General features: G+C 70.4%; 48 protein-coding genes (1 of these 48 only partly in view). 19 read left to right on the forward strand and 29 right to left on the reverse strand.

Annotated elements, in window-relative coordinates; translation table 11 throughout:
• Window positions 1-38: 38 nt before the first annotated feature.
• From BIU96_RS13395 to BIU96_RS13445, 12 genes are all read right to left on the reverse strand, one after another.
• The gene (locus BIU96_RS13395) at window positions 39-1,238 is read right to left on the reverse strand and encodes an ABC transporter permease (protein ID WP_071293107.1); all 1,200 of its coding nucleotides are present in this window, start codon (window positions 1,236-1,238) and stop codon (window positions 39-41) included.
• Window positions 1,235-1,981 (reverse strand): ABC transporter ATP-binding protein, encoded by a 747-nt coding sequence (locus tag BIU96_RS13400; protein WP_071293108.1) that lies wholly within the window; start codon window positions 1,979-1,981, stop codon window positions 1,235-1,237. The genes BIU96_RS13395 and BIU96_RS13400 overlap by 4 nt, the downstream gene beginning before the upstream one ends.
• Window positions 1,978-3,039: a peptidoglycan-binding protein gene (locus BIU96_RS13405; RefSeq protein WP_071293109.1), complete on the reverse strand. Its 1,062-nt coding sequence runs from the start codon at window positions 3,037-3,039 to the stop codon at window positions 1,978-1,980. The genes BIU96_RS13400 and BIU96_RS13405 overlap by 4 nt, the downstream gene beginning before the upstream one ends.
• A 145-nt stretch (window positions 3,040-3,184) precedes the next feature.
• A complete protein-coding gene (locus tag BIU96_RS13410; protein ID WP_071293110.1) occupies window positions 3,185-4,411 on the reverse strand; it encodes a HAMP domain-containing sensor histidine kinase in 1,227 nt (408 codons plus the stop codon).
• Window positions 4,412-4,416: 5 nt separating this feature from the next.
• A complete protein-coding gene (locus BIU96_RS13415; RefSeq protein WP_071293111.1) occupies window positions 4,417-5,061 on the reverse strand; it encodes a response regulator transcription factor in 645 nt (214 codons plus the stop codon).
• 22 nt (window positions 5,062-5,083) lie between these two features.
• A complete protein-coding gene (locus BIU96_RS20420) occupies window positions 5,084-5,206 on the reverse strand; it encodes a hypothetical protein (protein ID WP_302847729.1) in 123 nt (40 codons plus the stop codon).
• 54 nt (window positions 5,207-5,260) lie between these two features.
• A complete protein-coding gene (locus BIU96_RS13420) occupies window positions 5,261-5,815 on the reverse strand; it encodes a DUF2231 domain-containing protein (protein ID WP_071293112.1) in 555 nt (184 codons plus the stop codon).
• Between the two features lie 83 nt (window positions 5,816-5,898).
• Window positions 5,899-8,067, reverse strand: coding sequence for an ATP-dependent Clp protease ATP-binding subunit (locus BIU96_RS13425; protein WP_083402907.1), 2,169 nt, complete (start codon window positions 8,065-8,067; stop codon window positions 5,899-5,901).
• Window positions 8,068-8,125: 58 nt separating this feature from the next.
• Window positions 8,126-9,547, reverse strand: a complete 1,422-nt coding sequence (locus BIU96_RS13430; RefSeq protein WP_071293113.1) for an MFS transporter — start codon at window positions 9,545-9,547, stop codon at window positions 8,126-8,128.
• Window positions 9,548-9,711: 164 nt separating this feature from the next.
• The gene (gene tatA, locus BIU96_RS13435; RefSeq protein ID WP_071293281.1) at window positions 9,712-9,990 is read right to left on the reverse strand and encodes a twin-arginine translocase TatA/TatE family subunit; all 279 of its coding nucleotides are present in this window, start codon (window positions 9,988-9,990) and stop codon (window positions 9,712-9,714) included.
• Window positions 9,991-10,138: 148 nt separating this feature from the next.
• The gene (locus BIU96_RS13440; RefSeq protein ID WP_071293282.1) at window positions 10,139-11,608 is read right to left on the reverse strand and encodes a sugar transferase; all 1,470 of its coding nucleotides are present in this window, start codon (window positions 11,606-11,608) and stop codon (window positions 10,139-10,141) included.
• A 119-nt stretch (window positions 11,609-11,727) separates the two neighbouring features.
• Complete coding sequence (locus tag BIU96_RS13445; protein WP_071293114.1) at window positions 11,728-14,397, reverse strand: glycoside hydrolase family 2 protein; 2,670 nt, start codon at window positions 14,395-14,397, stop codon at window positions 11,728-11,730.
• Window positions 14,398-14,630: 233 nt separating this feature from the next.
• On the opposite strand from BIU96_RS13445, the gene BIU96_RS13450 reads away from it, so the two are divergent.
• Together BIU96_RS13450 and BIU96_RS13455 are read left to right on the forward strand one after the other, a co-directional pair.
• Window positions 14,631-15,038, forward strand: coding sequence for a pilus assembly protein CpaE (locus tag BIU96_RS13450; protein ID WP_071293115.1), 408 nt, complete (start codon window positions 14,631-14,633; stop codon window positions 15,036-15,038).
• Between the two features lie 92 nt (window positions 15,039-15,130).
• Entirely contained in the window at window positions 15,131-15,961 is an 831-nt protein-coding gene (locus BIU96_RS13455; protein ID WP_071293116.1) for an aldo/keto reductase, read from the forward strand.
• A 45-nt stretch (window positions 15,962-16,006) separates the two neighbouring features.
• Here BIU96_RS13455 and BIU96_RS13460 read toward each other — a convergent pair whose 3' ends face one another.
• The 5 genes from BIU96_RS13460 to dnaK form a co-directional block, all read right to left on the reverse strand.
• On the reverse strand, window positions 16,007-17,152 hold the full coding sequence (locus BIU96_RS13460) for a class I SAM-dependent methyltransferase (protein WP_071293117.1): 1,146 nt from the start codon (window positions 17,150-17,152) through the stop codon (window positions 16,007-16,009).
• A 67-nt stretch (window positions 17,153-17,219) separates the two neighbouring features.
• The gene (locus tag BIU96_RS13465; protein WP_071293283.1) at window positions 17,220-17,630 is read right to left on the reverse strand and encodes a MerR family transcriptional regulator; all 411 of its coding nucleotides are present in this window, start codon (window positions 17,628-17,630) and stop codon (window positions 17,220-17,222) included.
• A 126-nt stretch (window positions 17,631-17,756) separates the two neighbouring features.
• Window positions 17,757-18,764: a DnaJ C-terminal domain-containing protein gene (locus BIU96_RS13470; protein ID WP_071293118.1), complete on the reverse strand. Its 1,008-nt coding sequence runs from the start codon at window positions 18,762-18,764 to the stop codon at window positions 17,757-17,759.
• 23 nt (window positions 18,765-18,787) lie between these two features.
• Window positions 18,788-19,417: a nucleotide exchange factor GrpE gene (locus BIU96_RS13475; RefSeq protein WP_071293119.1), complete on the reverse strand. Its 630-nt coding sequence runs from the start codon at window positions 19,415-19,417 to the stop codon at window positions 18,788-18,790.
• A gap of 2 nt (window positions 19,418-19,419) precedes the next feature.
• A complete protein-coding gene (dnaK, locus tag BIU96_RS13480; protein WP_071293120.1) occupies window positions 19,420-21,288 on the reverse strand; it encodes a molecular chaperone DnaK in 1,869 nt (622 codons plus the stop codon).
• 238 nt (window positions 21,289-21,526) lie between these two features.
• On the opposite strand from dnaK, the gene BIU96_RS13490 reads away from it, so the two are divergent.
• The 5 genes from BIU96_RS13490 to BIU96_RS13510 all read left to right on the forward strand — a co-directional run bounded on the left by BIU96_RS13490 (window position 21,527) and on the right by BIU96_RS13510 (window position 29,455).
• Complete coding sequence (locus BIU96_RS13490) at window positions 21,527-25,312, forward strand: hypothetical protein (protein ID WP_139200038.1); 3,786 nt, start codon at window positions 21,527-21,529, stop codon at window positions 25,310-25,312.
• Window positions 25,313-25,436: 124 nt separating this feature from the next.
• The gene (locus BIU96_RS13495) at window positions 25,437-26,855 is read left to right on the forward strand and encodes a polysaccharide biosynthesis tyrosine autokinase (protein ID WP_175477556.1); all 1,419 of its coding nucleotides are present in this window, start codon (window positions 25,437-25,439) and stop codon (window positions 26,853-26,855) included.
• Between the two features lie 71 nt (window positions 26,856-26,926).
• The gene (locus BIU96_RS13500; protein WP_139200039.1) at window positions 26,927-27,367 is read left to right on the forward strand and encodes a DUF3060 domain-containing protein; all 441 of its coding nucleotides are present in this window, start codon (window positions 26,927-26,929) and stop codon (window positions 27,365-27,367) included.
• A 96-nt stretch (window positions 27,368-27,463) separates the two neighbouring features.
• Window positions 27,464-28,312 carry an ankyrin repeat domain-containing protein gene (locus BIU96_RS13505; RefSeq protein WP_071293125.1) on the forward strand — a complete coding sequence of 283 codons (849 nt, stop codon included), beginning with the start codon at window positions 27,464-27,466 and terminating at the stop codon, window positions 28,310-28,312.
• Window positions 28,313-28,390: 78 nt separating this feature from the next.
• Window positions 28,391-29,455 (forward strand): acyltransferase, encoded by a 1,065-nt coding sequence (locus BIU96_RS13510; RefSeq protein ID WP_071293126.1) that lies wholly within the window; start codon window positions 28,391-28,393, stop codon window positions 29,453-29,455.
• A 110-nt stretch (window positions 29,456-29,565) separates the two neighbouring features.
• On the opposite strand, the gene BIU96_RS13515 is transcribed toward BIU96_RS13510, so the two are convergent.
• The 7 genes from BIU96_RS13515 to BIU96_RS13545 form a co-directional block, all read right to left on the reverse strand.
• On the reverse strand, window positions 29,566-30,762 hold the full coding sequence (locus tag BIU96_RS13515) for a glycoside hydrolase family 1 protein (RefSeq protein WP_217642272.1): 1,197 nt from the start codon (window positions 30,760-30,762) through the stop codon (window positions 29,566-29,568).
• 20 nt (window positions 30,763-30,782) lie between these two features.
• Window positions 30,783-31,655, reverse strand: coding sequence for an alpha/beta fold hydrolase (locus BIU96_RS13520; RefSeq protein ID WP_071293127.1), 873 nt, complete (start codon window positions 31,653-31,655; stop codon window positions 30,783-30,785).
• Complete coding sequence (locus BIU96_RS13525) at window positions 31,652-33,427, reverse strand: ABC transporter ATP-binding protein (protein WP_254786150.1); 1,776 nt, start codon at window positions 33,425-33,427, stop codon at window positions 31,652-31,654. Before BIU96_RS13525 ends, BIU96_RS13520 begins: the two co-directional genes overlap by 4 nt.
• Window positions 33,424-34,365, reverse strand: coding sequence for an ABC transporter permease (locus BIU96_RS13530; RefSeq protein ID WP_071293128.1), 942 nt, complete (start codon window positions 34,363-34,365; stop codon window positions 33,424-33,426). Before BIU96_RS13530 ends, BIU96_RS13525 begins: the two co-directional genes overlap by 4 nt.
• Window positions 34,362-35,342, reverse strand: a complete 981-nt coding sequence (locus BIU96_RS13535) for an ABC transporter permease (protein WP_071293129.1) — start codon at window positions 35,340-35,342, stop codon at window positions 34,362-34,364. Before BIU96_RS13535 ends, BIU96_RS13530 begins: the two co-directional genes overlap by 4 nt.
• Window positions 35,339-37,081, reverse strand: coding sequence for an ABC transporter substrate-binding protein (locus BIU96_RS13540; protein ID WP_254786152.1), 1,743 nt, complete (start codon window positions 37,079-37,081; stop codon window positions 35,339-35,341). The genes BIU96_RS13535 and BIU96_RS13540 overlap by 4 nt, the downstream gene beginning before the upstream one ends.
• A 328-nt stretch (window positions 37,082-37,409) precedes the next feature.
• Window positions 37,410-38,513: a LacI family DNA-binding transcriptional regulator gene (locus tag BIU96_RS13545; protein ID WP_071293130.1), complete on the reverse strand. Its 1,104-nt coding sequence runs from the start codon at window positions 38,511-38,513 to the stop codon at window positions 37,410-37,412.
• A 239-nt stretch (window positions 38,514-38,752) separates the two neighbouring features.
• Here BIU96_RS13545 and BIU96_RS19910 point away from each other — a divergent pair, with 239 nt between their 5' ends.
• On the forward strand, window positions 38,753-38,908 hold the full coding sequence (locus BIU96_RS19910; RefSeq protein WP_175477557.1) for a hypothetical protein: 156 nt from the start codon (window positions 38,753-38,755) through the stop codon (window positions 38,906-38,908).
• Window positions 38,909-38,914: 6 nt separating this feature from the next.
• Here the strand turns inward: BIU96_RS19910 and BIU96_RS13550 are convergent, their stop codons facing one another.
• Entirely contained in the window at window positions 38,915-39,616 is a 702-nt protein-coding gene (locus BIU96_RS13550) for a GntR family transcriptional regulator (protein WP_083402912.1), read from the reverse strand.
• 81 nt (window positions 39,617-39,697) lie between these two features.
• On the opposite strand from BIU96_RS13550, the gene BIU96_RS13555 reads away from it, so the two are divergent.
• Window positions 39,698-40,903 (forward strand): MFS transporter, encoded by a 1,206-nt coding sequence (locus BIU96_RS13555; protein ID WP_071293131.1) that lies wholly within the window; start codon window positions 39,698-39,700, stop codon window positions 40,901-40,903.
• Window positions 40,904-40,970: 67 nt separating this feature from the next.
• Here BIU96_RS13555 and BIU96_RS13560 read toward each other — a convergent pair whose 3' ends face one another.
• The 3 genes from BIU96_RS13560 to BIU96_RS13570 all read right to left on the reverse strand — a co-directional run bounded on the left by BIU96_RS13560 (window position 40,971) and on the right by BIU96_RS13570 (window position 43,961).
• Window positions 40,971-42,356 carry a hypothetical protein gene (locus BIU96_RS13560; protein ID WP_071293132.1) on the reverse strand — a complete coding sequence of 462 codons (1,386 nt, stop codon included), beginning with the start codon at window positions 42,354-42,356 and terminating at the stop codon, window positions 40,971-40,973.
• A gap of 134 nt (window positions 42,357-42,490) precedes the next feature.
• Entirely contained in the window at window positions 42,491-43,657 is a 1,167-nt protein-coding gene (locus tag BIU96_RS13565) for a Vms1/Ankzf1 family peptidyl-tRNA hydrolase (RefSeq protein ID WP_071293133.1), read from the reverse strand.
• On the reverse strand, window positions 43,638-43,961 hold the full coding sequence (locus tag BIU96_RS13570; RefSeq protein WP_071293134.1) for a hypothetical protein: 324 nt from the start codon (window positions 43,959-43,961) through the stop codon (window positions 43,638-43,640). The genes BIU96_RS13565 and BIU96_RS13570 overlap by 20 nt, the downstream gene beginning before the upstream one ends.
• Before the next feature lie 196 nt (window positions 43,962-44,157).
• Between BIU96_RS13570 and BIU96_RS13575 the strand changes: the two genes are divergently transcribed.
• From BIU96_RS13575 to BIU96_RS13615, 9 genes are all read left to right on the forward strand, one after another.
• The gene (locus BIU96_RS13575) at window positions 44,158-45,522 is read left to right on the forward strand and encodes a sugar ABC transporter substrate-binding protein (RefSeq protein WP_071293135.1); all 1,365 of its coding nucleotides are present in this window, start codon (window positions 44,158-44,160) and stop codon (window positions 45,520-45,522) included.
• Between the two features lie 98 nt (window positions 45,523-45,620).
• A complete protein-coding gene (locus tag BIU96_RS13580) occupies window positions 45,621-46,634 on the forward strand; it encodes a carbohydrate ABC transporter permease (protein WP_083402934.1) in 1,014 nt (337 codons plus the stop codon).
• Window positions 46,631-47,566 carry a carbohydrate ABC transporter permease gene (locus BIU96_RS13585; RefSeq protein ID WP_139200040.1) on the forward strand — a complete coding sequence of 312 codons (936 nt, stop codon included), beginning with the start codon at window positions 46,631-46,633 and terminating at the stop codon, window positions 47,564-47,566. Before BIU96_RS13580 ends, BIU96_RS13585 begins: the two co-directional genes overlap by 4 nt.
• Window positions 47,563-50,577, forward strand: coding sequence for a glycoside hydrolase family 2 TIM barrel-domain containing protein (locus tag BIU96_RS13590; RefSeq protein ID WP_139200041.1), 3,015 nt, complete (start codon window positions 47,563-47,565; stop codon window positions 50,575-50,577). Before BIU96_RS13585 ends, BIU96_RS13590 begins: the two co-directional genes overlap by 4 nt.
• A 94-nt stretch (window positions 50,578-50,671) precedes the next feature.
• The gene (locus BIU96_RS13595) at window positions 50,672-51,769 is read left to right on the forward strand and encodes a glycosyltransferase (RefSeq protein WP_071293137.1); all 1,098 of its coding nucleotides are present in this window, start codon (window positions 50,672-50,674) and stop codon (window positions 51,767-51,769) included.
• A complete protein-coding gene (locus BIU96_RS13600) occupies window positions 51,769-52,221 on the forward strand; it encodes a polysaccharide biosynthesis protein (RefSeq protein ID WP_071293138.1) in 453 nt (150 codons plus the stop codon). The genes BIU96_RS13595 and BIU96_RS13600 overlap by 1 nt, the downstream gene beginning before the upstream one ends.
• Window positions 52,218-52,739, forward strand: a complete 522-nt coding sequence (locus tag BIU96_RS13605) for a glycosyltransferase (protein WP_071293139.1) — start codon at window positions 52,218-52,220, stop codon at window positions 52,737-52,739. The genes BIU96_RS13600 and BIU96_RS13605 overlap by 4 nt, the downstream gene beginning before the upstream one ends.
• Window positions 52,736-53,968 carry a hypothetical protein gene (locus BIU96_RS13610; protein ID WP_071293140.1) on the forward strand — a complete coding sequence of 411 codons (1,233 nt, stop codon included), beginning with the start codon at window positions 52,736-52,738 and terminating at the stop codon, window positions 53,966-53,968. Before BIU96_RS13605 ends, BIU96_RS13610 begins: the two co-directional genes overlap by 4 nt.
• On the forward strand, window positions 53,962-55,338 hold the full coding sequence (locus BIU96_RS13615) for a hypothetical protein (protein WP_071293141.1): 1,377 nt from the start codon (window positions 53,962-53,964) through the stop codon (window positions 55,336-55,338). The genes BIU96_RS13610 and BIU96_RS13615 overlap by 7 nt, the downstream gene beginning before the upstream one ends.
• A 96-nt stretch (window positions 55,339-55,434) precedes the next feature.
• Here BIU96_RS13615 and BIU96_RS13620 read toward each other — a convergent pair whose 3' ends face one another.
• On the reverse strand, window positions 55,435-55,857 hold the full coding sequence (locus BIU96_RS13620; protein WP_071293142.1) for a DUF3151 domain-containing protein: 423 nt from the start codon (window positions 55,855-55,857) through the stop codon (window positions 55,435-55,437).
• 294 nt (window positions 55,858-56,151) lie between these two features.
• Between BIU96_RS13620 and BIU96_RS13625 the strand changes: the two genes are divergently transcribed.
• Window positions 56,152-57,671 carry the 5' portion of an ABC-F family ATP-binding cassette domain-containing protein gene (locus BIU96_RS13625; RefSeq protein WP_071293143.1) on the forward strand. 85 nt of this gene lie beyond the right edge of the window, so the window shows 1,520 of its 1,605 coding nt (coding positions 1-1,520); the start codon lies at window positions 56,152-56,154; its stop codon lies off the right edge, out of view.

Below are 57,671 nucleotides of genomic sequence, written 5' to 3' on the forward strand. Positions count from 1 at the left end.
CGCGCCTCCAGGCGGTCACCCCCACTGCGCGACGCGACTCACACAGCAGCCAGTGCGGAGGTCGGTGGGATGCGCGCGGCGCGCGCCGCCGGGTAGAGGCCGGACACCCCACCGATGACCACCGTCGCACCGAGCCCGCCGGCGACGGCCCGGAGCGGGATCGCGACCGGCCACCCCTGCCCGAGCGCGAACACGACCGTCACGCCGACACCGATGACGACCCCCGCGATCCCGCCGAGGAACGACAGCAGCAGTGACTCGACCAGGAACTGGTCGCGGATGTTCCGTCGGCGTGCTCCGAGCGCGCGGCGCACCCCGACCTCCGCACGACGTTCGAGCACCGTGATCACCATCGTGTTCGCGACGCCGATGCCGCCGACCAGCAGTGCCACCCCGCCGATCCCGACGAGCAGCCCCGTGAACGAGTCGTCCGTGGCGTTCTTCGCGGCGAGGGCGTCGGACGGTCGGGTGACACCGACGTCCTGCGGCGATCCCGGCCGGATGCCCGCCGCGAGCACCGTGCGCGCCTGCGCGACCCGCTCCGGATCGACCCGTGCGTACACCGCCGTCGGTGCCCCGTCGAAGCCGAGCCGCTCGGCCAGGCTCCGGGGCACGAACACCTGGTTGTCCAGGTCCCCGGCGAGCTGGATCGACCGCAGCACGCCGACGACCTGGATCCAGCGACCGTCCATCCAGACGCGCGTCTGAGCGCCGGCCCGTTCGATCCCCAGGGCTCGGGCGGCGTCGGCACCGAGCACGACCTGTTCCGGTGCCCCTACCGAGTCGTCGATCCACCGGCCGGACGCGAGTTCGCCGCCGAGGACCGCGGGCACGTCGCCCCACGCCGCCATCACGCCGATCCCCTTCGTCTCGGGGGCCGGGACGAACTCGTTGCGGTAGACGGCGGCGTCGTCCACCGAGCCCACCGCGGCGGCGGTCTGCACGTCGTCCTGCCGCAGCGCGGACTCGAGCGCGGTGGACGGCAGCGGCGGGGTGTCGCCGAACCCCTGCGCCTTCGTGGCCGTCAGCACGTTCGTCCCGAGCGCGTCGAGCACCTGGTCGAGCTTCGCCTTGCTCGAGGACGAGATGCCGACGACGGCGATCATCGCCGCGATGCCGATCGCGATCCCCAGTGCCGAGAGCACGACCCGCCCCGGCCGTGTGCGGAGCCCGAACACCCCGAGCCGGAGGAGGTCCGCGCCACCGAGCCGAGCACGGACCGCGCGTTCCCCGCTCACCGTCCACCGCCGATCGCCGCGGCGAGCGCCGCCGCCGTCACCGGGGCCGCACGCGGACCGTCCGCGTGCGCAGCAGCCGAGTCGTCCTCCACGAGCCCGTCGCGCATCCGGACCCGGCGCGGCAGCGACGCGGCGAGTTCGAGGTCGTGCGTGATCACGAGCACCGTGGTGCCGGCGTCGTTGAGCTCCCGGAGGAGGGCCAGGATCGCGGCGCCCGATGCCGAGTCGAGCGCGCCGGTCGGCTCGTCGGCGAGCAGGATCGTCGGGTCGCCGACGATCGCCCGCGCGATGGCGACACGCTGCTTCTCGCCACCCGAGAGCTGGTTCGGGAGGTGCCCGACCCGGTGACCGAGTCCGACTCGGCCGAGGGCGTGGACCGCACGACGGTGGCGCTCCCGGCGACCGGTGCCGGCGTAGAGGAGCCCGTCCGCGACGTTCTCCGCCGCGGTGGCCCCGGCCTGCAGGTGGAAGTGCTGGAACACGAACCCGATGTGCTCGGCGCGGAGCAGGGAGAGCGCGTCGTCCGACATGGTGGCGACGTCGTTGCCGGCGATCGTCACGGTGCCGTCGGTGGGGCGGTCGAGCGTGCCGACGATGTTGAGCATCGTGGACTTGCCGGAGCCGGACGGGCCGACGACGGCGACGAGCTCGCCGGCGGTCACGTCGAGCGTCACGCCGCGGAGCGCCCCGACGTCGCCGTAGGTCTTCGTGACGTCGCGGAGCGACAGGACGGCCCGGCTCATCCCGGCACCACCACTCGGTCGCCCTCGGACACGTGGCCCGAGACCGCGATCCGGCCGTCGGCGGCCAGCCCCGGTCTGACGGCGACCCGCTTCGTGGTGCCGTCCCGCCGTACGACGTCGACCGCGTAGCCGCCGTCGCCGGTGGCGACCAACGCCGCGACCGGCACGGAGAGCACGTCCTGCTCGGAGGCACCCGCGGCCTCGATCTGGGCGGATGCGGCCGCGGGCAGCTCGCGGTCGCCGGGGTCGAACGACACCGACACGTCGACCTTCGACGCGGCGTCCTCGCCCGCACTCGGCTGCACGTCCGTGACCTCGCCGGCCGTCGCCGCACCGGCCCCGTTGACCCGGACCCGCACCGACGTCCCGACGGCGAGCCGCTCGGCGTCCCGCTGCGGGACCGTCGCGAGGACGATCCGCTTCGTGCCCGTCACGGACAGCACGTCCCCGGAGGCGCGCTGCCCGAGCCTGCCGTCGACCGTCGCCACACGGACGTCGCCGGGGACGAACGCGACGTCCGCCGCGGTCAGCACGCCGGTGACCTCGTGCCCGCGGTCCCGCTGCCACTGCCGCACGGCGCGCTGGGTCCGGGGACCGAACGTGTCGTCCTGGGCCACGTCGTACCCGAGCGCCGCGAGGTTCTCGTTGAGCTGCCGGACGTCGGTGCCCCGCTGGCCTCGCTCCAGCGACCGCCAGAGCGGGACCGTCCCGTGCATCGCCCGGACGCCGCGCTCGTCGACGGCGTACAGGAACTCGTCGCGGTGGATCACCTGACCGGGCTCGGGCAGCCAGGTGAGCGTCCCGGGTGCCGCCCCGGGCACACCGCTCGGGATCCCGTAGCCCAGGACGCCGGAGAACACCTTCGAGTCGGTCAGCGCACCCGACGTCACGACCGATATGTGCCGTCCGCTCCCCGTGGTCTCCGCCGCCGTCTCCGCCGCGGCCGACGACGCCGACCCCTGCGGCGCGAGGACGGACCACGTGCCCACACCGGCGGCGAGGACGGCGAGCAGGCAGACGCCGGCCGTCAGGGTCCGGCGTCGCGCCCGGGCGCTCATCGCCCGACCGCCGATCCGAGCTGCGGCGAGTGCGCGGTCCGGACGAGCGGACCGGTCCGGGTGGAGGGTGACACGGTGGTGGGGGTGTGGTTCTGCATGTCCCCAGCACACCGCTCGGCCTGTTTCGCCTCCCGCACGCGCCGCGTTACCCCGACGAAACGTCGACGCGCAGGCCCCCACCGGCACGCGAGACGACCTCGAGCCGCCAGCCGTGTGCCTGCACGATGGAGGCGACGATCGACAGCCCGAGTCCGCTGTGCCGACCGGTGGACGGGGCTCCCGGGCAGCGTCGGAACGGCTCGACCAGGAGCGCCGCCACGTCCTCCGGCACCACGGGGCCGGAGTTCTCCACCGAGAACCCGTCCGCCCTGGTGTCCACGCGGACGAACCCGCCCGGGTGGTTGTACTCGACGGCGTTGCCGACCAGGTTGACGAACAGTTGGCGGACGAGCGTCGGCTCGCCCGTGATCGCGGGACTGCCTGGAGGCGCGGGGCTGCCGTCGAGCGAGAGCGACACGCCCGCCTCGTCTGCGCGTCCGGCGGCTCCCGCAACGATCTCGCCGGCGAGCCAGGCGAAGTCGATCGGAGTCCCGACGCCCGCGAGCCCGCGGTCCGCCTCGGCGAGCACGAGCAACGAGTCGACCAGGTGTTCCGTCCGTCGGTTCTGTTCGAGGAGCTCGTCGCGCACGCTCCGCACGTCGACGGGGTCGGCGGCGTCGTGGAGTCCGATCTGCACCGCTGCGCGCTGGACGGCGAGCGGCGTCCGCAACTCGTGGGAGGCCTGCGCCACGAACCGTCGCTGGCTCTCGAACGCGGTCTGCAGCCGGTCGAGCAGGTCGTCGACGGTGCCGGACAGTCGTCGGAGCTCGTCGTCGGGGCCGTCGAGGGCGATGCGCTCGTGGAGGTTCGACGCACTGATCCGGTTCGCCGTCGCCGTGATCCGGTCGATGGGGCGGAGCATCCGTCGGCTGACGAGCCACCCCACCCCGCCGGCGACGATGCCGGCGCCGGCGATGCCGATCGCGGACCACTGCCACTGCTGGTCGGCGACGACGCGGGCGACGGTCCCGTCCGGATCGGCGGCCCCGGCGCGACCAAGAAGGTCCGCGGCCCCGGCGTCACCCGGAAGGTCCGCGGCCCCGGCGCGGCCCGGACGCGTCTCGGTGGCAGCAGGCGGAACGGTCGCGGAGAACGACGGTCGACCGCTCAACCCGTCGAGTTCGGTGGAGGCACCGAGCGCCACGCCGATCCCGGCCTGGGACATCAGGTTCGAGAAGACGACCACGCCGGCGGCGAGGACCATCGCCGCGAACGCGAACACCAGCGCCGTCCGGCTCCGGATGCTCCAGGTCCGCGACCGGACCGGGTTCACAACGCTTAGCCCGTGCCCGGCACCGTCCGGATCGGATCCGGTTCGCCGAGCTTCCGCCGGAGCTTCGACATCGTGACCCGCACGGCAGCGGTGAACGGGTCGATGTTCATGTCCCAGACCTTCTCGAGCAGTTCCTCCGCGGACACGATGCGTCCGTCGGCGCGGAGCAGGGTCTCGAGGACGCCGAGCTCCTTCGACGTGAGGTCGAGCGGTCGGCCGTCCCGGGTCGCCATCCGCCGGTTGGTGTCGACGACGATCCCGGCACGCTCGAGGACCGGAGCGACGGGGGCGACACTGCGTCGGCCGAGCGCGCGGACCCGTGCGACGAGCTCCGGGTACTCGAACGGCTTGGCGAGGTAGTCGTCCGCGCCGAGCTCGAGGCCGTTCACCCGATCGGTCAGCGTGGTCGCCGCCGTGAGCATGATGATCCGGGTGAGGCTGCCTCGTGCTGCGAGCCCGCGGGCGACCTCGTCGCCGTGCAGCCCCGGTACGTCACGGTCGAGCACGACGACGTCGTAGTCGTTCACGGCGAGGAGCTCGTCGGCGTGGTCCCCGCGGTACGCCACGTCGACCGCCATGTCCTGCCGCGTCAGACCCCGCGCGACGAGGTCCGCCAGGGCGATCTCGTCGTCCACCACCAGTACTCGCATGCATGTATTGCATACCAGATGTCTAAGAGACGGCTGGGTCCACACGGACGACGCCGGCCGCTTCGTCGAGGCGGATCACGAACTCGACGCCGCCGGATCCCGGGACGACGGCGAGCGGGACGGTTTCGGTGCTGAGGTGGTCCATGCCCCGAGTCTCGGGGCACGGGTGTTTCGCCGCCGTAACCCCGAGGGTGGTGCCTCAGGCGTCGAAGGGGACCTCACCGCTGCGGCTGACACCCGCACGCTGCCGGTACGCCAGGTGTCCGCCGAGGTATCCCCCGACCCCCACGACCGCGAGTCCCGCGTACCCGAGGAGCTTGCCGGCGCCGTGGTTCCCGCGCTTCCGCTGCATCCACGACAGGCCGTACAGCGAGATGCCCACCCAGTTGACGGCCTGGTGCACCCAGCCGGTGCGGAGCTGCTCACGGTCGAGTTCTGACCAGTCGACGTACCCGGCGACGGTCGCGCTGCCGGAGGACACGAGCCCCACACCGACGAGGGTCTTCGCGGCCTTCGCGTTGCCCTTGCCGCCGATCGTGTCGAGCACGGCGGCCGAGATCCACGCACCGAGCGGCACCTGCACCATCAGCGGGTGCAGCGGGTGCCCGAACGGCACGCCGTGCAGCAGCTGTCGCAGCGCCTTCGGCTTCGCGAGGGCGTTGACGACGGACCGGTCGATGTCGACCGCCTTGTCGAGCACGCTCGCGTGTTCGACGGACTCGGTGAGGCGACGGATCAGGGGCAGCTCAGGCATGCCCTGGACAGTAGGCCTGGAGGCGGTGCACCGGTCCCAGGGATGGGTGCACCGCCTCCAGGCAGTGCCGTTCAGGGCGTCCGCTACTCCTCGACGATCTCCGCCAGTTCGAACGGTTCGACCGTCAGCTCGTCGCCGCCTGCGGCGACGTCGACGCGGACGGTGTCACCGTCGCGCACCTCACCGGACAGGATCGCGCGGGCCAGCCGGTCGTCGATCTGCCGCTGCATGAGCCGGCGGAGCGGGCGCGCGCCGTACACCGGGTCGTACCCGCGCTCGGCGAGCCAGCTCCGGGCGTCCGGCGTGACCGCCAGCTCCAGCCGACGGTCGGTCAGGCGGCGTGCGAGACGGTCGACGTAGAGGGAGACGATCTGGCCGAGGTCCTCCTCCGTCAGCGCCTGGAACACCACGATGTCGTCGAGCCGGTTGATGAACTCCGGCCGGAACGCCTGCTGCACCAGCTCGCGGACGGCCTCTTCGCGCTGGACGTCACTCAGGGACTGGTCGGTCATGAACTGCGAACCGAGGTTCGACGTCAGGATCAGGATGGTGTTCCGGAAGTCGACCGTCCGGCCCTGCCCGTCGGTCAGGCGCCCGTCGTCGAGCACCTGCAGCAGCACGTCGAAGACCTCGGGGTGCGCCTTCTCGATCTCGTCCAGCAGGACCACGGAGTACGGGCGACGGCGGACGGTCTCGGTGAGCTGCCCACCGGCCTCGTAGCCGACGTACCCGGGCGGGGCGCCGATGAGCCGCGCGACCGAGTGCTTCTCGCCGTACTCGCTCATGTCGATGCGGACGAGGGCCTTCTCGTCGTCGAACAGGAACTCGGCGAGCGCCTTGGCCAGCTCGGTCTTGCCGACACCGGTGGGGCCGAGGAACAGGAACGAGCCCGTCGGACGGTCCGGGTCGGAGATGCCGGCGCGGGTGCGACGGACGGCCTCGGACACGGTCGACACCGCGGTGCGCTGCCCGATGATCCGGCGACCGAGCTCGTTCTCGAGGTGCAGGAGCTTCTCGGTCTCACCCTGCAGCAGCCGCCCGAGCGGGATGCCCGTCCACTGCGCGATCACGGCGGCGATGTCCTCGTCGGTGACGCTGTCGTTCACCATCCGGTCGGCGGACTCGGCCTGCTCGGCGGCGGCGAGCTCGGCCTCGATGCGCGGCTTCTCGCTGTACTCGATCCGCGAGACGAGCTCGTAGTCGGCCTCACGCTGGGCACGCTGCGACCGCATGTTGAGCTCGTCGAGCTGCTGCTTGAGCTCGCCGATCCGGTTCAGGCTCGCGCGCTCGGCCTGCCAGCGCTGCTCGAGCTCGCCGAGTCGTTCCTCGCGCGTGTGCAGTTCGTTCCGCAGGGTCTCGAGACGGGCCTTCGAGGCGTCGTCCTTCTCCTGCTTGAGCGCGAACTCCTCGACGCGCAGGCGGTCGACGTTCCGCTTCAGCTCGTCGATCTCGACCGGGCTGGAGTCGATCTCCATGCGGAGCCGGCTGGCGGCCTCGTCGATGAGGTCGATGGCCTTGTCGGGCAGCTGGCGGCCGGAGATGTACCGGTTCGACAGGCTCGACGCGGCGACGAGCGCGGAGTCGTTGATCGTCACCTTGTGGTGCGCCTCGTAGCGCTCCTTCAGGCCGCGGAGGATCGCCACGGTGTCCTCGACGCTCGGCTCGCCGACGAAGACCTGCTGGAAGCGTCGTTCGAGGGCGGCGTCCTTCTCGATGTACTCGCGGTACTCGTCGAGCGTCGTCGCCCCGATGAGCCGCAGTTCGCCGCGCGCCAGCATCGGCTTGAGCATGTTCGACGCCGCGACGGAGCCCTCGCCGCCACCCGCGCCCATGAGCGTGTGCAGCTCGTCGATGAACGTGATGACCTGCCCGTCGGAGTCGTTGATCTCCTTGAGCACGGCCTTGAGCCGCTCCTCGAACTCGCCGCGGTACTTCGCGCCGGCGATGAGCGCGGACATGTCGAGCGACACGAGGCGCTTGTCCTTGAGGGAGTCGGCGACGTCGCCCGCGATGATGCGCTGGGCGAGTCCCTCGACGACGGCGGTCTTGCCGACGCCGGGTTCCCCGATGAGCACGGGGTTGTTCTTGGTGCGGCGCGTCAGCACCTGGCTGACGCGCCGGATCTCGGCGTCGCGACCGATCACCGGGTCGAGCTTGCCGCTGCGGGCGATCTCGGTGAGGTCGACGCCGTATTGCTCGAGGGCGGTCTTCTGTCGCTCTTGCGAGTCAGGAGCGCCCTGGAGGTTCGCCATGCGTTCCGTCCTTTCGTTGCGATGGTCGTTCGGCTGGTTGAGCCAGCCTGACTCAAGTTTACCGCGCGAGGGGCTGTTCCGTCTTCGGATTCCGGATCCCGACGGCGCTGACCGCCGCTCCCGCCACCAGGAGCAGCGCCATCACCACCATGGCCCGGTGCAGTCCGTCCACGCTCACCGCTCCCCCGAGGAGGACCCCCGCCAGCGCCACCGTCACCAGGCCGGCGATGCGTGCCACCGCGTTGTTGACCGCCGAACCCGACCCCGCTTCGGACTGCGGGACGGACCCCAGCACGGCACTCGTCAGCGGCGTCACCATGACCGAGATCCCCGCTCCGATGAGGACCAGCCCGGGCAGCACCGACCACCAGTACCCCGCCGGGTCGCTGCCCGCGAAGAGGAGCAGGAGCGCCCCGACCGCACCGATCGCGGGGCCGGCAGCCATGAACCACCGCGGACCGTACTTGCCGGCGAGGGACCCGACCGTCGTGGACAGCAGCAGGAGCATCACGGTCGGCGGCAGCGTCGCGAGACCCGCGAGCCAGGCCGGGTAGTGCCAGACCTCCTGCAGGAACAGCGTCACCACGAAGAACACCATGCCGAGCGCGCCGTAGATCGACAGCGTCGCGAGGTTGCCGACCGCGAAGTTCCGCGCCCGGAACAGCTCGAGCGGCACCAGCGGGCCACCCGACGTCCGTGTGACGTGGAGCTCCCACGGCACGAACGCCGCCAGGGCCACGGCACCGATCACGAGCGCAGCCACCACGACCGGCGATCCCCATCCCAGCCGCTCCTGCTCGATGAGCCCGAGCACCGCGCCACCGACGCCCACCACGGCGAGGACCGCACCGACGACGTCCACCTTCGCTCGCGGCCCGACCCGCACCTCGGCCTGGATGCGCCGCACGAGCGGGATCGTCACCGCGATCGGGATCGCCGTCAGCACGAAGATCCACCGCCAGCCGATGCCGTCCACGATCAGGCCGCCGACGACCGGGCCGAGGATCGTCGCCGCGCTCGACCACGCCGTCCAGGTGCCGATCGCCTTCGCCTGCGCCGCCCCGCGGAACGCCGCGACGATGAGTGCCAGCGCGCTCGGGGTCACCAGCGCACCGCCGACACCCTGGAACGCCCGCGCGACGATGAGGACCTCGCCCGTGGGTGCGATCGCGCACGCGACGGAGGCGATCCCGAAGACCACCAGCCCCCACGTGATGATCCGCACCCGGCCGAACAGGTCGGACAGACTGCCGGCGACGAGGATGAGCGACCCGAGCGTCACCAGGTACGCGTCGACGGTCCACTGCTGCACGACGAGTCCACCGCCGAGCTCGTCGCGGATCGCCGGCAGCGCGACGTTCACCACGCTCGAGTCGAGCCCCACCACGAACGACGACAGGATCGCCACCACCAGCACGACCCGCCGGTCGTCACGGAGGGGTGCGGTGGCGGCCGGGTGCGCCGCGGGCGGAGTGGTCATGCGCTCATCCTCCGCCCTCGCGGGTCGCGGCGCCTGTCCCTGCCGCTCCCCCGCACGCGGCCCATCGGCACGACGGGCCCGCATGCCGAAGCCCCCGCGACCGAGTGGTCGCGGGGGCTGCCGACAGGACGGGGCTGGGTGTCCTGGATCGCGGGTGCTGCTGCCTAGTTCCGGGAGTCGGAGTTGGGCTGCACCGAGGGGCCGGGGTTCACGACCGGCTGCGCCACGGGAGCGGCGGGCTCGGCCGCGGTGTTGTTGACGGTCGTGTTCGTCGGGCCGTCAGCGTTCTTGGCCTTCTTCTCGTCGTCGCTCATCTCCTTCTTGAAGATGTTGATCGACTGACCGAGGCCCTTGGCGAGCGCCGGGAGCTTGGTCGCACCGAACAGCAGGATGACGATCCCGAGGATGACCAGCAGGTGAATCCCACCGAGGTTTCCGAGCATCATGACTCCTTGAATCTGGATCTGGTCGCCGTCTCCGAGTCACCGTCGACGCGTGCGGCGGAAGTCCGTCGTCCCACCATCGTAACTCGCACTCCCCGGGAATCACAGGCCGACCCCCGGACGGACACCGTTCGCCCAGGCTGGCGGGTCAGTAGGCGCCGCGGGAACGCAGGACGGACGGGATCGTCCGCGCGAGGATCACGACGTCGTGGGCGAAGGACCAGTTCTCGACGTAGTGCAGGTCGAGCCGGACGCCGTCGACCCAGTCGAGGTCCGATCGACCGCTGACCTGCCAGAGGCCGGTGATGCCCGGGGTCACGAGCAGCCGACGGTCGGCGAAGTCCTCGTAGAGGGCGACCTCACGCGGGAGCGCCGGGCGGGGACCGACCAGGCTCATCGACCCGGTCAGGACGTTCCACAGCTGCGGCAGTTCGTCGAGCGACGTGCGGCGCAGGAAGGACCCGACGCGCGTCACCCGCGGGTCGTCCTTCATCTTGAAGAGCGGCCCCGAGCCCTCGTTCGCCTGGTCGAGCGCCGCGACGCGGGCTTCGGCATCGGTGCACATGGTCCGGAACTTGAGGATCGAGAACTCCTGGCCGCCGCGACCGACGCGCGTCTGGCGGAAGAAGACCGGGCCGTGGTCGTCCGCGCGGATGACCAGTGCGATGACGGCGAACACCGGCGCGAGCAGCAGCAGGCCGAGCCCGGCGCCGAGCACGTCGAGGGCCCGCTTGCCGATGCGGCGCCGGTAGTCCGGCGTCTCCACGTGCATCAGCGGCAGCCCGTCGACGGGGCGCTCGTGCACACGGCCAGCCGCGATGTCGGCCAGGGGCGAGGACACGACCAGCTCGACGCCGTGTTCCTCGAGCTGCCAGCCGAGGCGCCGCAGCCGCTCGTGGCCGCCGCGGACCGCACCCGCGACGACGACCGCCGAGACGCCCTGGGTCCGGGCGAGGTCCAGCACGTCGTCGATGCCGCCCACCACCGGGACCACGGCCCCGTCGAGGTCGAGTTCCGCGCCGGTCGGCGCGCAGTCCGTCACCACGGCGCACACCCGGTACCCGGCGGTGGGCGTCGCTGCGATGCGGCGCCCGACGTAGCGGACGTCGTCGGCGTCACCGACGAGCAGGACTTCCTGCAGCCGTTCACCCCGGGCACGCCGACGGACGAGCGCGGTCCGGAGTGCCTTGCGCCCGATCGCGAGGAACAGCAGCCCGAGCGGGAACGCGATGGCGACGTACCCGCGGGCGATGTCGACGTTCGTGCCGTAGGCGATGACCGCCACGGCCGCACCGGTCAGGAGGCTGGCGGTCAGCAGTCGTCGGTACTCGTCGCCGCCGACACCGGTGATCCTCGGGTCACGGGTACGGAACAGCGAGAGCAGCGTCATCCAGACCACCACGATCGCGGGGGCGACGACGAACTCGACCCATCCGGCGTCGACCGAGCCCCGCGAGAGCTCCGACGGGAACCGGAGCACGTGCGCGACGGTGAACGCCACGAGCAGCAGTGCGAGGTCGAGCACCGTCGTCACGGGTGGCGACGACGCTCGGCGCGGCTTCCGCCCCACGGTGGCCGGCGTGTCGGGTGCGATCGTGGTGCGGAGCGCGAGTGACATCGAACGGTCCTCCTGTCGGCCACCGGCGCGACGGGAGGTCGACCGGACGCCCCACACAGTCGGGGGAAACGCGACTGCGCGGGGCGTCCTACGAATATATCACCCTGGAACTCTGGATATCAATGGTCGAGCGCCTCGTCGAGCGTCGAGATCACGGGTGCCTGACGGAGTGCGGGCACGTCCGCCTCGGTCACGCCGCGCAGCCGGAACGACACGGTCTCGCCGGGCAGCAGGGTCATGAACCCGCGGTCGACGGTGCCGGTCGGAGCGACCCGGTCGGGCTGGACGAGCAGGTCGCGCACCAGTCCCTCGGCCTCGACGACGAGCTGCAGCCCGTCGTCGCCCACCGGCGTGAACGACGTCCGGTAGCGCGCCGGCTCCCACCGCATGTCCTTGTCCGGCGCCGGGGTCCACACCGCTCGGCGCCAGTCCATGTCGGCCACGATCAGCTCGTTCGTGGGGTCGTCCACCACGCCGACCGACTCGGGCAGCGCCACGACGGCGACGCCCGCCGCCGACAGGTGCACCGGCAGCGTGACCTCTGCGAGCACGGTGCCGGCGAGGGTGATCCGCCGCACGCGCACCACGCTGTCGTGTCCGGTCCGGGTGGAGCGGACGGCGACCTCGATCGGCGAGTGGCCGAACGCGCCGGGCGACACCCCGAGCGACAGCGTGTCCGCCAGGTCGCCCAGCTCGGCCGTCTCGGCGACGGGGGCGGTCGGCGCTGGGCGATCCGCGCCTCCAGGCCCGTCCGTCCCACCAGCCGGAGCCGACGCTGCGGGCGTGCCCACCGGACGGATCGTCAGCAGCACGTCGTCGTAGAGCCGGCGCAGCTCGTGCGCCAACGGCTTGAGGCGCCCCGCCGAGTCGATCGCCGACCACGACGACACCGGCCACAGGTCGTTGAGCTGCCACACGATCACACCGGTGTTGCGCGGCCAGTGCGTCCGCCAGTGCTCGACGCCGGTCGCGATCGCGCGCGTCTGCTGGAGCTGGGTGAGGTAGAGCCACGCGTCGAACGCGGCGGGGTCGACGGCGCCGAACCGGGGCTCGAGCCCGCGGGCGAGCTTGCCCATCCCGTCCGCCGCCTTCTGGTGGTGCACCACGCCGGGCGAGTCCACGCGGAGCGGCTCGTCGGCGACCGCGTCACGCAGCGTCCGCCACGCGGGCGGCGCCTGCCAGCCGAACTCGGACACGAACCTGGGGACCGACGAACGGTAGTGCTCGTCGGACAGCCGGTTCCAGACGTCCCACGAGTGGTGCGTCTCGTGGTCGACGTCGTTGGCGGCGAGCGCCTCGTCGCCCGACCAGGGCGACGCCACCGTGTAGAACCGCGACGGGTCCACCGCGTCGACGATCGTCGGCAGCAGGTCGAGGTAGTAGTCGAGGCCCCAGCCGCGGTCGCCGAGCTCCTCGCCCCAGCCGTCCGCGTCGTGCAGCCAGATGTTCTCGTTGTTGCCGTTCCAGAGCACCAGCGAGGGGTGCCGGGACAGCCGGGCGACGTTGTCGCGCGCCTCGGCGATGACCTCGCTGCGGATCGGCTCGCCCTCGGGGTAGGCCGAGCAGGCGAATGGGAAGTCCTGCCAGACGAGCAGGCCGAGCTCGTCGCAGACGTCGTAGAAGTCGTTCGACTCGTAGACCCCGCCGCCCCAGACCCGCACGAGGTTGACGTTGAGGTCGGCGGCGGCCGCCAGGCGGGACTGCACCCGCGCACGGTCGACCCGCGACACGATCACGTCGTCCGGGATCCAGTTCACGCCGCGGACGTCGATCGGGGTGCCGTTGACGTGGATCGTGAAGGGCTTGCCGACCGCGTCCGAGGTCGTGTCGACCCGGGTCGACCGGAAGCCGGTGCGGAAGGCCTCGCGGTCGAGCACCTCGCCGTCGACGGTCTGCAGCTCGACGACCACGTCGTAGCGCGCCTGCTCGCCGTAGCCCCGCGGCCACCAGCGCTGCACGTCGGGCACGCGGACGGTGACCACCGTCTCGTCGTCCTTCGGCGTGAGCTGCGCGCGGGACCGCTGCCGGGTCGCCGTCCCCTCGGCGGTGTGTCCGCTGACGGTGACGACCAGCACGAGGTCGTCGTCCTCGCCGTCCTGGTCGAGGTCGTTCATCCCCGAGCGCTCGACCGTGAGGTGCGCGTCGAGCACGCCCTCGCCGGCCTCGACGTCGACCAGCGGCCGCACGTCGCGCAGGCGGGCGGTGGACCAGCGCTCGATCGCGACCGGACGCCACGGCCCGCTCGTCACCGCCGTCAGTCCCCAGTCCCAGCCGAAGTTCGACGCCATCTTCCGGATGTACGGGAAGGGCTCGTCGTAGGGGCCCGGCATGGACCCGGCCTTCGCAGCCACCCGTCCGGCTTCACGGTAGGGCGACTCGAACAGGAGCTCGAGCGTCTTGCTCCCCCGGCCGACGCCGCCGGTCTGGTCGCGGGCGTCGAAGCGGTAGCGACGGTGCATGTTGCGGGTCGTGCCGACGACGACGCCGTCCAGGCTCAGTTCCGCGACCGTGTCGAGGCCGTCGCACACCAGGTCGACGCGCTCGAAGCCCCGCGGGTCGACGTCCACGGTGCGCTGGTACGACCAGTCCGCGCGTCCGACCCACTTGGCGGCGTCCTCGTTGCGGTCGAACGTCGGGTCGGCCAGCAGCCCCTCGCGCTCCAGGTCGGTGTGCACCTGCCCGGGGACCGTCGCCGGGATCGCCCGGCCTGCGACGCCGTCCGGCGCACCGGTCCCTCCGACCATGCTCACGGTCCAGTCGTCGCGGAGTTCCTCGCGTTCGAGGGTCATGCGGGTCCTTCTCTTCGGCGGACGGAGGTGGTGTCCGCCGCGGTCGGGACGCCGGCCGGCTGCCCGCCTCGGGGCCGGTTCGGGCGGCCTGGAGGCGCGACACCGGTTGGCCGGGCGTCGTCGCGTCGCGCGCGCGGACGCTGGTGCGGCCGCGCGTAGGGGTGCTCGGCGATGCTAGTACGGCTTGCCCTCTGCAACGTCTGAGTCCCGCGTTCCGTGGCAGTGTGGGTGGGGTGATCGCTCCCGCACTCGCCCGTTCCCTCCGCGCGGCTGGGCTCCGCTGGCACCCCACCACCGGCGACCGGTTCGTCATCGACAAGCCCGGCGTCGACGACGACGTCTACACCGTGTCCGAGATGACCGTCGAACGGCACGACTACCCGTCCGGCACCGTGCTGGGCTTCAACGGCACCACCGAGTGGGCGCTCGACTCGGTCGAGGCGTCCGAGTCGCTCTGGCTGCCGCGCGAGGACCAGCTGCGCGAGCTGCTCGGGCCGGCGTTCGTGTCGCTCGAGGCGTCCGGGTCGTCGTTCGTGGTGACGGCGACCATCTCCGGCGCCCCGCAGACCTTCTCGGAGCCGGTCGCCGCCGATGCGTACGGGCAGGCTCTGCTCGCGTACATCGGCGCCGCGCTGGCCTGAGCGGCGACGCCGGTCGCAAGGTTCCGCGTCTCGGCGCGCCCGGCTGGGTGTTTCCGGAATGCCTCCTGGGGGGCCTTTGGTTGCATGGCAGCATGACCGTTCCGAACATCACCCTGAACGACGGCAAGACCATCCCGCAGCTCGGCTTCGGTGTCTTCCAGATCGACCCCTCCGAGACGAAGGCCGCGACGCTCGCGGCGCTCGAGGTCGGCTACCGCCACATCGACACCGCCGAGATGTACGGCAACGAGAAAGAGGTGGGCGAGGCCATCGCGGAGTCCGGCATCGACCGTTCCGAGATCTTCGTGACCTCGAAGCTCAACAACGGCTTCCACGACCCCGAACTCGCGCTGGAGAACGGCAAGAAGTCGGCGGAGCTGCTCGGCGGCTACACCGACCTGTTCCTCATCCACTGGCCGCTCCCCACCGTGTCGGACTTCGTCCCCACGTGGAAGGCCCTCGAGGACCTGTACCACGCCGGCACCTCCCGCTCGATCGGCGTCTCGAACTTCCAGGCGCACCACCTCCGCCGCCTGATCTCGGAGACGACCATCACGCCGGCCGTCAACCAGATCGAGGTGCACCCGTACCTCACGCAGGACGAGCTCCGCGCGGTGGACTCCGAGCTCGGCATCGCGACCGAGGCCTGGTCCCCGATCGCGCAGGGCCTCGTGCTCGACGACGAGACCATCACCCGCATCGCCTCGGCGCACGGCAAGAGCCCGGCGCAGGTCGTGCTCCGCTGGCACATCCAGCGCGGCGACATCGTGTTCCCGAAGTCGGTGACCCGTGCCCGCGTCGAGGAGAACTTCGCGATCTTCGACTTCGAGCTCTCGGGCGAGGACATGACGGACATCAGCACGCTCGACAAGGGCCACCGGACGGGTCCGGACCCGGACACGTTCGACTACGTCCCGGCGTAGTCACTGGTTGTCGAAGGGCGGTCGCATTGCGCGGCCGCCCTTTCGTCATGCCCGGCGGGAAGCCGTGACGGTGAACCGGTCGGTCCGGGTGACCTGCCGCGTCGGCCCGACCACCTTCTCGAGCACCGGCCGGTAGCGCAGGTGCGAGTTCCAGACGCACCACAGTTCGCCACCGGACTGGAGGATCGTGGCCGCGTTCCGGAACATCGCCTCGGCCGCGTCGGTGCTCACGGTGGTGTCCGCGTGGAACGGCGGGTTGCAGAGGACCAGTTGCGCGGAGCCCTCGTCGAGCTCGTCGCCCGCGTCGCTCCGCACCGTGGTCACCCGGTCCCCCACGCCGTTCAGGTCGGCCGTCGCCCGCGTGCTCGCCACCGCGGTCCACGCCACGTCCGTCGCGACGACCTTGATCGTCGATCGACGCCGGGCGATCTCGGTCGCGATCACGCCGTTGCCGGACCCCAGGTCGACGGCGACCCGCGCCGTCGGCACCGCGTCGTCCATGACGCCGAGCAGCACGCGCGTCCCCAGGTCCAGCGACGTCCCGGCGAACACACCGCCGTGCGCGGCGATCGTCATGCCGAGTTCGTCGTTGTGCACGACCCGCGGCCACGGCGACGTGATCGCGGCACGGTTCGCCGTCGCGGTCAGCGGGTCCTGCGCGATGAGCAGCCGTGACTTGCCCCGGCCGCGTGACGCGGTCACCTCGCCGAAGGACCGTCGCAGCACGTCGTTCTGCGACAGCGTCATGAACTTCGTCCGACCGCCGCAGAGCAGGACGACGTCGGGAGCGGCGAACCGAGCGACGGCGCGGGCGATCTCGTCGAGCCGGTCGTGCGACTTCGAGAGTCGGAGCAGGACGAGTCGGGCATCGCGGAAGGCTGCCTCGTAGGAGTCCGGGTGGTGGAAGCCGCGGCGTCCGAAGGTGCCCGCGTTCGCCTCGAGTGCGCGTTCCCCGACGAGGGAGTCCTGCACCACGCGGACGTCGGCCGCCCCGTGCAGCGCCAGCACCCCCAGGGTGATCACGCCGTGCACGTCGTCCACGACCGCGACCGCGCCGGGCTGGCGGAGCGCGTCGCCGTGGACGTTCGGCGCTTCGTCGAGGATGAACCGGTCGGTGCCGTCGATCGCGACGAGGTCGGGGCCGGCGTCGGACCGGCGGCGGAAGAGGTCGGCGAAGTCGAACGGTGGCACCGGTGCAGCGTAGCCGTTCGCGGCTGTCCGGGCCGTCGAACCGCGCTCCAGCCAGGACGGCGCGGGGTCAGCGCGGCCCGCGGTACAGCACGATCTGGGTGTTCCGCTGCGGCCGGGAGCCCGCCTTCAGCGAGATCGCCGCTCCGGTCGCCGTCGCCGCGAACACCCGCGCGCCCGGCCGGTTGATGAGCTGGTCGGCCAACGCCGTCTCGAGCTCCCGCACACGGTCGCGCAGTTCCTTGTTCTCGTTCTCGAGTTCGAGCACGCGCCGGATCCCCTCCAGCGACACCCCCTCGGACCCGAGGCGCGCGATCTCGCGCAGCTGCGCGATGTCGCGCATCGAGTACCGGCGGGACCCGCCGCGGGTCCGGCCAGGCACGACCAGGCCGAGCCGGTCGTACTGCCGCAGCGTCTGCGGGTGCATCTCCGCGAGCTCCGCCGCCACCGCGATCGCGAAGACGGGCGAGTTCTCGTCCATGTCGGTCATGGCCAGTTCCTTTCCGTCGTCCGCGTGGATTGCAAACCAGCCTGGAGGCTCGGCGAGCGTCCGTCAGGAAGCCGCGCCGTTCCTCCAGGCTGGGTCTACTGCTGTTCTTCCGTGGTCCTAGCTGCGCGCCTTGGCGAGGAGGTCCTCGCGGGGATCCTCGTCCGGCAGTGCGGCCGCGAGCGCCTCGACGGCCTCGCGTGCCTTGTCGGACAGGTGCGACGGCACCGCGACCTGGACGGTGGCGAGCAGGTCGCCCGTCCCGTTCTTCGTCGTGACGCCGCGACCCTTCACCCGGAGAACTCGACCCGACGGCGTGCCGGGAGCGACCTTCAACTTGACGGGCTCGCCGCCGAGCGTCGGGACCTGGATCGTCGCGCCGAGTGCTGCCTCCACGAACGTCACGGGGACGTCCAGGCGGAGGTTCTGCCCGTCGCGCTCGAACACCGGGTGCTTCCGGACGGTGACGGTGACCACGAGGTCGCCGGACTCGCCGCCGTCGGGCGACGGTTCCCCACGCCCTCGGAGCCGGATCTTCTGGCCGTCGGCGACGCCCGCGGGGATGCGGACGTTCACCGGGCGGCCGTTGCCCTGCGAGAGCTTGACCGTGTCACCGGTGATGGCCGTCGTGAAGTCGAGCGTCGTCGTCGCGGTGACGTCGCGCCCCTTCGTCGGACCACCGAAGCCGCGGTAGCCGCCGGAGGGCTGGCCGAAGCCACCACCCGCGCCGCCACCGAACATCCCGCCGAGGATGTCCTCGAAGCCGCCGGCTCCGCCGCCGCCCTGGCCGAAGCGGACGCGTTGCCCGCCGCCCTGCTGGCCGAACATGCCGCCGAAGACGTCCTCGAAGCCACCGCCCTGGCCTCCGCCGCCCGCCGTGAAGCGAGCGCCGGAGCCCATGGCGCGGACCTGGTCGTACTCCTGGCGCTGCTCCTTGTCGGAGAGCACCGAGTACGCCTCGCTGATCTCCTTGAAGCGGTTCTCGGCCGAAGCGTCACCCGGGTTGGAGTCCGGGTGGAACTGCCGCGCGAGCTTCCGGTAGGTCTTCTTCAGCTCAGCGTCACTCGCCGTCTTGTCGACGCCGAGGACCTTGTAGAAGTCCTTGTCGAACCAGTCCTGACTGGCCATGAATCCCTACCTCCTCCCTGCGCTCAGGCCGGGACCGCCACCGCGACCTTGGCCGCGCGGAGCACGCGCTCGCCGAGCTTGTAGCCCGGCTCGACGACGTCCGCCACGGTCTGGCCGGTGGCGCCCGGGGTCGGGAGCTGCACGATCGCCTCGTGGATGTTCGGGTCGAAGGCCTCGCCCTTCTCGCCGATCTGCACGAGCTTGAACTTGTCGAAGCCGCCGCGGATCTTCTGGCCGATGACCTGCATGGGGCCTTCGGCCAGATCGCCGTGGGCCTCGGCGCGGGTCAGGTCGTCGAGCGCCGGCAGGAGTGCACGCACCACTTCGGCGATGGCGACCTCGCGGTTGGCCTCGCGGTCGCGCTCGACGCGCTTCCGGAAGTTCACCAGCTCCGCCTGCGCACGGAGCATGTCCGCGCGCATCTCGGCGACGAGGTCACGGTCGGCCGTGGACAGCTTGTCCTCGGCCATCCCGCGAGCCGCATCCGCGAGCAGCGCCTCGTCCTCCGGGGAGAGGTCGTTCGCCGCGTCGGTCGGTACCTCGACGTCGGGGCCCTCGGCCTCGATCAGGTCCTCCGGCTGCTCGGCGTTGGTGGCGTCACCCTCGACCTGGGGTTCGTCCTCGTTGGGGACGTTGTCCTTGGGGTCCGTCATCGTTACTTCTTGTCCTTGTCGTCCTCGTCGTCCACGACCTCGGCGTCGACGATGTCCTCGTCGTCCGCCTGCGCCTGACCGTCGGCGGAGGGCTGCTCGCCACCGGCCGCAGCGCCCGCGTCCTGCTGGGAGTAGATCGCCTGGCCGAGCTTGCCCTGCGACTCGTTGAGCTTGTCGAAGGCCGTCTTCACGGCGTCCTCGTCCTCGCCCGCGAGCGCGGACTTCAGCGCGTCGACGTCGGCCTGCACCTCGGACTTGACGTCCGCGGGGAGCTTCTCGTCGTTCTCCTTGATGAGCTTCTCGATCGAGTAGACGAGCTGCTCGGCCTGGTTGCGACGCTCGTTCGCCTCACGACGGGCCTTGTCCTCGGCGGCGTGCTCCTCGGCTTCGCGGACCATGCGCTCGATGTCCTCCTTCGGCAGCGACGAGCCGCCGGAGATGACCATCGACTGCTCCTTGCCGGTGCCCTTGTCCTTCGCGGACACGTGCACGATGCCGTTGGCGTCGATGTCGAAGGTGACCTCGACCTGCGGGACGCCACGGGGAGCCGGCGCGATGCCGGTGAGCTCGAACGTGCCGAGCGGCTTGTTGTCGCGGGTGAACTCGCGCTCGCCCTGGAAGACCTGGATCGCGACCGACGGCTGGTTGTCGTCGGCGGTCGTGAAGGTCTCGCTGCGCTTGGTCGGGATCGCGGTGTTGCGGTCGATGAGCTTCGTCATCAGCCCGCCCTTGGTCTCGATGCCGAGCGAGAGCGGCGTGACGTCGATGAGCAGGACGTCCTTGCGCTCACCCTTCAGCACACCGGCCTGCAGTGCGGCACCGACGGCGACGACCTCGTCCGGGTTGACGCCCTGGTTCGGCGACTTGCCACCGGTCAGCGACTTGACGACCTCGGCCACGGCGGGCATACGGGTCGAGCCACCGACGAGGACCACGTGCGCGATGTCGTTGACGGACACGCCCGCTTCCTTGATGACGTCGTTGAAGGGCTTCTTCGTGCGGTCGAGCAGGTCGGAGGTCATCTGCTCGAACTGGGCGCGCGAGATGGTCTCGTCGAGGTTGAGCGGGCCCTCGGCGGTGAGCGTCAGGTACGGGAGCTGGATGTTCGCCGACATCTGCGACGACAGCTCCTTCTTGGCCTGCTCAGCCGCTTCCTTCAGGCGCTGCTTGGCGATCTTGTCCGTGGACAGGTCGACGCCGTGCTCGTCCTTGAACTTCTTGATCAGGTAGTCGACGATGCGCTGGTCCCAGTCGTCACCACCGAGGCGGTTGTCGCCGGAGGTCGCACGGACCTGGATCGTCGAGAAGTCGTCGTCCTTGCCCACCTCGAGCAGGGAGACGTCGAACGTGCCGCCACCGAGGTCGAAGACCAGGATGAGCTCGTCTTCCTTGCCCTTGTCGAGGCCGTACGCCAGCGCGGCCGCGGTCGGCTCGTTGATGATGCGGAGGACGTTGAGGCCGGCGATCTCACCGGCGTCCTTCGTGGCCTGGCGCTCGGCGTCGTTGAAGTACGCCGGCACGGTGATGACCGCGTCGGTGACGTCTTCACCGAGGTACTGCTCGGCGTCGCGCTTGAGCTTGCCGAGGGTGCGGGCCGAGATCTCCTGCGGCGTGTACTTCTTGCCGTCGATCTCGGTCGTCCAGTCGGTGCCGACGTGGCGCTTGACGCTCGCGATGGTGCGGTCGACGTTCGTGACCGCCTGGCGCTTCGCGGTCTCGCCGACCAGGACCTCGCCGTCCTTGGTGAACGCGACGATCGACGGCGTGGTGCGCATGCCCTCGGCGTTCGCGATGACGGTGGGCTCGCCACCCTCGAGAACGCTGACGACCGAGTTGGTGGTTCCGAGGTCGATGCCTACTGCACGTCCCATGTGTGGGTGCTCCTTCTGTCGTTGCTGTGGTGCTGAAGTCTGCCGGACTTGCGTCCGATGGACTCAACTCTACTCCGGACAGGAGGCGCGTCAAGTTCCGGAGCCGAAAGTTGCGTCGGAGAGGCGCAAGTTGGTACCACGACCTCGAGCACGACTCTCGGTTGCTATTTTTTATTTCAGATGCGAATATTGAAACTCCTGCTCCGTTCTTCGTTGGAGCTTCACAGAGAGACCTCACATGTCACGTACACGCATCCCGAAGGCGATCGGGGCCACGGCACTGGCCGCGGCAACGATCGTCTCCGGCCTGTCCTTCGGTCCCGCAGCCATCGCCGCCCCCGCTCCCAAGGCATCCACGAGCGACACCTTCCAAGCAAAGGTCGTCATCTCGGACGGCTCGACCTGGTCCGGCCTCCTCAGCACCAACGAACGGCTGAACCTCGGGTCGGGAATCGGCAGCCTCAGAGCAGCGATGGGCACCCCAGCCTCCACCAACCTCAACGCCTCGGTAGCGGCTGCATCGCTCGTGACGCTCCCGAAGCCCGGCACACGAGGCGTCATCTCGGCGGACAATGGCGCGGTCTGCCTCCTTCCGGCAACCGTGACGGTCCCGAACGGCGTGACCATCAACACCCCGAACTGGTACCAGGGCGATGAGTGCCGCACTCCGGAGGGGCCGGGGGACGACTTCTTCTTGTGGACGGTCACGAGCGACGGCATCATCAAGAACGTCGGGACGGGGACGGGGCTGAACAGGGCAACGCCGTACGCCTTCTCCGCTGCCGGCTCCGGAACCCCGGCGACCGGTGATCCGGCGTTCGAGGACCAGATCCGCACGCTCACTGCGAAGGTGGATGGGTCGGTTGATTTCGCGAGCCGGTCTGCGAAGGTGGTCGGTACCGCGGCAGCGAACAGTGTCGTGAAGGTGAACAACACGCTCGATGTCGCCGTGGGCGCGGACGGGAAGTGGTCCACCACGGTCACGGGCCTGAAGTTTGGTGACAACGCGTTCACGTTCGATGAGTACCGCGACGGCGCGAAGACCTCCACGGTCAAGCTGAACGTTCCGCTCACTGCAGACGCCATCCCGCTGGTTGCGGTGTCGGGTGCTTCCCGGTACGCGGACGCGGACGGCAAGAACCACTACACGTACACCATCACGGGTGTCCCGAAAGCGACGGTGCAGCACGGTACGCCGGGCGGCACGTGGTACGAGCTCGGCACGATCGGCGCGTCGGGCACGACGACGTTCACCTCGGATCGGGGCGTGAACTCGGGCACGTTCGAGTTCCGTCAGCTCGTTGACGGGAACGCGTCGGCGAAGACGTCCTACAACATGAGTTCCGCGACCGTCGCGCTACCGAAGATCGAGGTGACCAAGGTCGTCCGGCAGAAGAACTCCGCCGGCACGTGGGTCTACAAGTACACCGTCAAGGGCCTTGCCGGAGCGACCGTGGAGAACGGCGCGCCGAGCCAGCCGTGGGGCTCGATCGGGACGATCGGGTCGACCGGGACCAGCACGCTGGAGACCACCAGCGGTGCGCTGTCGGGTAACTACGAGTTCCGTCAGGTCCTCAACAACCAGTCCTCGGGCAAGACGATCGTCGACATGAGCACCGCGACCGAGGCGCTCGGCCCGGTCTCGGTGACGAAGATCGAACGCATCGAGACCGCGTCCGGGAACTCCTACAAGTACACCGTCACCGGCGCCGCAGGCGCCACCGTGCAGAACGGTTCCCCCTCCGGCGCCTGGGGCGATGTCGGTGAGATCGGCACCAGCGGCACAACGACCTTCACCACCACCCGTGGTGCGGTCTCGGGCAAGTACGAGTTCCGGCAGGTCCTCGGCACGGCCACGTCCGCGAAGACGACCGTCGACATGGGCGACGCCGTCGTCACCGTCGAGGCACCGAAGGTCACCCGCATCGTGCGGCAGGTCGACGAGTCGGGCACGAAGTACGTCTACACCATCCAGGGTGTCGCCGACGCTGAGGTGCAAAACGGTGCACCCAACGGCGGGTGGAGCGGCATCGGCAAGCTGGACGGCAACGGCCGGGGCACGTTCACCACCACCCGCGGCGCCACGTCGGGCAACTACGACTTCCGACAGGTGTCCGGCTCCGCGGTCTCGGCCAAGACGGTCGTCGACATGAGCACCGCCACCGTCGAGCTCAGCAAGGTCGCCATCACCAGCGCCTCGAGCTACACCGCAGCGGACGGCAGCACCCGCTACGTGTACGAGGTCACCGGCATTCCCGGTGCAACGGTTGAGAACACCACCCCGATCGGGATGATGTTCGAATCGATCGGCATGATCGGTACCGACGGCACCGCCGTCATCGACACCGACCGCGGCGCCACGTCGGGCACCTACAACTTCCGCCAGACCCTGCACGACGCCGCGTCCGATCCCACCACTGTCAACATGTCCGACGTTGTCGAGCAGCACGAACTCACCGTCGCAGCGACCGGCCCCGCCGACGAGGACGCCCGCACCGTCGAGGTCGAGGGCACCGCCGTGCCGAAGTCCACGGTCCACGTCGGCCAGCAGCAGTTCACCACGAACGCCAAGGGAAAGTGGACCGGCACGGTGAAGAACCTCGCCGCCGGCTCCAACGACCTCACCTTCACGATGGTCATCAACGACATCGAGCGGAAGTCCGTGAACCTCACGGTCGATCTCAGCGCGCCGGTCGTGGATCCGGCGGGTTCGGTGTCGTTCGACGAGGACGTTTCGAAGAGGGCCACGGTCTCGGGTACGGGCGCTGACGGCGCGACGATCAAGCTGTTCGACGACGCCACCGACAAGCAGATCGGCACCGCGCAGGTCGCCGGTGGGACGTGGCGGACCACGATCGACGCGATCGGCGTGGGCTCGCACACCATCCGCATCGAGCAGACCGGTATCGACGGCACCCAGACCGCGATGACCACGGCCGACTTCGGCCAGGCCGCGACGATCACCTCCCCGGCTCCGGGGAAGGTCACCCCGGGCATGGTCACCGTCTCCGGCAACGGCCAGGACGGCGCCGCGATCGCGGTGAAGGCCGGCGGCAAGACGGTGAACACCACCGTCCAGAACGGCACGTTCTCCGCGCAGATCGAGATCCCGGGCTCCACCGACCCCGCTACGATCACCGTCGAGCAGCACTCCAAGGGCAACCTGCGCACCACCACGACCGTCCAGGTCACCGGTGAAGGTGCCCAGCAGCTCGTTCCGGTCACGATCACCAGCCCGAGCACCTACGTCAACGGCAAGGCCATCGAGGTCACCGGCACCGCGTCCCCCTACGCCACCGTCGACATCTCGACCCAGTGGAACACCATCAAGACCGTCACCGCCGACAAGGACGGCAACTGGTCCTTCTGGCGCGGCTTCGGTCCCGACGTGCTCTACACCCTCACCGCCAAGCAGACGCTGACCGACGGGCAGACCTCCACCTCCCCCGCGGTCACCCTCAGCCCCGAGGGCAGCAACTTCAACGCACCGGTCGCCATCACCGGACCGTCTGACGGGCTCTACAACCCGTCCAGCGGCGGCAACCGGGTCACCGGCACCGCGGCGTCCAACGCCACCGTCGAGATCAGCTCCCAGTGGGGCGCGATCAAGACCGTGAAGGCCGACGCCATGGGCAAGTGGGAGTTCTACCGCGGCTTCGGCCCGGACGCTGTCTACAAGCTCACCGCGAAGCAGACCCGCGTCGACGGCACGAGCAGCACCTCCGCCGTGTTCACCCTCTCCCCTGCCGCGTCCCAGATCTCGCCCGTCGTGATCACCGGACCGACCGAGGGCTACCAGCCCACCGGCGCCACCCACGTCACCGGCACCGCCAGCTCCAACGCAACCGTCGTGATCAAGCACCAGTGGGGCACCGCGGCAACGGTCACGGCCAACGCCAACGGCAAGTGGGAGTTCTACCGCGGCTTCGGACCCGACGTCACCTACACCCTGACCGCGGAACAGACCCGCACCGACGGCACCACCACCACCTCCACCCCCTTCACCCTCACCCCCAAGAAGTAACACCCACCACCAACACCGCCGGACAGGGCGCCCACACCACCCAGGTGCGGGCGCCCTGCCCTTGTCGCATATGCAAGCATGTGATATATTTATCACACACGCCCGACGCGACCAAGGGAAACCCGTGACTCTTCTCGATTTCTTGCACCTCGTCCAGCGCTCCTGGCGAAGCCTGGTGGTCATCGTCATCCTCGGCATCACGGCGGGGATCGCCGTGACGGTCGCCGTTCCTCCGCTCTACCAAGCACAGTCCGAGCTCTTCGTCTCCGTGCTCGCCCGGGGTGACGACACCTCGCAGGTCGTCCAGGGGAGCAGCGCCGCGCAACAGAAGGTGACGTCGTACGTCGAGGTGGTCCGTAGTGCCAGCGTTCTCCAGCCCGTGATCGAGGAGCTGCACCTCGACACCGATGTGGAGTCTCTGGCGGACCGCATCTCGGCAACGTCGCCGGCGAACAGCGTCCTGATCGACATCTCCGTCCTCGATGAGCAGCCGCGGCGGGCCGAGCGCATCGCGGCTGCGGTGTCCCAGAGCCTGGCGCACGTCGTCACGACGGAACTTGAGCGACCGTCAGAAGGTGGCCCCTCGCTCGTCGGTATCAAGGTGATCCAGCCGCCCGCGCTCCCGAAGACCGCGGCGTCACCGAACCTCGCCAAGAACCTCGCTCTCGGCGTGGTGGGCGGGCTCGCGCTCGGAGTCGCTTTCGTGCTCCTCCGACACCTGCTCGACAACCGGGTGCGATCACGGGAAGACGTGGAGTCGGTCACGTCCACCCCGATCCTCGGCGACATCGCGCTCGATCCCGCAGCGAAGGCGTCGTCACTCATCGTGCAGACGGACCCACGCAATCCCGGGGCCGAAGCCTTCCGAGCACTCCGTACGAACGTCCAGTTCGTCGACCTCGGCGGCACACGACGCGCGTTCACCATCACGTCGGCGCTCCCGTCCGAGGGCAAGTCGACGACCGCGGCGAACCTCGCGCTCGCGCTCGCCGAGACCGGGGCGAAGGTCGCCCTCGTGGACGCCGATCTGCGACGACCGCGCATCGCCGACATGCTCGGGGTCGAGGGATCGGTCGGGCTCACCGACCTCCTGATCGGGCACGCCGAGCTCGACGACGTCCTCGTCCCGTGGGGGCTCGGAGGACTCCGCGTCCTCCCGTCCGGCAGCATCCCACCGAACCCGAGCGAGCTCCTCGCAAGCGAGGCGATGTTGCAGCTCGTCGAGTCACTCACCCGCGACCACGACGCAGTGATCATCGATGCTCCTCCGCTGCTGCCTGTGACCGACGCAGCGATCCTGAGTCGACTCACCAACGGCGCGCTCGTCGTGTCAGCGGCCGGCCGCGCGACCCGGCCGCAACTCCGGAGCGCCCTCGAGACCCTCGACAACATCGGTGGCCGCGCGCTGGGCATCGTGCTCACCATGCGGCGACGGAAGGACCGCGCAGCAGGCGCGTACTACGCCTACTCGGGTGACGCTCCGAGGCACATCTCCACCGACGCACCCGACCGAGGCCGTCGCGCCGCAGACGAACCAGCGTGACCGAGCGGCTCGCCAGATCCACGCAACGCTCACGAACCGATCGAACAGTACAGAACCCATTGGAGGACACCATGACCCGCACCGCACACCTGAAGACCATCGTCGCGCTCTGCGTCGGCGCAGCAGCCGCGCTGACGCTCGCCGGCTGCTCGGCGGCAGACGGTGGGAAGGCAAGCGCGAAGCCCACGGCGAGCGCGAGCTCGAGCGCCGAGACCGTCGACTACGGGAAGTGCATCGACGGCCAACTCACGGTGCTCGCATCGAAGGCGGCGACAGGCAAGGCCGTACAGGTCGCCGACTGCGCTTCCATCGCCATCGTGGACGTCCCGAAGAAGGGTGTGACGTTCGCGATCGGGACCACCGACAAGCTGGTCGTCGAGGGCAGCGACATCACGCTGAGCGTCGAGTCCGCCAAGTCGATCATCATCCCGGGCAGCCGGAACACCATCACCCACGGTGGCGAGTCCACCGTGGAGGACCTGGGGAGCGACAACACCGTGTCCAGGGCCTGACCGCAGCGACCACACCGGCGAAGGCCGTCCACGATCGTGGACGGCCTTCGCCGTCCCGCAGGCCGAGGTCCTCGACTCCATCGGTATCGTCGAGGGGTGCAATGGAGTCACCTGAACTGGCCGAGCCCCGGTTACGCGTCGATCGAGGACGTCCCCGGCTACCAGGAACACCTCGCGCGCCTGGTCTCGGACGCGCCTCCGTCCGTCGCGGCGCTGGCATCCGTCGCCTGGGACGGAGCGCGCTTCGAGTCGTGGACGACGACGGAGGACGAGGTCTCGTTCGCGATGATCATCCGCAACGACGAAGTCCTCGACACGGAGCACGGACTGTGGCGACGCTGGAACCACGCGCGGGTCTCACTCCGGCTGGCGGGAGCATCGGCCGAACCGTCGACCTCCGGGGCGTTGGACCTGCTCGGCGGAGACGTCCACGTCGTCCGTGGCGAGATCGGTCACGTCGGCGACGCCCGATGGGAACTCCGGCTCCTCGTCTCGCCGACTGGCGAACTCGCGATGTCGTTCGGTGCGCTCTCGCTCGCGGTCGACCCGGTGGACGAGACCGTGTGGTCGGCGCTGGAGGGACGCCCCGAGCACGGCTGGCGGGGCCCGTTCGCCGACGGTTGGGTCGACTGGGCGACGCCGGCGGTTCGGGCGGCTGCCCTCGGCGACATCGGGGGCCTGTCGCTCGCACTCGAGGCGTTCGGCCCCGATCGGGAGGACCCGGATGCCCTCGATCCCCGATGGGGCTTCGCACCGCTCCACGCCGCAGCGTGGTTCGACCAGACCTCCACCGCCGAGATGCTCGTCGACCGGGGAGCATCCGTCGACGCGCTCGATGCGCACGGTCGCACAGCCTACGAGATCGCGCTCGTCCGAAGTGCGCTCGGCGTCTCGGGATTGCTGGAGGCCAGCACCGGAGCCTCCCGTACCGACCTCTCCACATGAAATACGATATCCTTTACACGAGCCGGTGACGTGTGGGAACTTTCCTCGGTAGCCGTTCACGAGCATCGAGGAACCACCATGGCGATCCACACGTACCGGGGCGTCCAGTCGCTCCGTTTCATCATCGCGCTGGTGGTCGTCGCCGCCCACGCCTGTTACTGGTACAACCGCGACTCCGGCTCGAGCGCACCGGCTCCCGACATCGAGTTCTTCGGCGAACTCGGCGTCTGGACCGCCTTCCTCGTCAGTGGGTTCGTGGTCGTGCACCTGGTGGACTCCGGCCGTGAGCCCGATTGGTCGACGTTCGCGGTCCGTCGCGCGATCCGGATCCTCCCGTTGGCGTGGACGATGACGGGGGTCAAGGTCGTCGCAGCGTTCCTGGCACCGGGCGCCATGTTCGACGGCGACCTCACGCCGACGCGGGTCGTCGCCTCGCTCCTCTTCGTCCCCTCCCGCGACTCCTCGGGTGACTTCCGAGCGGTGTGGGGTGTGGAGTGGACGCTCTTCTTCGAGATCGCCTTCTACCTGTTGGTCGCGCTGGCGATCGTGACCAGGGTCGACCCGATCCGGATCGTGACGCCGGTCTTCGTCATGATCGCCGCGCTGGCGATGTGGCGGCCTGAAGGCGGGAGTGTCCTCTGGTTCTACGCGGATCCGGTGGTGCTCTTCATCACAGCCGGGATGTGGATCGGTCGTGCAGCCCGGAACGGACGAACCGGGCCGGCGGTCATCGCGGCGCTGTTCCTGACAGCGTTGTACGGCCTCATCGAGTCCGTCCGACACGAGTCGTCCCCCGTCGTCCCAGTCGCGGTGTTCGGCGCGCTGACGGCCGGCTTCGGCCTGCTCATCGCAGGCGAGCGCCGGGTCGGCGGACGCATCCCGAGATGGCTGGTGCTCGCAGGCAAGCCAGCCTTCGCGCTCTACCTGACCCACCCACTCGTGGCGCAGGCACTCCCGCGGATCATGGGCGTGACCGGCATCACCGAGGTCCACTGGGGAGTGGTGGTGTCGAGCTCCGTCGCAGTCTCCGTCGCGTTCGCGTGGGTGGTCTACCGATGGGTCGACGCCCCGCTGGGACGGTTCCTCCGTCGACGCGTGATGGGCGTCGGTTCCGAACGGCGCACGCCCTCCGCGATCCCGTGAGGCCGTGACCGAAGGCCCCGCCCGTGCGCCGAGTCTGGCGAGCGATCGACCGCGACCGACCGCGCAGAACTGCTCCGCGACGGAGCCGTCGCGGAGCAGTTGACGCAGTACTACGCGGGGAGCTGAGCCCCGGCGGTGTCGAGGGCGTTCGCCCGCGCGACGCCGCCGTACCAGTGCGCGGACGGCTTCGGGGTGCGCTCGAACGTCACCGGGTCCCACGACACGAGGCCGAACGTCGGACGGAAGCCCGAGGCCCACTCGTAGTTGTCGAGCAGGGACCAGTGCTGGTACCCGAGGACCTCGATGCCGTCCTCGATGCAGCGGTGGATGCCCTCGAGGGCACCCTGGGTGTACGCCTTCCGACGGGAGTCGTCCGCCGTGGCGATGCCGTTCTCGGTGATCATCAGCGGGACGCCGCCGGAGAGCTCCCACGCGCTGCGGAGTCCGTCGGCGGAGGCCTCGGGGTAGAACTCCCACCCGGTCAGGGTCGTCTCGACGTCGTCCGCCACGGGCATCGGACCGGAAGCGTCGATGAAGGTCCGGGTGTAGGCCTGCACGCCGAGGAAGTCGTCCCCGGCGGCGTTCTCGAGGTACCAGTCGTCGCGCGGGTACCCGTACTCGCGGAGCATCGCGTCGGCCCCGGGCTCGCCGGACGACTTGAAGGCCTGCGTCGCGATGGTCCACCCTGACTGGAGGCCCGACACCTGCGACAGCACCTCGCGCGACCGCTTGTGGCTGTTCAGCAGGGCGTCGGCCACGCCGAGGTCCGGGTTCGGCAGCCCGTACGCCACCAGGTTCGCCGCGTCCTCGCCGCCCGCGAGCATCGCCGCGATGTTCGGCTCGTTGATCGTGCACACGTACCGGACGCCGTCCTGCACCACGGGGAGCGCGGCCTCGGTGTACCGGGCGAACAGGTCGGCGGCATCGGGGGCGCGCCAGAAGCCGTCGTGTTCGAACCAGCGCGGCACGGTGAAGTGCATGAGCGTGACGATCGGCTCGATACCGAACTCGTGGCAGGCGTCGACCATGCGGCGGTAGTGGTCGACCTCGGCGCGGCTGACGAACCCGCGCTCCGGCTCGATGCGGGCCCACTCGATGCTGAAGCGGTACGAGTTCAGGCCGAGCTCGGCGGCGATGCGGATGTCCTCGCGGTACCGGTGGTAGCTGTCCGCGGCGTCGCCCGAGGGTTCGACGATCGTCGTGTCCGGCTCGTGCTCGTGCACCCACCAGTTCGAGTTGACGTTGTTGCCCTCGATCTGGTGGGCGGCGGTGGCGGCACCCCAGAGGAAGCCGTCGGGGAACTGCAGTGTGCTGATGATGGTGCCTTTCAGTGGGCGGACAAGAACGTGTCGAAGACCTCGACCGTCCCCTGCGGGTTCTCGACCTGGGGGCCGTGGTAGCTCGTCGGGATGACCTCGTACGAGGCCCCGGTGCGCTCGGCCATCTCGCGCTGCCACGGGATCGGCCAGGCGCCGTCCCACTCCCCGTGCGTGACGAGGACCGGCAGGCCGGTGGCGCGGAGCTCGTCGGACGCGTCGGTGTGGTCCTCGAGGATGTGCGCTCCGGCGATGACGCTGAGCGGGCTCGTCGCGTCGAAGCGATCGCGGACCATGCGGACGTCGTCGGGCAGTTCCTCGTCCGGCCGGTACGCCCAGAGTGGGTTGGTCGAGTCGAACAGCTGCCGGTTGTTCCCGCCGGTGTCGCGCATGATCGTGAGCTCGGTGACCTTGCGGTACGGCCAGCCGTACGGCCCGGAGCAGAACTGCACGACGTCGCGGAAGGAGGCCGGCGAGGCGATGGCCGCCGCGCGGACGATCACGCCGCCCAGCGAGTGCCCGATGAGGTGCACGGGGGCGCCGTCGTCGAGCAGTGCGGCGACCCGGACGACGTCCGCTGCCTCTTCGTCGAGCGAGTAGTCACGCGGTTCCGTCGGCGCCGCCGAGTCGGCCTGGCCGCGGCGGCTGATCGCGACCGCGGTCCACCCGGCGTCGCGGAGGACGGGCAGGAAGGTCCGCCAGTCCTCCTTCGATCCGGTGTAGCCGGGCACGATGAGCACCGTGCCCTTCGACGCCCCGGCCGGGACGACGCGGTAGGCGGTGAGCCGACCGACCGGCAGATCGATGCCGACGACGCCGACGCCGTCGGGGGTCGGCAGGTGCCCGAACGCGGGAACGAGGGGGAATTCGTGCAGGGTGGTCACAGTCGTCCTTCCGCCAGTGCCCGCCGCGGGTTCGGCACCGCGTCGAGCAGGTCGATCGTGTACGGGTCCTGCGGGTTCTGCAGCACCTCGGCCGTGCGGCCCCGCTCCACCACGGCGCCGTCGTGCAGCACCATGATGTCGTCGGTGATGAGCCGGGCACTCAGCAGGTCGTGCGTGATGTAGAGGAGCGAGACGCCCCACTGCTCGCGGAGGTCCTCGAGCAGCGCGAGCACGCCGGCTCGCAGGGTCACGTCGAGCATCGAGACCGGCTCGTCGGCGATGATCACCTGCGGGTCGGACGCCAGCGCGCGGGCGATGACGACGCGCTGCCGCTGCCCGCCGGACAGCTGGTGCGGGAGCTTCTGCGCGAACTGCTCCACCGGGGTGAGACCCACGGTGTCGAGGAGTTCGAGGACCCGACGACGAGCGTCCCGCCCCGTCAAGCCGGTGTAGTTCACGACCGGCCGCGTCAGCGTGTACTCGACCGTGTGCAGCGGGTTGAGCGCGGCGTACGGGTCCTGGAAGACCATCTGCACCTCGGACCGTAGGTCACGCAGACCGCGTCGGCCGAGTCGCGCCACGTCGAGGTCGCCGAACCGGACGGTGCCCGAGGTCGGCTTCTCGACGCCGGTGAGCATCTTCGCGATGGTCGACTTGCCCGACCCGGACTGCCCGACGAGTGCGAGGGACTGCCCGGGCTCGAGGGTGAACGACACGTCGCGCACCGCACGGACCGGGTCCTCGCCACGGCGCGGCGGGGCGTAGGTCTTCACCAGGTCGTCCACCACGATCGGGTTCTCCGCCGCACTGCGCTCGCGGGACCCGACGGTGGCGAACGACGACGTCGTCTCCTGACGGGAGACCGAGCGCTGCGAGCGGTCCGGGAAGCCCGGCAGGCTGACCACCTCGGCGCGCGGGTCGGCGTAGTGCGACAGCAGCATCTGCGTGTACTCGTCCTGCGGGTCGCGCAGGATCGACTTCGAGTCGTTGTCCTCGACGATGCGTCCCTCGTGCATGACGAGCACGCGCTCGGTCGCCTCGAGCACGATGCCGAGGTCGTGGCTGATGAGGACCGCGGTGAACCCCTCGGTCCGCTGCAGCTCGATGATGGTGTCCATCACCGCGTGCTGCACGAGGACGTCGAGCGCCGTGGTCGGTTCGTCGAAGACCATGAGACGCGGCTCGAGCGAGAGCGCCAGGGCGATCGACACGCGCTGTCGCATGCCGCCGGAGAGCTCCCCGGGGTAGCGCGCCAGCATCGAGACGGGGAGCTTCACCTTGCCGATGAGCTCCTGCATCCGGGCGTCCCAGCGGTCACGCGGCACGTGGCCGTGGGCCTTGAAGATGTCGATGAAGTGGTTCCGGATGGTCCGCACCGGGTTGAGCGCGTTCATGCCGGACTGCAGCACCATCGCGAAGCCGCCCTGACGCTGCTGCCGCAGCGCCTCGTCGTCGAGGTCGCGGATGTCGTGCCCGGCGAAGACGATGTTGCCGCCGTTGGTGCGCGCCGGCGGCTTCTGCAGCCGGGTCAGCGCGTACCCGAGGGTCGACTTGCCCGAACCGGACTCGCCGACCAGGCCGACGAACTCGCCCTTCTTGAGCTGGAAGGACACGTGGTCGACGGCCTGGACGGCCGTCTGACCGGCCGATTCGTACACGACCGACAGGTCGCGGACGTCGAGCAGGACGTCACCGTCTGCAGCCTGGAGGCGCGTGGCGGCGCCGTCCCGCGCCTCCAGGCCGTCTGCTGCCTGCGATCGCGAGCCGCTCATGCGGTCTTCTCCTTCTTGCGACGCGCGCCCTCGCGCAGTCGCGGGTTGGACACGGCGTCGACGCCGAAGTTGATCAGGGTGAGGCTCATCGCGAGGAGCGCGATGCAGAGACCCGGGGCGAACAGCAGGATCCACTGGCCGGTGAGCAGCGCGTTCGAGTTCTGCGCCCAGTAGAGGATCGTGCCCCAGCTGACGATCGACGAGTCGCCGAGTCCGAGGAACTCCAGGCCCGCCTCCGCGAGGATCGCGCTCGTCGCCGCACCGAAGAACGACCCGACGATGAGGCTCGTCATGTTGGGCAGGATCTCGCGGAACACGATGCGGGTCGCGCCCTCACCGGAGAACTGCGCGGCGGTCACGAAGTCGCGCCCACGGAGCGACTGCGTCTGGCTGCGCAGGACGCGAGCGCCCCAGGCCCAGCCGGTCACGACGATGACCGCGATGATGACCGCGATGCCGCCGTTCTGCAGGTACGCGGCGATGACGATCATGAGCGGCAGGCCCGGGATCACGAGGAAGAGGTTCACGATGAACCCGATGACCTCGGCGATCCAGCCGCGGACGTAGCCCCAGCTGAGGCCGATCGCGACGGCGACGAGCGTGGACAGGATGCCCGCGACCGCGCCGACCATGACCGAGATGCGGGCACCGTAGATGATCTGGGACAGCACGTCCTCGCCGGCGGCGGTGGTGCCCATCCAGTGCGCGCCGGTGGCGTCCTGGCTCCTCGGGAAGCCGTTCTGGCTGGCGCCGTACGGTGCGAGGAGCGGGGCTGCGATCGCCACGAGGACGAACACGGCGAGGATGATGATGCCGATCCGGGCCTTGGTGTTCGACCAGACGACGCCGAGCTGGCGGGCTGCCGACTTGAGTCTGGAGGGGGCTGCTTGGTCGTGCTCGTCTTGGGTCCGCACGGCGACGGTTGCGTTGTTGGTCATCGGCGCGTCCTCGGGTCCAGGACGCCGTAGAGGACGTCCACGATGAAGTTGGCGATGAGCACCGACACGGTGATCATCAGGAAGAGGGCCTGCATGAGCGGGTAGTCCTGCCCGATCACGGCGTTGAACAGCAGGTAGCCGATGCCCGGGTAGCCGAACACCTGCTCGACCAGCACGGAACCGCCGACCACGCCACCGAGTGCCAGACCGAAGCCGGTCAGGTTCGGCAGGATCGCGTTCCGCGCCGCGTAGCGGATCGCGACGGTGCGCCCCCGGAGGCCGTTCGCCTCGGCGAAGGTCACGTAGTCGTCGCCGAGCGTGTTGATCATCGCGTTGCGCATGCCGATGATCCAGCCGCCGAGGCTCGTCACCAGGATCGTGACCGCCGGCAGGACCGCGTGCTGCAGGGCGTCGCCGATGAACGCGCCGCTCAGTCCGGGCGTCGTCGTCGCGGAGTAGGCGCCCGTGGTCGGGAACCAGTGCGCCACGTAGCCAAGGAAGAACAGCAGCAGGAGCGCCGTCCAGAAGTACGGGAACGTCGACATGAACGAGCCCGACAGGGTGGGCAGCGAGTCGAGCCAGGTGCCGCGCTTCCACGCCGCCCCGACGCCGATGAGGGTGCCGAGCACGAACGCGAGGATCGTCACGACGCCGACGAGGATCAGCGTGTACGGCAGCGCCCGGGCGACGAGGTCACCGACCGGCTGCGGGTAGAACGTGTAGCTCGTCCCGAAGTCCAGCGTGATGACCTGGTGCAGGTAGCTGACGTACTGGTCCCAGAGGTTGCCGCTCGGCACGCCGAGCTGCGCCTCGATGGCCTTCTTGGTGGCGTCGGTGACCGGGCCGTTCTGGCTGAGCTTCGCCAGGGCAGCGTCGGTCGGGCTGCCCGGCATGAGGCGCGGCAGCACGAAGTTCAGCGTGACCGCGGCCCAGAGGGTCAGGACGAAGAGGACGAGTTTCTGGAGGATGTACTTCACTTCTGGTCCTCTTCGGCCTTGATGATCGCCCGGCCGGCTGCGCTGTCACGGAGCCGGAGCTTCGAGAAGATCAGCAGCGGTGCCGAGTCGTAGTTCTGTGGCGCCATGTAGGGGTCCTTCGCGCTCGGCCAGCCGACGAACTTGCCGGTGTTGAACAGGCCCCAGAGCCCGCCGTAGTACATGCCGATCACGGGCAGGTCGTTGTAGACGACCTCCTGCAGCTGGTCGAGGATCTCCTGCTGCTCCGCCGTGTCCGTGGTGGCCTTGTACTCGTCGAGCAGCTTCTGGGTGTCGGCGTTCTTGTACCGCTCGTAGTTGTTCACCGTCGACTTGCCGACCGGCTGGTAGAAGTCGGAGCTCAGCAGGGAGTTGAACGCCTGGAAGACGTCGCCGTTGCCCATGCCGCCCATCGCCATGTCGAACGTGCCGTTGTTGATGGCCTGCTGGTAGCCGGCGGGCTGCGGCGCACTGATCGTGACCTTGACGCCGATGGCGGTGAGGTCACGACGGACCTCCTGCGCGGCGCGGAGCCAGTCGGAGTAGCCGTTCGCCGTGGTGATCGTGATCGACAGCTGCTTGCCGTCCTTCACGATCTTGCCGTCCTGCTCCACCCAGCCGGACTTCGCGAAGGCGGCCTTCGCGGCGGCGACGTCCTGCGTGATGACGCCCTTGTCCGGGATGTCGGGGTTCACGTACTGCTCCTGGTTCGGCAGGATCAGCCCGGTCTGCGCGGCGGCCTTCAGGTTGCCCTCGGTCGCGGTCTCGGCGATGTCGTCACGGTCGAGCGCGAGGGAGATGCCCCGGCGGACGTTGACGTCGTTGTACGGCGCCTTCGTGAGGTTCGGGATCAGGCCGATCACGCCGCCCGGCGGGAACCAGTACGTGTTCGTCTTCGATGCCGCACCCCAGGTGCCCTGCACGTCGGAGATGAAGGAGTACGCCCAGTCGTAGCCGCGCGTGACGGTGTCGAGCTGCGTGTTCGTCGCAGGCAGGATGAGGTGCTTGATGGCGATCTTGTCGGCCTGCCAGTACCGCTTGTTCTTGTCCATCGAGTACTGCTGGTCGGTGTAGTTGCCGAGCACGAACGGGCCGGTGCCCACCGGGTTCGGGTCACGCCACGTCGTCGGGTCCTTGACCTTGCCCCAGTGCTGCTCGCCGAGGATGTACGTCTGCCCGATGATCGTCAGGCTCGGGACGTCCTCGCTCTTCAGGTGGAAGACGACGTGGTCGCCCTGCTGGTCGATCGTGTCGATGTGCTGCCAGGCGCCCTTGACGTCCATGGCGGGGAACTTCTTCAGCAGGTCGAAGGTGAAGACGACGTCCTTCGCGCTGAACGCGTCGCCGTTCGACCACTCGACGCCGCTGCGGATCGTCATGTCGATCGTCTTCGCGTCGGGCTGCGACCACGAGCTCGCGAGCCACGGGTTGCGCTTGCCGTCGAGGGGGTTCACCTCGATGAGGGGCTCGTACATCCACTTCGACGCCGTGCGGGCGTTCGCGATGTACGGGTTGAAGTTACGGTCGAACAGCGGGTTGCCGTGGTCCGCGTTGATGAGCATCGTGTCCTTGCCGATGCTCGGGTCCGGCTGGGAGCGGACCTGGATGCTGCAGCCGGTGGCCACGAGGGCCACGACCGCCATGCCGGCGATCGCCGCGATGATGCGGCTGCGCCGACCGCGGCGGGTGGCCGGGGTGCGTGGGTCAAGCTGCCCGCGCGTGCGCTGTGGGGGAAGCGTCATTGCTCGGTCGACCTCCGTGTCGAGTGGGTACCGGGACAATGTATGCGCTTACATCGCGTTCTGCAAGCGGGTGTGAGGCGAGTGGGTTCTTTCGCGGGGTGGCACGCGGAGAGGGCGGTGCGGGCGGTGCGGGCGGTGCGAAGGGGGCGGGCGGGGTGGGCGATGCGGGCGGCGCGAAGTGGCACAACACGCCGCTCACGTCGGGTGAGGTCGCACGAAGTGCCGCCCACCGGCCACGAGCGCGACACATTGTGCGATCTCGGCGGGGCGGCGAAGCGGCGCTGGGCGTGCTCGGCGGGGCATGCGGAGCGGGGGCCGGAGCCGCCGGCTAGAGGGACGGCGGGCAGCTCTCGCGGAGGAGCACCTCGACTGGAAGACGCATCGCCCGCGGCGGCCCCTCGCGCCGCTCGAGCCGGTCCACGATCGCCCGGACCGCCGCCCGCCCGAGCGCACCCATCGGCTGGTGCACGGTGGTCAGCGGCGGCGCCGAGAACCGCCCGGCGTCGATGCCGTCGAAGCCGGTGACGACGAGGTCCTCCGGCACGCGCACCCCTCGCGCCCCGGCGGCGTCGAGCACCCCGAGCGCGGACTGGTCGTTCGAGCAGATGATCGCCCGCGGCACCTCGGCACCGTCGAGCAGCTGCGCGGCGAGCTCGCGCGCCCGGACCCGTCCGAAGTCGCCGTGAACGACCCGGACGGAGGACGCAGGCACCCCGTGGTCGTCGAGCGCCTGCCGGAACCCCGCCGACCGCTCCATGTCGTCCGGCGAGTCGATCGGCCCGGCCAGGTACACGAGGGACCGGATGCCGAGCCGCCCGATCACGTGGGCTCCGATCGTGCGCATGCCCGCCGCGTTGTCGACGCTCACGGAGTCGAAGCCGTGCGAGCGCCGGTCGTCCGCGAGCACCACGACGGGGATGCGCCGGGCGACGTGCTCGAGCAGGTCGTCCGGCACGGTCTGCGCGAGGACCGCGAGTCCGTCAACCCGGCCGGCAACGTCGTTGACGATGACGTCGCGGGACGAACCACGACCGGCGGCGACCATGAGCGCCAGGCCGCGCTGCCACGCCTCGGTCTCGGCGCCGCGGAGGACCTCGTCGAAGTACAGGTTGGATGAGAACGGCTGCGTCACGTGCCGGCGGTCGTCGACGACCCGGACACCACCGTCGGTGACCAGGTCGGGCCGCTCGTCGGGCACGACGTCGAACCCGGGCAGCAGGAGTCCGACCACGCCGGTGCGCTTGCCGGCGAGGGCGCGGGCGTTGCCGGAAGGGACGTAGCCGAGCGTCCGGATCGCTGCCTGCACGCGGTCGCGCGTGCCCTCGCGGACCGCGTCCGGCGTCCGCAGCACGCGCGAGACCGTGGCGATCGACACGCCCGCCGCGGACGCGACGTCGTAGACCGTGGGAGGCGCCGTGCGCTGCTCGGCCAAGCCGTGCCTCCCGTCCGACGCCTGCGTGACGTCCGCTGCCCTCGCGCCGCGAGCCGGCGGCCGCACCATCCTAGGCAGGCGTCGGCGACGACTTCTCCACACCTGGTGGAAACCCCTTGCGTTCTGCGGATGAGCGGCGGGACACTGTCACGACCTCAGTACGTCCCGTGAGGAAGCGCATCGGCGGGCAGGATGCCCGCATCGATAACGATGCCCACACACGCAGGGAAGGACAGTCCATGTCACAGTCGACGCGTTCCGGGAGCAAGCTCTCCCAGCGACAGAACACCGACGAGCAAGAGGTCAAGGACGCACTGCTCGACCACTCCGACGGCAGCACGGCGTGGATCTTCGACCAGATCGACGCCGCTGAGGACGGCGCGTCGAGACCGTAGATCCGGTCAGCGCTCGGTCGCGCCGACGATCGCCATGCCCGCTCCTCGGAGCCGGCGGCGTTCCTGCGCGATCCACGCGAGCAACCGGTCGTTCGTCCCCGCGACGTGCGCTGCGAGCAGGTCGGCAGCACGGTCGCCGTCGCCGTCGCGCACGGCGTCGATGATCGCGCTGTGCTCCTGCCACGCGGCGTCGCGGGCCTCGGGCGTGCGGACCTCGATCCACCGCGTGCGCTCGAGTCGTGTGAGCGCGTCGGCGATCGCATCCGTGATGAACCGGTTGCCGCCGAGCGCCGCCAGGTCGAGGTGGAACGTCGAGCCCATCCGGATGCCGGCCTGCTGGTCCGGGGTCGGGCGGAGGGTGTCGAGGTGCGCTCGGACCTCGGCGAGCTGGTCCTCCGACGCGCGCTCGACGGCGAGACGGGCGGCTGCGGGTTCCAGTACGCCGCGGAGTTCGGCGAGCGAGGCGATCTCGTCGAGGTCGATCGGGGTGACGGTCCACGACCGACCCTCGTGCAGGATGAGTCCTTCGCGCTCGAGTCGCGAGAGCGCCGCACGGACGGGCGTGCGAGAGGCATGGAAGCGCGCCTCGAGTCCCCGCTCGGAGATCCGCTCCCCCGGAGCGATCTCGAGCGTCAGGATCGCGGACCGCAGGTTGTCGTAGAGCTGGCTCGTCTGCGACACGGGCGGTTCGTCGGTCGTCTCGCTCACGGCGCACCAGCCTAGTGGCGGTCGTCGTGGAATGGTATACCGTTTTGGTATACCAATCAGTTCCGAGACGAAACGACTCCGATGACCACCACGGCTCCACGCGCAACCGCCACTCCCCCGATCCCCGGCAGGGCGTGGACGATGCTCGCGCTCGGAGTCGCCGCACAGGCTGCGGGGACGCTCGTCGTCTCGGCGCCCGCGCTCCTCATCCCGTACCTGCACGCGCAGGGGACCTCGCTGACGCTCGCGGGGCTCCTCGCCGCGGCGCCGACGTTCGGCATGGTCCTGACGCTGATCGCCTGGGGTGCGGTCACGGACCGGTTCGGCGAGCGCCTCGTGATCGCCGGCGGGCTCGTGCTCACGACCCTCGCGGTCGCCGCAGCGTGGACGGCCGCGGGGAACCCGGTGCTGCTCGGGCTGGCGTTCCTGGCGGGCGGCATGACGAGTGCCTCGACGAACGCCGCGAGCGGGCGCGTCGTGGTGGGCTGGTTCCCGAAGGAGCGCCGCGGCCTGGCGATGGGGATCCGGCAGATGTCGCAGCCGCTCGGGGTGACGCTGGCCGCGGTCACGGTCCCGCAGCTCGCCGAGGCGTCCGGCATCCGGGCGGCGCTCGTCCTGCCGATCGTCCTCTGCGCGGTGCTGGCGGCGTGCTGCGCGATCGGCATCGCCAACCCGCCGCGCCCCGCACGGTCGACCGCACCGACAGCGGTCACGGAGAACCCCTACCGGACGAACGGCTTCCTGTGGCGGGTCCACGCGGTGTCGGTCCTGCTGGTCGTACCGCAGTTCACGCTGTCGACCTACGGGCTGGTGTGGCTCGTCGGGTTGGGGTGGTCGACACCCGCGGCCGGTCTGCTCGTCGGGGCGTCGCAGTTCGTCGGGGCGATCGGACGGATCCTCGTGGGCATCTGGAGCGACCGCGCGGGCTCGCGGGTGGGACCGTTGCGGATCGTCGCCGTGAGTGCCGCCGTGGTGATGGGTCTGCTGGCGCTCGTCGACGCGACGCACCTGGCCGGAGCCGCGGTGTTCCTGGTGGTCGCGACGAGCGTGACGGTCGCGGACAACGGCCTGGCCTACACGTCGGTCGCCGAGGCGGCAGGGCCGTTCTGGTCGGGTCGGGCGCTCGGAGCGCAGAACACCGGCCAGTTCATCGCGGCGAGCGCCGTCGGCCCGGGGATCGGAGCGCTCGTCGGCGCGCTCGGGTTCGCGGCGTCGTTCGGGATCGTCGCAGTGCTGCCCGTGCTGGCGCTGCCCCTGGTGCCGCGTCACGACCGCTCCCAGGACTGAGCGCGAACGCGAACGCGAACGCGAACGGGCGGCCGGACCGGAGTCCGACCGCCCGATGACACCGAGATCAGTTCGAGGTGAGATCGAAGTGCGTCACGTCACGCAGGTCGGTCGTGACCTGCGTGATGGTGTTGCCGAGGAACGCCGACCCGTCGAGCGCGGGGACCTTGACCTTCCACACACCATTCGCGTTGACCGTCGTGCTGAAGTGCAGGGAGTTGCCGGGGATGTCGACGGTGATCGACGCGCCGGGAGTCGCCTTGCCCTTCAGCGTGAACTTCTGGCCGGGGGTGTACTTCGTCGACGACGTCACCTTCGCCGCGACGAAGTCCGAGCCCTGGTCCTGACCCGAGCCCTGGTCACCGGGGTCGCCGGGGTTCGTGGGCGTCACCGGCGCGACGGGGGCGTACGGGTCGGAGAACACCGGGATGTCGACCGTCTTGGGGGCGGACGTTCCGGTCGTGGTGGTGAACGTCACCTGGAGGCTGGTGGCCGCCGCGCCGACCGGCACGTCGATACCCATCGGACCCTGCGGAACGGCGATGGTCGCTTCCGCGACCTGCTTGCCGTTCTCGGTGACCGTGAACTCGCCCGCCGAAGCCGGGACCGCGTACAGCGTGACGCTGTCGGCGCCTCGGTAGGACAAGCGCACATCCGGAGCCGCGGGCGCCGCCGAGTCGACCGGATCGGTCGTACCGGCGCCACCGCCACCAGGGGTGACCGGCGTGGTCGTGCCACCCGAGCCGTCGCCCGGCTGCTCCGGGTCGGTGGTGCCACCACCGGCGCCCCAGCCCGGGTCGCTCGCGTCGAGCACGGTCACCGAGGTCGCGTTCCCGGTGATGTTGCCGTGCCCGAGCGTGACCGAGAAGGTCGACGGGGCCGAGCCGACGAAGCCGGACGAACCGAGCGGCACGGTGACGAGCTTCGTGCTGTTGCCTCCGGCGTAGTCGTCGGTGGTGACGATCCGTCCGTGGGACTTCACCACGAGCTGCCCGGAGGCACCCGCCGTGATGGCGAGCACCGCGGAGTCGGAGGTCCGGGACTGCGCCGTGACGGTCGGCGTCATGTCGGCGGACGACGGGATGTCGACCGTGGTCGGAGCCGACTTCCCCGCGCCCGTCGAGAGCGTGACGGTGAGCTTCGCAGCCGCCGAACCGACGTCGATCGACGACCACGTGGAGGCGTACGCCTGCACCTGCTTGGTCGCGAGGACCTTCCCGGACGCGTCCGCGATCGTGAGGGTGCCGGCGGCCTGCGTGTTCGTGGTGATGTCGACGAACTCGGCGCCGCGCTGGATCTGCGCGACCTGCGGGGCCGCGATCGACGCGGCGGCGCTCGACGAGGACGCGGCGGGCCCGAACGATCCGGTGGCGGCGTTGGCGACGGTGGGGACGGCACACGCTGCGACGACGGCCAAGCCGGCGACGGCGGTGATGAGGAACCTGGGCTTCATGATGACTGCTTCCTGCCGTGGAAGAACGGCACAGTCACTCTAGGTGATATTTGACATGTCGTATTGACACGGATCCTCATAGAGAGGATGCCCGGCGCTGACGAGCACCGGGCACCCGGTTCGTTTCACTGGCCTCAGGCTGGGACCGCTGGCCCGACCGGCCACCGCAGCAGCGCCGTCGCGGCAGCACCGCTCGGCAGCGACGCGGCGTTCACCAGGACGAGCTCGGCGTCGGTGAGCACGATCGCCCGGACGAGCGCGCACACGGCAGGCACCTGGCCGAGTACGCCGGCACCCGCTGCCTGCTCGGGAGCCGTGGCGACCCACGGCGCGGCGTCGAGCGCGTAGAGCGTCCGGTCGCCGAGCGCCCCGGCGTCGAGGGCGACGACGGCCGCCTGGGCCTGCTGCAGTGCACTGACGACGGCGCCGATCCCGCTGACGCTCTCGTTGTCGCCGCGGCCCTCGTGCGTGCGGATGAGGTCCTGCACGTCGTGCCGTCTGGAGGCCAGGACGCGGGCGAGCGCGAGGTTGACGTGCTGCACGAGCGCCTTCTCGGATGCGTCGTCGGCGCGGGGGTCCACGGCGACCTCGGTCACGAGCGAACGGGTCGACGACGAGAGTTCGCCGCGGAGCAGTTCACGGGCGCGGATGTCCCCGGCGATGACGATCAATCGCGGGGACGTCGCACGGACGGTCTCCTCGAGCGCTGCCGCGACCTCGCCGGCGGTCTGCTTCCAGATCTCCTCGGTGTGCGCCTGCCAGTGCGGCTGCTTCCACCCGGTGCCCGCCTTCGCGTAGTGCAACGTGTCGGTGCGGCCCTGGATGCGCTGTTCGTCCTCGGGGTCGCCGGAGGGTGCGTGTCCGAGTCGGTAGCCACGGAACCCCCCGCCCTCGCGTCCGACGACGGCCACCAGGAACGGCAGGTCGAACGGCCGGTGGGCGAGCAGCGGCAGGAGGTCGGGGACCGCCCCGGTGCCGATCGACTCCTGGCCGCGGAGGTGCCCGGGCAGGACCTCGCTCAGGACGAGCTCGTCGTCGCGCACGAGCACGTACCGTGCGACCGGCGCCGGGGCTCCCGGCTGCTCGACGAGTTCCTCCTCGATGACCTCGATCGCCCGCGCGGACCCGCCCTGTTCCTTCAGCCCGTCGGAGACGGACCGGCGCTGGAGCGCGGCGATGCGACGCGGGTCCTCACGGTTGCCCGACGCGTCGACGTACGCCCACGTCCAGGTGCCCGGTTCCTGCAGGGCGCGGACGAGATCGTGCTGCAGTGCCGTGGTCTCACGCGTCGTCTGCGCCATGGTCCACCACCTTCCCCTCGGAGACCTGGTCGGTCTCGGTCGTGTAGACCGGCGTTCCCGCGCCGTCGGCGTCGTCCTCGGCGACGGTGCTCGTCGCGTCGTCCAGCAGCTCGCCCTCGACAGCGCCGTCGTAGCCCGAGGCCGCGACGGTCTCGGCGTCGTCGGTGTCGTCGGGGACCGGCTCGGACTGTCGGAACTCCTCGACGTGGCTGTTGCTGCCGTGCCCCTGGACGATGCTCTGCGCTTCGTGCGCGAGCTGCTCGTCGAGTTCGGGCCGGTGGGTGGTGTTCCCGCGATCGGTCATCGCTTCTCCTCCCGTTCGTGCCGGAGGTGGCGCTCGTCGCCGGTCCGGCTGTCGTGGTCCCCCACCTTCCACCGCCGCTCCGATGCGCGTTCGCAGGTCGGAGCGAACGTTCAGACCGAAGTCGAAACTGCACCAGCGCTCGGTTTTGTGGTTGGGTGTGCTCAACCCCGCTCGACGACGAACCGAGGTGCAGGCAATGACGCCATCGAACCCACGACGACCACTCACGAGACGACAGCTGTTCGGATTCGGGATCGGAGCGGCCGCCACCGGCCTGCTCGCCGGATGCGCGGTCCCCGGCTCGACGAACGTGAACAAGGCGGCGGTCATCCCCGCCGCCGCGAGCGGCCAGAAGGTCACACTGACCTACTGGGCCTGGCTCAAGGACCTGCAGAAGGTCTGCGACGTCTGGAACGCCTCGCACCCGGACATCCAGGTGAACGCGAACTGGATCCCCGGCGGCAACAGCGGCGGGTACCAGAAGATGTACTCCGCGCTGGCGGCCGGCGGTGGCCCGGACATCGGGCAGGTCGAGCTCCGGCAGATCCCGGAGTTCATGCTCGCGAACGGCCTGGTGGACCTCGCCCGCTACGGCGCGAAGGACGTCCAGGCGAAGTACGACGACGCGGCCTGGGCGCAGGTCTCGTTCGTCGACGGCGTCTACGGCATCCCGCAGGACACCGGCCCGATGGGGTTCTACTACCAGACGGCCCTGCTCGAGCAGGCCGGCGGTGAGCCCCCGGCGACGTGGGACGAGTGGCGCGAGCTCGCCGAGAAGGTCCGGAAGACCGGGCCGCAGAACTACCTCGAGGTGTTCCCGGTCGCCGACGCGTCGCCCTTCGCCGCGTACGCGCAGCAGGCCGGCGCCCGGTGGTTCAAGGTCGACGGTGACGAGTGGGTCGTGGACATGACGGACGACAAGACCCTGATGGTCGCGGAGTTCTTCGACGGCGTCATCGACGACAAGCTCGTCGACACCAGCGCCGGCGCGTACTCGCCCGGTTGGTACGCCTCGGCGGCGAGCGGCAAGATCGCGGCCGTCACGAGCGCGAGCTGGGGTGACGCGCTGATCGAGTCGGTGCAGGGCGGCGAGGGCAAGTGGAAGGTCGCCCCGATGCAGAAGTGGGGCGACACGGGATTCGGCTCGAGTGCGATCGGCGGGTCGACCGCCGCGGTCCTCGCGAACTCGCAGCACCCGAAGGAGGCCCTCGAGTTCATCACGTGGATGACCACCTCGAAGGCGGGCATCGACGCGATGATCAAGTACTGCGGCATCGGCTGGTCGCCCGCGAAGGACTACATCGGCAAGCAGCGCGAGAAGCCGAGCCCGTGGTTCTCCGGCCAGAACTACAACGAGGACGTCTTCGTCCCCGCCGCCAAGGAGCAGAACATCGACTGGTCGTGGTCGCCGGTGACGCAGTCGGCCTTCACGAGCCTGCAGAACCAGTTCCGGCGCAAGCTCACCAGCGGGCTCAAGCTCACCGACGCGGTGGAGCTCGCCCAGAAGGAGATCGTCCAGTCCTTCAAGGACAAGGGCCTCAGCGTCAGGACGGCACGATGAGCCAGCAGACCAGCACGAAGCCGGGCCAGCCGACCAGCACGACGACCGGGTTCCGCACGAGCACGAAGGCCACGGTCGCACAGAAGCGTGCGCCGTGGATGCTGCTCGCCCCGTTCCTCGCCCTGTTCGTGCTGACGTTCATCATCCCGATCATCAGTGCCCTGTTCCAGTCGTTCACGACCGTCGACCGGCAGGGGCTCTTCGGCGAGGACGGCGTCACCGGCCGGTTCGCCGGCTTCGACAACTACGTCACCGCGCTCAACGACAGCGGCTTCGTCGCCTCGATCGGCCGGATGCTGCTGTTCGGCGTCGTGCAGGTCCCGGTGATGATCATCGCGTGCACGATCCTCGCGCTGCTGCTCGAGTCGGCGAGCGCCCGCTGGCCGGGGTTCTTCCGTGCGGTGTACTTCATGCCCTACGGCGTCCCCGGGGTCATCGCGACGATCCTCTGGTCGTTCCTGTACGTGCCCGGGCTGTCGCCGATCGTGTCGATGCTGCAGGCCGTCGGGTTGCAGCCCGACTTCCTCGGCGCGAACAGCGTGCTCTGGTCGATCGCCAACATCGTCACGTGGACGTACACCGGCTACAACATGCTCATCATCGTGGCGCAGCTGAAGTCGATCCCCGGCGAGGTCTACGAGGCCGCGAGGGTGGACGGCGCGAACGCGTTCCAGGTCGCGTGGCGGATCCAGATCCCGCTCATCGCGCCGGCCCTGGTGCTCACGACGGTCTTCTCGATCATCGGCACGCTGCAGCTCTTCGCGGAGCCGCAGATCCTGTCGACGGTCGCCCCTGCCATCGACTCCGAGTACACGCCGAACTACGCCGCCTACACGAACGCGTTCGCGTTCAACGAGTACGGCGTCGCGAGCGCGCAGGCCGTCATCATCGCGCTGGCCGCGTTCATCCTGTCGTTCGCGTTCCTCGCGCTGGCGAACCGGCCGCCGAAGGACGAACGGGACAATCGCAAGCGGGCACGGCGAGACGGCCTGGAGGCGCAGCGCGCGCTCCAGACGCGCGCGTCGGCCCGACCGGTGGTCACCACCCAAGCCGCACCGGGCCTCCAGGCTCCGTCCGGTCTGCAGAACGGAACGAAGGGGGCGGACGCATGACCAGCGAAGCCATCGAAGCGCCAGCGAGCGCGAAGACCGCCGTCCCCGTCGACACCACGTCGATCAGTGCGCACCAGCGGCGGAAGCTCGACCGGTCCGGCAAGTCGCAGATCGTGGTGACGGGCATCCTCGTCATCGTCGCGATCTACTTCCTCGTGCCGCTCTACTGGGTCGTCATCGCCGCGACGAAGACCACCGGGGCGCTGTTCGCCACGAACGGGTTCTGGTTCGGCGGTGACTTCGCCCTGTTCAGCAACATCCAGCAGGTGTTCACCTACGACGGCGGGATCTTCGTCCGCTGGATCGCGAACAGCATCCTGTACTCGGGCGTCGGTGCCGTCCTGGCGACGTACTTCGCCGCGGCCGGCGGGTACGCGCTCGCGAAGTACGAGTTCCGGGGCCGGCAGCTCGTGTTCGGCACGATCCTCGGCGGCGTGCTCGTGCCCGGGACCGCGACGGCACTGCCGCTGTTCCTGCTGTTCTCGACGATGGGACTGACCGACACGTACTGGAGCGTGCTCATCCCGAGCCTCGTCTCCCCGTTCGGCCTGTTCCTCTGCCGCGTGTACGCCGCGGCGTCGGTGGACACGGCGCTCCTCGAACAGGCCCGCATCGACGGGGCCGGGGAGCTCCGGATCTTCCACACGATCGTGCTCCGGCAGATGACGCCGGCGCTCGTCACGGTGTTCCTGTTCCAGGTCGTCGGCATCTGGAACAACTTCTTCCTGCCGCTCATCATGCTGGCAGACCAGAAGCTGTACCCGATCACACTGGGACTCAACAACTGGCGGTCCCAGGTGGACCGGCTGCCGGAGTTCTACCAGCTCACCACCGGCGGGGTGCTCGTCTCGGTCATCCCGCTCGTCATCGCCATCATCGTCCTCCAGCGCTTCTGGCGCGGAGGCCTCACGGAAGGATCGGTCAAGGGTTGACCATCGCCACACTCGTCTCTCCTGCTCCCGGCTCGGACACCCGGCTCGCCCCTCGGGCCTGGTTGCACACCGACGCTCCGTCCCTGTCGCTGAACGGGGAGTGGGACTTCCGGTGGTCCCCGGTCGCGGACGTGCCGCTGCCGGGGCCGGAGGACGAGTGGGGCACCCTCCCGGTGCCGGCGCACTGGGTCCTGCACGGGCACGGCTCGCCGAGCTACACGAACCTGCAGTACCCGTTCCCGATCGACCCGCCCCACCCGCCGGAGGAGAACCCGACGGGCGACTACCGCCGGACCTTCGACCTGCCGGGCGCCTTCGATGCGGCGGCCCGGGTGCTGCTGCGCTTCGACGGGGTGGAGTCGCACTTCACGGTCTGGGTGAACGACACGGAACTGGGCTGGTCGACCGGGTCCCGGCTGGCGACCGAGTTCGACGTCACGTCGCTGCTGCGGCCGGGCGCGAACGAGGTCCGGGTGCGGGTGCACCAGTGGTCAGCGGCGTCCTACCTGGAGGACCAGGACCAGTGGTGGCTGCCCGGCATCTTCCGTGACGTCACGCTGCTCGCCCGGCCGACGGCCCCGATCGACGACGTGTTCGTCCTGGCGTCGTGGGCGGCATCGCTCGGATCCGCGGCCACGGTGGGCACCGCGGCGTCCGGGCGACCGTCGACGGGTACCGGGACGATCTCGTTCCCGACGCTCGACGCGGTGTTCCCCGTCCGGCTCGCGGTCCCAGACCTCGGCGTGTCCGTCGTGTGGCACACGGCCGACGACGTCGCGCCGATCGAGGTCGAGGGCGTCGAGCCGTGGAGCGCCGAGCTCCCGAAGCTGTACAACGCCACGCTGTCCACGGGCACGTCGGCGGGCGGGTCCGCGGGCGGCGAGACCGTCTCGCTGCGGCTCGGGTTCCGGACCGTGGCGATCGACGGCGACCGCTTCACGGTGAACGGCGAGCGCGTGGTGTTCCACGGCGTCAACCGGCACGAGACCCACCCGTCGCGCGGCCGTGTCTTCGACGAGGAGCACGCGCGCGCGGACATGGCGCTCATGAAGCGGCACAACGTCAACGCCATCCGCACCTCGCACTACCCGCCGCACCCCCGCGTGCTCGACCTCGCCGACGAGCTCGGGTTCTGGGTGATCCTGGAGTGCGACCTCGAGACGCACGGGTTCGTGTTCCTCGACTGGCAGGGCAACCCGTCCGACGACCCCGCGTGGCGCGAGGCGTACCTCGACCGCATCGCCCGGACCGTCGAGCGGGACAAGAACCACGCGTCGATCGTGATGTGGTCGCTCGGCAACGAGTCCGGCACCGGCCGGAACCTGGCCGCGATGGCGCAGTGGGTGCACGACCGCGACGACGAGCGCCCGGTGCACTACGAGGGCGACTACACGGGCGAGTACACCGACGTGTACTCGCGGATGTACCCGAGCCTGCAGGAGACCGAGTCGATCGGCGGCGGCCCGGCCACGCCCCTGCTCGGCTGCGGCCCGGCCGAGGCCGCCCGGCAGCGCTCGAAGCCGTTCATCCACTGCGAGTACGTGCACGCGATGGGCAACGGACCGGGCCAGATCGCCGAGTACGAGGCCCTCGTCGACCGCTACCCGCGCCTGCACGGCGGGTTCGTGTGGGAGTGGCGCGACCACGGGCTGCTCGCCCACACGGCGTCCGGCGAGGCGTACTACGCCTACGGCGGCGACTTCCACGAGGTCGTGCACGACGGGAACTTCGTGATGGACGGCCTCGTGCTGCCCGACGACTCCCCGACGCCGGGGCTCGCCGAGTTCGCGGCCGTCGTGGCACCGATCCGGTTCGCCGTGTCGGACCGCACCGTGCTCGTCGAGAACCGCTTCCACTCCGCCTCGACCGCCGGGCTCCGGTTCCACTGGACGCTCACGCGGAACGGCGTCGTCGAGCAGGAGGGCCGGTTCGCGCCCGGGGTCGTCGCGGCCCGCGAGTCGGCGACGATCCCGGTCCCGGACGCCGTGCTCGACGCTGCCGGCGCAGCCCTCGCCCCCGGCGAGGAACTGTGGTTCGACGTCGTCGCGGAACTCGCCGGGCCGACGGCCTGGGCGGACACCGGCCACGTCATCGCTCGCACCCAGACGCTCGTCGCGGGCCGTCCAGCGGAGGCCCCACGGGCCTCCGGTCAGGGCTGGGAGGGCGACCGTCTCGGCGACGGGACCTTCAGCGCCCGCGGGGACCTGGTGTCCTGGAGGGGCCACGAGGTCGCCGGTCCCCGGCTCGAGCTCTGGCGCGCGCCGACCGACAACGACCGTGGAGCATCGCAGGGCGGCTACGAGACCGCTGATCCGGTGCTCACGCACGGTGTCGGGGACCCGGCCGCACCGTCGTCAGCGTCGAAGTGGGAGGCCCGCGGGCTCGACCGGCTGACGCACCGGCTCGTGTCGGTGTCGCGGACGTCGCACGGGCTGGAGCAGCGGGTGCGTGTCGCCGCGGCGAACAGCGGATGGGGTCTCGACGTCACGCACCGCTGGACGCTGACGGACGCCGGGCTGCTGCTGCAGACCGACGCGGTGCCGTTCGGGGCGTGGGACGTCACGTGGCCGCGCATCGGCGTGCGGTTCGACCTGCCGCCGGGGCTGGCAGACGGTGACGCGACGTGGTTCGGCACCGGGCCGCTCGAGTCGTACGCCGACTCGACACACGCCGCCCGTGTCGGTCGGTTCACGGCGCCGGTCCGATCGCTCGGCGTGGACTACTCGATGCCGCAGGAGACCGGGCACCGGCCCGCGCTGCGCTCGTTGTCGGTCGGCGACCTGACGGTGCGGACCGTGGGTGCGCACCGTGCCGGGTTCACCCTGTCGCCGTGGACGGCGCAGCAGATCGGCCGTGCCGGACACCCGTACGAGCTGCCGGCGTCGGAGCACCTGTACCTGTACCTCGACGCGGCGCAGCACGGGCTCGGTTCGCGGGCGTGCGGCCTCGACGTCCTGCCCGAGCACCAGCTCTGGCCGCAGGCGTTCTCGTGGAGCGTGGTGCTGGCGTAGGGGACCACCCGCCCGAAGGGGATTGTCGACGTTTCCCTGGCTTCTGTTATTCCATCGTGTAGCATGTGAATATCAGTTACCAGGGAGGCTCGTCGTGATCGTCATCGTCCAACCCCATCTCCGCTTCGGCGGCGCCGAACGTCAGACGGTCAGCGTCGCCAACGCACTGTCGGAACGCGGGCACGACGTCGCTGTCGTCCTCCATTCGGGCGGCGGTGGGCTGGAGGGCACGCTCCGGCCCGAGATCGAGCTGCACGTCCTCGGCGTCGGCCACCACCTCGCAACGCCCGAGATCGCGCGGCGCCTGTACGCCGTGCTCCGTCGGATGCAGCCGTCGTTCGTCATCGTGAAGTTGTGGTCGTCGATCCTCGCGTGCGCCATGATCGACCGACTCCCCGGCGCACGCGACCACGTCTACAACTACTGCGAAGACCTCGACCCGCGCGACCACGCGACGTACATCGCCCTCGGCGGTGCGAAGCAGCGACTCATCGGTCGTGTCTTCCGCTCGCGGGCCCACCTGAGCGCGAACACCGAGACCGTCGCGTCGTCGATGGTCGACGTGTACGGACTCCGACGAGCGCCCGCGGTCATCCCCAGCACGATCGACGCCGACCACGTCCGACGACTGGCAGCTGCATCTCCTCAGGATCGGGACGACCGGCTCACCGTCGTGTCCGTCGGCAGCCTGATCGAGCGGAAGGGCCTCGATCGCACCTGGGCCGCGCTGCAACGGCTCGACCGTGCGGTGCACTGGCGCATCGTCGGCGAGGGACCGCTCCGGACCGAGCTCGAGGCGCTGCGGCAGGACGGCCAGGTGCAGATCAGCATCGAGGGCGGCCACGCCAACCCCTACGGGTACATGGCCGCCGCAGACGTCCTGGTCCACAGCGCGCGGAGCGAGGCGTGGGGCATCGTCCTCCTCGAGGCGATGGCCGTCGGCACCCCCGTCGTCGCCACCGGTGCGATCGGCCCGCTCGAGATGCAGCGAGTGCTCGGCGAGCGACCAGAGCTGATGCAGACCGTGGCGCTCGACGACGTCGACGGCCTCCGCGAGGCGATCGAGCGGAGCGCCGCGACCGATCGCATGCCGCTGCAGTCCTTCGACTCCTACATCGCGCCCTTCTCCGTCGAGCGCGCCACGCACATGTGGGAAGACCGTGCGACGCGACTCCTCGGAACGGACCGCTGATGCGCATCCTCTTCGTCTGCAGCAGCGGGGGCCACCTCGATCAGCTCCTCACGCTCATGCCGGCCCCTGACGGCGTGGACGTCGCGTTCGCCACGTTCCTGAAGCCCGACGCGCTCCCCAAGCTCGAAGGACACCGCGCCCACGGGCTCTTCTGGCCGACGAACCGGAGCCTCCGGGCACTGCTCGTGAACCTCGGCATCGCGCTCCGGACGCTCCGCGCCGAGCGTCCGGACCTCATCGTGAGCAGCGGAGCCGCGGCCGCCGTGCCGTTCTCGTGGGTGGGCAAGGTCTTCTTCCGGACGCGGAACGTCTTCATCGAGTGTGTCGACCGCATCGACAACCCGACGCTCACCGCTCGACTCGTCCGGCCGGTGACCGACACGTTCATCACGCAGTGGGACGGCCAGCTCGACGGCTTCCCGCGGCGCATCAAGGTGCGGAGGAGCAAGTGAGGATCCTGGTCTCCGTCGGCACGCACGAGCAGCCGTTCGAGCGCCTCCTCGACGCCGTCGCGGCGACGATCGACCAGCGCCCGCAGGACGAGTGGATCGTCCAGTTCGGCGTCGGGTCGTGGCACGTCCGTACGGACCGCGTCACCGCCGCCGACTACCTCGACGCCGACGCCATGCGCGACGCGCTGGAGTGGTCCGACCTGCTCGTCTCCCAATCCAGCCCCGGGAACGTGTTCGGTGCACTCGCGGCGGGCACGTGGCCCCTGGTCCTCGGTCGGTCGCATGCCGCCGGCGAGCACGTGGACGACCACCAGATCCGCTTCGCCCGGGCGCTCCAGGAGCTGGGGTACGCCACGGACGTCGGGAGCCCCGACCACCTCGCCGAGCTCGTTGCCGCTGAGTCGTCCTCAGCTCCCCTCGACCGCGCGGAGCGCACGCGCACCGCGGCACGAAGAGCGCGCGACAACGAACGCGCGTTCCGCAGCGACGTCTGGCGTGTCCTCAGGGATCGATCGTGACCGCCGTCGCGCCCTCCGGGATGTTCGCCCGGGGGGTCACCGCCTCCGTGGTGACGGGCATGTCGCTGGCATCGCGGGTCCTCGCGCTCCTCCTGCTCGTGCCGGCCGCGCGACTCCTGAGCACGAGCGACTTCGGCGTGTTCTCGCTGGCCCTCGGCCTTGCGATCGCCGTCGCGAACGTGGTCGGCGGAGCCCCCGCGGACCTCACCGCGACCGCGGCCGCCTCGGCACCTCGGCACACGTGGCTCCGGGTGACTCGGATCGTCGCAGCCCTCACCCTCGTCGAGGTCGCCCTCATCGTCGCCGTGCCGTTCGCGTCGGCCCAGGGCGCGGTCGTCCTGCTGTCCGGGGTGGTGAGCCTGACCGCGATCGGGCCGGTGCTCGCGATGAACGTGCTCCGCGGCCTCGACCGCCCGGTCGTCGGCGCGGCCCTGCCCTACGTCGTCCTCCCGGTCGCACGCGGTCTGGTGGCCGTCGCCGCGTTGTCCGCCGGGACCGACCTCGTCGGGCTCCTGACGGTGCTCGCCGGCGCCGGAGCGGTCGTCGGGATGCTGACCGTGGTCGTGCTGTTCGTGACCCGCCCGACGGCGGAGACCGGGGCCGTCGTGACGGTTCCGAGTACCCGCCGGGCGAGCCGCCCGCTCCTCGCCGTCGTCGCCGGGGCATCGGTCAGCATCGCCTGGTTGACCATCGGCCAGAGCAGCTCGGTCGCGCTGTCAGCGGTGGCCGGACCCGCTGTGCTCGCCGCATTCGTGCCCACGGCACGGCTGTGCGACTCGCTGACGGCGATCGGGATCGGCTACAAGGCGGCGGCGAACCGTGGGCTGCAGCAGACACGAGACGGGTCGCTCCCCGCACGGGCGCTGATCGGCATCCTCGGCTCCTTCGCCGTCGCTTCGTGCCTCGTGTTCGCCGTGGCTCCGATCGCCGTGCCCGCAGTCTTCGGAGCGGACCTGCACTTCCTCGGCGGCCCGGCCGTCGCGCTCCTCGGCGCGGCAGCGCTCTCCTCCCTCGTCGCGGTGAAGATCCAGTTGCTCTTCGCCCTCCGCCGCTACCAGCGGATCGCCGGGGCGTCCGCACTCGCATGCGTCGTCGCCGTGGTCGGAACCGGGGCGGCCGCCGCCGCGTGGCAGACCACCGGGGTCGCCGCGGCCGCGCTCGTCACCGCGGCTGCCTGGTTGGTCGCCCTGACCGCGCTTCCCTCCCGATCGGCAGGGACCCCGTGCTGACGCTCCTGGTGGTCGGCACGGTCGCGCTCACCTTCCTCGTCGTGCTCTGGGTGATCCCGACCTCGTGGCTCCTCCCGGTGGCCCTGCTCGTCGCGGCCCTCGTGCCGGTCAGCCGGCTGCCCCTCCCCGAGGCGATCACCGTGATCAGCCCCGGAGCAGTGGTCATCCTCGCCTGGATCATCCGACGCGACCGGACCGGACTCACCCACCCGACGAGGATCGTGGCGACGATCGGACTCCTGCTCATCGGTTGGCTCGTCATCGGGGTCCTCTCCGGCATCTCGGTCGAGCGCGGACTGGGCTGGGGCACCGCCTTCACCCTGCTGGTGCTCGTGTTCACGTTCGAGCGTCGGATCGCGGCCCTGGAGGCACGGCGTCTGCTCGACACCTGGATGTGGACCGGAGCGGCGCTGGCGGTGTTCGGAGTCGTCGAACGACTCCTCGGCTCGAACCCGCTCTACGGCCGCATCTTCGCATCCGGGGAGTACCCGATCTTCCAGTACTGGAGCGACTACCGGATCACCACGACGCTCGGCCACCCGCTGAACAACGCCCTCTTCCTCTCGGTCGCGACGGTCATCGCGATCGCGCGGTTCGTCGAGCGCGGGCGCGCCAGCGCACTGCTGGCCGCCGGCCTCGGTCTCGTCGGCGTCTTCCTGACCATCAGTCGGGGTGGACTCGTCGCCGTCGCGGTCGGCGTCGCGGTGATCGTCGTGGGACCGTTGTTCCGGAGGTCAGGGACCCCGGATGCCACCAGCACGAGCACGCGGGGGTTGATCGCCCTGGGGGTCGCTGGCGTCGGCCTCGTCGGCGTCACGCTCTCCCCGGTGTTCCAGGAACGGCTGAGCTCGTCGAACGGGCTCGCGTCCGCCCGTGCCCGCGACGAACTCGTGCCGCTCGTCCTGTCGACGTCCCAGCATCTCGGCTACCTCGGTTCCGGTCCGGGCACCTCGAACGTCCTCCTGCAAGAGCGCGGGACGCCCGTCGTCGTGGAGAACTCCTGGTTCCAGCTCCTCCTCAGCCTCGGGCTCCCGGGGGTGTGCCTGGTCGCCGCACTCATCGTGACCGCGGCGATCATGGCGCTGCGTTCGGGCTCCCTGAGCGCAGCGGCCGCGCTCGCAGCCCTGTCGACCTCCGCCGCTGGGTTCAACTGGATCGAGTCGGACCGCCCCGGGATGCTCTTCCTGGGTGTGCTCGTCGCCGCTGCGATGAGCGAGCGCGAGCGCCAGTCCGAGCGCAAGACCGAGGCCGAGGCCGCGGCCGCGGAGTCCCCACGGGCTGGGGTCGCGGGCGTGCGGCCTCGACGTCCTGCCCGAGCACCAGCTGTGGCCGCAGGCGTTCTCCTGGAGCGTGGTGCTGGCGTGACCTGATCGATCGCACCCCCCGACGAACATCGCGCCCCGCCACTGTGGGGCGCGATGTTCGTGCGGGGGTGCGACGGCGGAGGCGCCGCGCGGCGCCCCCGCCTACTCGGCGCTGAGCGCCGGGATCGCCGCCGGGTCGGACGCGTCGAGGAACTCCGTCAGCCGCTCCGGCTCGCCGCCCTCGCCGATCGCCTCGGCCGCCCGACGCAGCGCGAACAGCGCCCGGAGCACGCCGCGGTTCGGCTCGTGCGACCACGGCACCGGCCCGGCACCCCGCCACCCCGCCTTGCGCAGGGCGTCGAGCCCGCGGTGGTACCCGACGCGGGCGTAGGCATAGGACTCGAGTGTCGCGCCGCGCCCCCACGCCTCGTCGGCGAGGAGCGCCCACGCCAGGCTCGACGACGGGTGCGACACGACGACGCTCGCGACGGGGGCGTCGGCCTCGAGCGCAGCGGTCACCTCCGGTTCGGCGGGGAGGAGGGTCTCGGGGTTCGCGGTCGGGTTCGGCAGCAGGTTCTCCGGCATGCCCCCAGCCTGTCACCTCTTGCGCTCGCTCGGCCCCGGCTCTAGCGTGGGAGACCTCCTCGTCGTCATCACGAGGCACCCGGGGCGGGACGACCGACCGGCTGCACGGATGGCGGTCACGGGGACTCCCCGACGGAAGAAGACGGATTGCTGTCGATCACCGGTTCTGCTCAGCCCACGCGCTGACACCGTGATCGCGCGCCCTCCGTCGGGCGCCCCACCGCCCGTGCTCCGTGCCGTGCGTGGTGGATGCGGTGTCGTGCGCCCAGCATCGACCACCGGGGAGGCACTTCCGTGCCCAGCAGTCCATCCGTCGTCCTGAACGACGTCAGCTTCACCTGGCCCGACGGCACCGTCGCGCTCGGTCACCTCACCACCGCCTTCGGTCGGGGCCGGACCGGCCTGGTCGGGAGGAACGGGGCCGGCAAGTCCACGCTCGTCCGGCTGGTGACCGGTCGGCTCCACCCCACGTCGGGCACCGTCACGACGTCGGGTCTCGTCGACCACCTGCCGCAACGCCTGCAGACGGGGAACGACGACACCGTCGCCGACCTGCTCGGCATCCGTCGGTCGCTCACGGCGCTCCGCGCGGTGCTCGGCGGTGACGCCTCCCCCGGTCACTTCGACGTGATCGGCGACGACTGGGACCTCGAGGAGCGTGCCGCAGCGGCGCTCGACTCGATCGGTCTCAGCCCGACCCTCGGCACCGGCCACGGCGACGTCCGCGGCGAGGTCCTCGACCGACCGGCGTCGACCCTGTCCGGCGGGCAGGCCGTCCTGGTGGCGGTGGCCGGCATCCGGCTGCGCGGCCTGCCGATCGCGTTCCTCGACGAACCGACGAACAACCTCGACCGCCGCGGCCGCGGGCTCCTGCTCGACATGGTCGACGACTGGCCGGGCACCCTCGTCGTCGTCAGCCACGACCGCGAGCTCCTCGAGCACGTGGACGAGACCGCCGAACTCCGTGCGGGCGGCATGACCGTCTTCGGCGGGACGTTCAGCGCGTTCGAGGAGCACCTCGCCGTGCAGCAGGCCGCCGTCGAGCGCGAGGTCCGTGTCGCCGAACAACGCCACCGCGCCGAGAAACGGCAGCGGATCGAGGCGGAGACGAAGATCGCCCGCCGGGCCAAGGCGGGCGAGAAGGCCGGACGGTCGATGCCGAAGATCCTGGCGAACGAGCAGCGGAAGAAGGCGCAGGAGACCGCCGGACGGCTCCGGGTCGCGCACGGCTCCGCCGAGCAGGAGGCACTCGCCACCGCCCGCGAGGCCGAACTCCGGCTGCGCGACGACGAGTCCATCCACGTCGCCCTGCCCGACCCGGACGTTCCGGCCGCACGACGGATCGCCACCGTCACCGTCCGTGGCCGCGAGACCGTGGTGCAGGGACCGGAGCGGATCGCCGTCATCGGGGACAACGGCGTCGGCAAGACGACGTTGCTCGAACAGCTCGTCGGCACGCCGGACGCCCGGGAGCACCCGCTGCCGGACACGCACGCGACACCGCACGTCGACCGGATCGCGTACCTGCCGCAGCGGAAGGACTCGCTCGACGACACCGCGACCGTGCTCGACAACGTGCGGCGGGACGCCCCGCACGTGGCTCCGGGCGAGGTGCGGAACCGACTCGCGCGGTTCCTGGTCCGCGGGGACACCGTCGACCGGCCGGCCGGGGCGCTGTCCGGCGGCGAGCGGTTCCGGGTGGCACTCGCCAGCCTGGTGCTCGCCGACCCGCCGCCGCAGCTCCTGGTGCTCGACGAGCCGACGAACGACCTCGACCTGACGAGCGTCGACCAGCTCGTGGACGCGCTCCGGGC

It is taken from the genome of Curtobacterium sp. MCBA15_008 (genome assembly GCF_001865065.1).
Classification (GTDB): Bacteria; Actinomycetota; Actinomycetes; order Actinomycetales; family Microbacteriaceae; genus Curtobacterium.

Bases quoted from the DNA above. Each gene is read 5' to 3' on its own strand.
- BIU96_RS13565 (WP_071293133.1), bottom strand. From the start codon at position 43,657: ATGGCGCAGACGACGCGTGAGACCACGGCACTGCAGCACGATCTCGTC.
- BIU96_RS13455 (WP_071293116.1), top strand. From the start codon at position 15,131: ATGACCGTTCCGAACATCACCCTGAACGACGGCAAGACCATCCCGCAG.
- tatA (WP_071293281.1), bottom strand. From the start codon at position 9,990: ATGCTCGGAAACCTCGGTGGGATTCACCTGCTGGTCATCCTCGGGATC.
- BIU96_RS13490 (WP_139200038.1), top strand. From the start codon at position 21,527: ATGTCACGTACACGCATCCCGAAGGCGATCGGGGCCACGGCACTGGCC.
- BIU96_RS13415 (WP_071293111.1), bottom strand. From the start codon at position 5,061: ATGCGAGTACTGGTGGTGGACGACGAGATCGCCCTGGCGGACCTCGTC.
- BIU96_RS20420 (WP_302847729.1), bottom strand. From the start codon at position 5,206: ATGGACCACCTCAGCACCGAAACCGTCCCGCTCGCCGTCGTCCCGGGA.
- BIU96_RS13405 (WP_071293109.1), bottom strand. From the start codon at position 3,039: ATGAGCGCCCGGGCGCGACGCCGGACCCTGACGGCCGGCGTCTGCCTG.
- BIU96_RS13400 (WP_071293108.1), bottom strand. From the start codon at position 1,981: ATGAGCCGGGCCGTCCTGTCGCTCCGCGACGTCACGAAGACCTACGGC.
- BIU96_RS13500 (WP_139200039.1), top strand. From the start codon at position 26,927: ATGACCCGCACCGCACACCTGAAGACCATCGTCGCGCTCTGCGTCGGC.
- BIU96_RS13555 (WP_071293131.1), top strand. From the start codon at position 39,698: ATGACCACCACGGCTCCACGCGCAACCGCCACTCCCCCGATCCCCGGC.
- BIU96_RS13620 (WP_071293142.1), bottom strand. From the start codon at position 55,857: ATGCCGGAGAACCTGCTGCCGAACCCGACCGCGAACCCCGAGACCCTC.
- BIU96_RS13445 (WP_071293114.1), bottom strand. From the start codon at position 14,397: ATGACCCTCGAACGCGAGGAACTCCGCGACGACTGGACCGTGAGCATG.
- BIU96_RS13420 (WP_071293112.1), bottom strand. From the start codon at position 5,815: ATGCCTGAGCTGCCCCTGATCCGTCGCCTCACCGAGTCCGTCGAACAC.
- BIU96_RS13525 (WP_254786150.1), bottom strand. From the start codon at position 33,427: ATGAGCGGCTCGCGATCGCAGGCAGCAGACGGCCTGGAGGCGCGGGAC.
- BIU96_RS13430 (WP_071293113.1), bottom strand. From the start codon at position 9,547: ATGACCACTCCGCCCGCGGCGCACCCGGCCGCCACCGCACCCCTCCGT.
- BIU96_RS13465 (WP_071293283.1), bottom strand. From the start codon at position 17,630: ATGGACGAGAACTCGCCCGTCTTCGCGATCGCGGTGGCGGCGGAGCTC.
- BIU96_RS13540 (WP_254786152.1), bottom strand. From the start codon at position 37,081: ATGACGCTTCCCCCACAGCGCACGCGCGGGCAGCTTGACCCACGCACC.
- BIU96_RS13560 (WP_071293132.1), bottom strand. From the start codon at position 42,356: ATGAAGCCCAGGTTCCTCATCACCGCCGTCGCCGGCTTGGCCGTCGTC.
- BIU96_RS13475 (WP_071293119.1), bottom strand. From the start codon at position 19,417: ATGACGGACCCCAAGGACAACGTCCCCAACGAGGACGAACCCCAGGTC.
- BIU96_RS13530 (WP_071293128.1), bottom strand. From the start codon at position 34,365: ATGACCAACAACGCAACCGTCGCCGTGCGGACCCAAGACGAGCACGAC.
- BIU96_RS13510 (WP_071293126.1), top strand. From the start codon at position 28,391: ATGGCGATCCACACGTACCGGGGCGTCCAGTCGCTCCGTTTCATCATC.
- BIU96_RS13575 (WP_071293135.1), top strand. From the start codon at position 44,158: ATGACGCCATCGAACCCACGACGACCACTCACGAGACGACAGCTGTTC.
- BIU96_RS13425 (WP_083402907.1), bottom strand. From the start codon at position 8,067: ATGGCGAACCTCCAGGGCGCTCCTGACTCGCAAGAGCGACAGAAGACC.
- dnaK (WP_071293120.1), bottom strand. From the start codon at position 21,288: ATGGGACGTGCAGTAGGCATCGACCTCGGAACCACCAACTCGGTCGTC.
- BIU96_RS13440 (WP_071293282.1), bottom strand. From the start codon at position 11,608: ATGTCACTCGCGCTCCGCACCACGATCGCACCCGACACGCCGGCCACC.
- BIU96_RS13585 (WP_139200040.1), top strand. From the start codon at position 46,631: ATGACCAGCGAAGCCATCGAAGCGCCAGCGAGCGCGAAGACCGCCGTC.
- BIU96_RS13570 (WP_071293134.1), bottom strand. From the start codon at position 43,961: ATGACCGATCGCGGGAACACCACCCACCGGCCCGAACTCGACGAGCAG.
- BIU96_RS19910 (WP_175477557.1), top strand. From the start codon at position 38,753: ATGTCACAGTCGACGCGTTCCGGGAGCAAGCTCTCCCAGCGACAGAAC.
- BIU96_RS13580 (WP_083402934.1), top strand. From the start codon at position 45,621: ATGCTGCTCGCCCCGTTCCTCGCCCTGTTCGTGCTGACGTTCATCATC.
- BIU96_RS13600 (WP_071293138.1), top strand. From the start codon at position 51,769: ATGCGCATCCTCTTCGTCTGCAGCAGCGGGGGCCACCTCGATCAGCTC.
- BIU96_RS13470 (WP_071293118.1), bottom strand. From the start codon at position 18,764: ATGGCCAGTCAGGACTGGTTCGACAAGGACTTCTACAAGGTCCTCGGC.